The 57,127-nt window shown below is 63.2% G+C and carries 53 protein-coding genes, 1 tRNA gene and 1 riboswitch (2 of these 55 only partly in view); of the genes, 24 read left to right on the plus strand and 30 right to left on the minus strand.

Annotated elements, in window-relative coordinates:
* The 16 genes from nuoH to ACU8YE_RS08200 all read right to left on the minus strand — a co-directional run.
* Positions 1-761 carry the 5' portion of an NADH-quinone oxidoreductase subunit NuoH gene (gene nuoH / locus ACU8YE_RS08125; protein ID WP_009241059.1) on the minus strand. The gene continues 304 nt to the left of window position 1, outside the view, so the window shows 761 of its 1,065 coding nt (coding positions 1-761); its start codon is at positions 759-761; its stop codon lies off the left edge, out of view.
* A gap of 8 nt (positions 762-769) precedes the next feature.
* Entirely contained in the window at positions 770-3,121 is a 2,352-nt protein-coding gene (gene nuoG, locus ACU8YE_RS08130) for an NADH-quinone oxidoreductase subunit NuoG (RefSeq protein WP_446928489.1), read from the minus strand.
* A 12-nt stretch (positions 3,122-3,133) separates the two neighbouring features.
* On the minus strand, positions 3,134-4,429 hold the full coding sequence (gene nuoF / locus ACU8YE_RS08135) for an NADH-quinone oxidoreductase subunit NuoF (RefSeq protein ID WP_004630799.1): 1,296 nt from the start codon (positions 4,427-4,429) through the stop codon (positions 3,134-3,136).
* Positions 4,430-4,933 carry an NADH-quinone oxidoreductase subunit NuoE gene (gene nuoE / locus ACU8YE_RS08140; RefSeq protein ID WP_045206189.1) on the minus strand — a complete coding sequence of 168 codons (504 nt, stop codon included), beginning with the start codon at positions 4,931-4,933 and terminating at the stop codon, positions 4,430-4,432.
* A 113-nt stretch (positions 4,934-5,046) separates the two neighbouring features.
* Positions 5,047-6,300 (minus strand): NADH-quinone oxidoreductase subunit D, encoded by a 1,254-nt coding sequence (locus ACU8YE_RS08145; protein WP_260801833.1) that lies wholly within the window; start codon positions 6,298-6,300, stop codon positions 5,047-5,049.
* Positions 6,301-6,322: 22 nt separating this feature from the next.
* Complete coding sequence (locus ACU8YE_RS08150) at positions 6,323-6,925, minus strand: NADH-quinone oxidoreductase subunit C (RefSeq protein ID WP_232040464.1); 603 nt, start codon at positions 6,923-6,925, stop codon at positions 6,323-6,325.
* Between the two features lies 1 nt (position 6,926).
* The gene (locus ACU8YE_RS08155; protein ID WP_004630808.1) at positions 6,927-7,409 is read right to left on the minus strand and encodes a NuoB/complex I 20 kDa subunit family protein; all 483 of its coding nucleotides are present in this window, start codon (positions 7,407-7,409) and stop codon (positions 6,927-6,929) included.
* Positions 7,410-7,415: 6 nt separating this feature from the next.
* Entirely contained in the window at positions 7,416-7,775 is a 360-nt protein-coding gene (locus ACU8YE_RS08160; RefSeq protein ID WP_004630810.1) for an NADH-quinone oxidoreductase subunit A, read from the minus strand.
* A gap of 163 nt (positions 7,776-7,938) precedes the next feature.
* A tRNA-Leu gene (locus ACU8YE_RS08165) sits at positions 7,939-8,023 on the minus strand.
* A 179-nt stretch (positions 8,024-8,202) separates the two neighbouring features.
* Positions 8,203-8,565: a preprotein translocase subunit SecG gene (gene secG, locus ACU8YE_RS08170; RefSeq protein WP_045206187.1), complete on the minus strand. Its 363-nt coding sequence runs from the start codon at positions 8,563-8,565 to the stop codon at positions 8,203-8,205.
* A 62-nt stretch (positions 8,566-8,627) separates the two neighbouring features.
* Positions 8,628-9,374, minus strand: a complete 747-nt coding sequence (tpiA, locus tag ACU8YE_RS08175) for a triose-phosphate isomerase (protein WP_446928490.1) — start codon at positions 9,372-9,374, stop codon at positions 8,628-8,630.
* A gap of 79 nt (positions 9,375-9,453) precedes the next feature.
* Entirely contained in the window at positions 9,454-10,458 is a 1,005-nt protein-coding gene (locus ACU8YE_RS08180) for an NAD(P)H-quinone oxidoreductase (protein WP_446928491.1), read from the minus strand.
* A gap of 39 nt (positions 10,459-10,497) precedes the next feature.
* Positions 10,498-11,451, minus strand: a complete 954-nt coding sequence (locus ACU8YE_RS08185; RefSeq protein WP_232040468.1) for an HAD family hydrolase — start codon at positions 11,449-11,451, stop codon at positions 10,498-10,500.
* Between the two features lie 102 nt (positions 11,452-11,553).
* The gene (gene pnp, locus ACU8YE_RS08190; RefSeq protein WP_253537698.1) at positions 11,554-13,722 is read right to left on the minus strand and encodes a polyribonucleotide nucleotidyltransferase; all 2,169 of its coding nucleotides are present in this window, start codon (positions 13,720-13,722) and stop codon (positions 11,554-11,556) included.
* Between the two features lie 329 nt (positions 13,723-14,051).
* The gene (gene rpsO, locus ACU8YE_RS08195; protein ID WP_012436069.1) at positions 14,052-14,321 is read right to left on the minus strand and encodes a 30S ribosomal protein S15; all 270 of its coding nucleotides are present in this window, start codon (positions 14,319-14,321) and stop codon (positions 14,052-14,054) included.
* Between the two features lie 159 nt (positions 14,322-14,480).
* Positions 14,481-15,740 (minus strand): branched-chain amino acid ABC transporter substrate-binding protein, encoded by a 1,260-nt coding sequence (locus ACU8YE_RS08200; protein ID WP_446928492.1) that lies wholly within the window; start codon positions 15,738-15,740, stop codon positions 14,481-14,483.
* Positions 15,741-15,900: 160 nt separating this feature from the next.
* Between ACU8YE_RS08200 and ACU8YE_RS08205 the strand changes: the two genes are divergently transcribed.
* Complete coding sequence (locus tag ACU8YE_RS08205; protein ID WP_260801840.1) at positions 15,901-16,368, plus strand: hypothetical protein; 468 nt, start codon at positions 15,901-15,903, stop codon at positions 16,366-16,368.
* Between the two features lie 244 nt (positions 16,369-16,612).
* On the opposite strand, the gene ACU8YE_RS08210 is transcribed toward ACU8YE_RS08205, so the two are convergent.
* From ACU8YE_RS08210 to ACU8YE_RS08235, 6 genes are all read right to left on the minus strand, one after another.
* Complete coding sequence (locus ACU8YE_RS08210) at positions 16,613-18,154, minus strand: 2-isopropylmalate synthase (protein WP_232040472.1); 1,542 nt, start codon at positions 18,152-18,154, stop codon at positions 16,613-16,615.
* Positions 18,155-18,473: 319 nt separating this feature from the next.
* Positions 18,474-19,346 (minus strand): CDP-diacylglycerol--serine O-phosphatidyltransferase, encoded by an 873-nt coding sequence (gene pssA / locus ACU8YE_RS08215; protein WP_260801841.1) that lies wholly within the window; start codon positions 19,344-19,346, stop codon positions 18,474-18,476.
* Positions 19,347-19,359: 13 nt separating this feature from the next.
* On the minus strand, positions 19,360-20,007 hold the full coding sequence (locus ACU8YE_RS08220; RefSeq protein ID WP_092969549.1) for a phosphatidylserine decarboxylase: 648 nt from the start codon (positions 20,005-20,007) through the stop codon (positions 19,360-19,362).
* Between the two features lie 148 nt (positions 20,008-20,155).
* Entirely contained in the window at positions 20,156-21,172 is a 1,017-nt protein-coding gene (ilvC, locus tag ACU8YE_RS08225) for a ketol-acid reductoisomerase (protein WP_004630832.1), read from the minus strand.
* 76 nt (positions 21,173-21,248) lie between these two features.
* Complete coding sequence (gene ilvN, locus ACU8YE_RS08230; RefSeq protein WP_004630835.1) at positions 21,249-21,740, minus strand: acetolactate synthase small subunit; 492 nt, start codon at positions 21,738-21,740, stop codon at positions 21,249-21,251.
* On the minus strand, positions 21,740-23,497 hold the full coding sequence (locus ACU8YE_RS08235; RefSeq protein ID WP_045206179.1) for an acetolactate synthase 3 catalytic subunit: 1,758 nt from the start codon (positions 23,495-23,497) through the stop codon (positions 21,740-21,742). Before ACU8YE_RS08235 ends, ilvN begins: the two co-directional genes overlap by 1 nt.
* Before the next feature lie 359 nt (positions 23,498-23,856).
* Here ACU8YE_RS08235 and ACU8YE_RS08240 point away from each other — a divergent pair, with 359 nt between their 5' ends.
* The 10 genes from ACU8YE_RS08240 (at position 23,857) to ACU8YE_RS08285 (ending at position 31,620) form a co-directional block, all read left to right on the plus strand.
* Entirely contained in the window at positions 23,857-24,423 is a 567-nt protein-coding gene (locus tag ACU8YE_RS08240; protein WP_232040474.1) for an RNA polymerase sigma factor, read from the plus strand.
* Positions 24,420-24,860: a DUF3619 family protein gene (locus ACU8YE_RS08245; RefSeq protein WP_446928493.1), complete on the plus strand. Its 441-nt coding sequence runs from the start codon at positions 24,420-24,422 to the stop codon at positions 24,858-24,860. Before ACU8YE_RS08240 ends, ACU8YE_RS08245 begins: the two co-directional genes overlap by 4 nt.
* A gap of 11 nt (positions 24,861-24,871) precedes the next feature.
* Positions 24,872-25,711 carry a DUF3106 domain-containing protein gene (locus tag ACU8YE_RS08250; RefSeq protein WP_232040476.1) on the plus strand — a complete coding sequence of 280 codons (840 nt, stop codon included), beginning with the start codon at positions 24,872-24,874 and terminating at the stop codon, positions 25,709-25,711.
* A 100-nt stretch (positions 25,712-25,811) separates the two neighbouring features.
* Positions 25,812-26,336, plus strand: coding sequence for an RDD family protein (locus tag ACU8YE_RS08255; RefSeq protein WP_414561420.1), 525 nt, complete (start codon positions 25,812-25,814; stop codon positions 26,334-26,336).
* A 30-nt stretch (positions 26,337-26,366) separates the two neighbouring features.
* Complete coding sequence (locus ACU8YE_RS08260; RefSeq protein WP_446928494.1) at positions 26,367-27,383, plus strand: esterase/lipase family protein; 1,017 nt, start codon at positions 26,367-26,369, stop codon at positions 27,381-27,383.
* A gap of 243 nt (positions 27,384-27,626) precedes the next feature.
* Positions 27,627-28,577 carry a UDP-2,3-diacylglucosamine diphosphatase gene (locus ACU8YE_RS08265; RefSeq protein WP_232040479.1) on the plus strand — a complete coding sequence of 317 codons (951 nt, stop codon included), beginning with the start codon at positions 27,627-27,629 and terminating at the stop codon, positions 28,575-28,577.
* 85 nt (positions 28,578-28,662) lie between these two features.
* Complete coding sequence (locus ACU8YE_RS08270; RefSeq protein WP_446928613.1) at positions 28,663-29,706, plus strand: glycosyltransferase family 4 protein; 1,044 nt, start codon at positions 28,663-28,665, stop codon at positions 29,704-29,706.
* Positions 29,707-29,718: 12 nt separating this feature from the next.
* On the plus strand, positions 29,719-30,183 hold the full coding sequence (locus tag ACU8YE_RS08275) for a diacylglycerol kinase (RefSeq protein ID WP_232040480.1): 465 nt from the start codon (positions 29,719-29,721) through the stop codon (positions 30,181-30,183).
* 136 nt (positions 30,184-30,319) lie between these two features.
* Positions 30,320-31,039: a TetR/AcrR family transcriptional regulator gene (locus ACU8YE_RS08280; protein WP_232040481.1), complete on the plus strand. Its 720-nt coding sequence runs from the start codon at positions 30,320-30,322 to the stop codon at positions 31,037-31,039.
* Positions 31,036-31,620 carry an LOG family protein gene (locus tag ACU8YE_RS08285; RefSeq protein ID WP_012762323.1) on the plus strand — a complete coding sequence of 195 codons (585 nt, stop codon included), beginning with the start codon at positions 31,036-31,038 and terminating at the stop codon, positions 31,618-31,620. Before ACU8YE_RS08280 ends, ACU8YE_RS08285 begins: the two co-directional genes overlap by 4 nt.
* Before the next feature lie 12 nt (positions 31,621-31,632).
* Here the strand turns inward: ACU8YE_RS08285 and ACU8YE_RS08290 are convergent, their stop codons facing one another.
* The 4 genes from ACU8YE_RS08290 to ACU8YE_RS08305 are packed head-to-tail and all read right to left on the minus strand — an operon-like array spanning position 31,633 to position 36,391.
* Positions 31,633-32,211 (minus strand): DUF924 family protein, encoded by a 579-nt coding sequence (locus ACU8YE_RS08290; RefSeq protein ID WP_446928495.1) that lies wholly within the window; start codon positions 32,209-32,211, stop codon positions 31,633-31,635.
* A 49-nt stretch (positions 32,212-32,260) separates the two neighbouring features.
* Entirely contained in the window at positions 32,261-32,665 is a 405-nt protein-coding gene (locus ACU8YE_RS08295) for a group II truncated hemoglobin (protein WP_147214697.1), read from the minus strand.
* Positions 32,666-32,699: 34 nt separating this feature from the next.
* Complete coding sequence (locus ACU8YE_RS08300) at positions 32,700-35,234, minus strand: ABC transporter permease (RefSeq protein ID WP_260801846.1); 2,535 nt, start codon at positions 35,232-35,234, stop codon at positions 32,700-32,702.
* A gap of 56 nt (positions 35,235-35,290) precedes the next feature.
* Positions 35,291-36,391, minus strand: coding sequence for a substrate-binding domain-containing protein (locus tag ACU8YE_RS08305; RefSeq protein WP_260801847.1), 1,101 nt, complete (start codon positions 36,389-36,391; stop codon positions 35,291-35,293).
* Positions 36,392-36,548: 157 nt separating this feature from the next.
* On the opposite strand from ACU8YE_RS08305, the gene ACU8YE_RS08310 reads away from it, so the two are divergent.
* Positions 36,549-37,397 carry a substrate-binding domain-containing protein gene (locus ACU8YE_RS08310; RefSeq protein ID WP_446928496.1) on the plus strand — a complete coding sequence of 283 codons (849 nt, stop codon included), beginning with the start codon at positions 36,549-36,551 and terminating at the stop codon, positions 37,395-37,397.
* Positions 37,398-37,436: 39 nt separating this feature from the next.
* Here ACU8YE_RS08310 and ACU8YE_RS08315 read toward each other — a convergent pair whose 3' ends face one another.
* The gene (locus tag ACU8YE_RS08315) at positions 37,437-38,384 is read right to left on the minus strand and encodes a LysR substrate-binding domain-containing protein (RefSeq protein WP_065858913.1); all 948 of its coding nucleotides are present in this window, start codon (positions 38,382-38,384) and stop codon (positions 37,437-37,439) included.
* A 213-nt stretch (positions 38,385-38,597) separates the two neighbouring features.
* On the opposite strand from ACU8YE_RS08315, the gene xdhA reads away from it, so the two are divergent.
* The 6 genes from xdhA (at position 38,598) to ACU8YE_RS08345 (ending at position 46,733) form a co-directional block, all read left to right on the plus strand.
* A complete protein-coding gene (gene xdhA, locus ACU8YE_RS08320; protein WP_446928497.1) occupies positions 38,598-40,112 on the plus strand; it encodes a xanthine dehydrogenase small subunit in 1,515 nt (504 codons plus the stop codon).
* A gap of 4 nt (positions 40,113-40,116) precedes the next feature.
* The gene (gene xdhB, locus ACU8YE_RS08325) at positions 40,117-42,483 is read left to right on the plus strand and encodes a xanthine dehydrogenase molybdopterin binding subunit (RefSeq protein ID WP_446928498.1); all 2,367 of its coding nucleotides are present in this window, start codon (positions 40,117-40,119) and stop codon (positions 42,481-42,483) included.
* Between the two features lie 13 nt (positions 42,484-42,496).
* Entirely contained in the window at positions 42,497-43,531 is a 1,035-nt protein-coding gene (xdhC, locus tag ACU8YE_RS08330; RefSeq protein WP_414560817.1) for a xanthine dehydrogenase accessory protein XdhC, read from the plus strand.
* 2 nt (positions 43,532-43,533) lie between these two features.
* A complete protein-coding gene (locus ACU8YE_RS08335; RefSeq protein ID WP_316869801.1) occupies positions 43,534-44,571 on the plus strand; it encodes an adenosine deaminase in 1,038 nt (345 codons plus the stop codon).
* Between the two features lie 17 nt (positions 44,572-44,588).
* The gene (guaD, locus tag ACU8YE_RS08340) at positions 44,589-45,923 is read left to right on the plus strand and encodes a guanine deaminase (RefSeq protein WP_446928499.1); all 1,335 of its coding nucleotides are present in this window, start codon (positions 44,589-44,591) and stop codon (positions 45,921-45,923) included.
* Positions 45,924-45,936: 13 nt separating this feature from the next.
* Positions 45,937-46,106, plus strand: a riboswitch (yybP-ykoY riboswitch).
* Between the two features lie 54 nt (positions 46,107-46,160).
* Positions 46,161-46,733 carry a TMEM165/GDT1 family protein gene (locus ACU8YE_RS08345; RefSeq protein ID WP_232040492.1) on the plus strand — a complete coding sequence of 191 codons (573 nt, stop codon included), beginning with the start codon at positions 46,161-46,163 and terminating at the stop codon, positions 46,731-46,733.
* Between the two features lie 253 nt (positions 46,734-46,986).
* Here ACU8YE_RS08345 and ACU8YE_RS08350 read toward each other — a convergent pair whose 3' ends face one another.
* Positions 46,987-48,234, minus strand: coding sequence for a urate hydroxylase PuuD (locus tag ACU8YE_RS08350; RefSeq protein ID WP_232040493.1), 1,248 nt, complete (start codon positions 48,232-48,234; stop codon positions 46,987-46,989).
* Between the two features lie 14 nt (positions 48,235-48,248).
* Positions 48,249-48,602, minus strand: coding sequence for a hydroxyisourate hydrolase (gene uraH, locus ACU8YE_RS08355; RefSeq protein ID WP_232040494.1), 354 nt, complete (start codon positions 48,600-48,602; stop codon positions 48,249-48,251).
* Between the two features lie 376 nt (positions 48,603-48,978).
* Here uraH and ACU8YE_RS08360 point away from each other — a divergent pair, with 376 nt between their 5' ends.
* The 6 genes from ACU8YE_RS08360 (at position 48,979) to ACU8YE_RS08385 (ending at position 55,479) form a co-directional block, all read left to right on the plus strand.
* Positions 48,979-49,737 carry a GntR family transcriptional regulator gene (locus ACU8YE_RS08360; RefSeq protein WP_446928500.1) on the plus strand — a complete coding sequence of 253 codons (759 nt, stop codon included), beginning with the start codon at positions 48,979-48,981 and terminating at the stop codon, positions 49,735-49,737.
* Positions 49,738-49,829: 92 nt separating this feature from the next.
* On the plus strand, positions 49,830-51,239 hold the full coding sequence (locus tag ACU8YE_RS08365) for a nucleobase:cation symporter-2 family protein (protein WP_232040496.1): 1,410 nt from the start codon (positions 49,830-49,832) through the stop codon (positions 51,237-51,239).
* A gap of 4 nt (positions 51,240-51,243) precedes the next feature.
* Positions 51,244-52,662: an 8-oxoguanine deaminase gene (locus ACU8YE_RS08370; protein ID WP_446928501.1), complete on the plus strand. Its 1,419-nt coding sequence runs from the start codon at positions 51,244-51,246 to the stop codon at positions 52,660-52,662.
* A 111-nt stretch (positions 52,663-52,773) separates the two neighbouring features.
* A complete protein-coding gene (gene puuE, locus ACU8YE_RS08375; RefSeq protein WP_045206154.1) occupies positions 52,774-53,736 on the plus strand; it encodes an allantoinase PuuE in 963 nt (320 codons plus the stop codon).
* Entirely contained in the window at positions 53,733-54,257 is a 525-nt protein-coding gene (gene uraD, locus ACU8YE_RS08380; RefSeq protein WP_446928502.1) for a 2-oxo-4-hydroxy-4-carboxy-5-ureidoimidazoline decarboxylase, read from the plus strand. Before puuE ends, uraD begins: the two co-directional genes overlap by 4 nt.
* Before the next feature lie 151 nt (positions 54,258-54,408).
* Positions 54,409-55,479, plus strand: coding sequence for a porin (locus tag ACU8YE_RS08385; protein WP_446928503.1), 1,071 nt, complete (start codon positions 54,409-54,411; stop codon positions 55,477-55,479).
* Positions 55,480-55,577: 98 nt separating this feature from the next.
* Here the strand turns inward: ACU8YE_RS08385 and ACU8YE_RS08390 are convergent, their stop codons facing one another.
* A protein-coding gene (locus ACU8YE_RS08390; RefSeq protein WP_316878981.1) for an NADP-dependent malic enzyme crosses the window boundary here: on the minus strand, positions 55,578-57,127 show its 3' portion. Its footprint extends 772 nt past the window's final position; only the last 1,550 of its 2,322 coding nucleotides appear in the window; its start codon lies off the right edge, out of view; it ends in the stop codon at positions 55,578-55,580.

Here is a 57,127-nt window from a genome sequence, read left to right on the forward strand (position 1 = left end):
GCGAACGCCATGCCCGAGTATTCGATCATGTGGCCAGCCACGATTTCCGATTCGCCTTCCACCACGTCGAACGGGTGGCGGTTGGTTTCTGCCACGCCCGAGATGAAGTAGACGCCAAACATCGGCAGCAGCGGCAGCCAGTTCCACGAGAGGATGTTGATGCCGTGACCCGCAAAGAAACCGCGGTTCTGCGAGTTGACGATGTCCGACAGATTCAGGCTGCCCGTCACCATCAGCACCGTCACGAGCGCGAAGCCCATGGCGATTTCGTACGAAATCATCTGCGCCGAGGCACGCATCGCACCCAGGAATGCGTACTTGGAGTTCGAAGCCCAGCCGGCCAGGATCACGCCATACACGCCCACCGAGCTGATCGCCATCACGTACAGCAGGCCGGCGTTGATGTTCGACACCATGGCTTCGGCCTGGAACGGAATCACCGCCCAGATCGCCACGGCGGGCATCAGCACCATCAGCGGCGCGATGATGTACATGCCGCGGCTGACCGCGCTCGGCACCATGACTTCCTTGAGCAGCAGCTTGAGCACGTCGGCAATCGGCTGCAGCAGACCCATCGGGCCCACGCGGTTCGGGCCCAGACGCACGTGCATCCAGCCGATGAGCTTGCGCTCCCACAAGATCAGGTAGGCCACGCACAGCAGCAGCGGGAGAATGATGCAGACCGCGCGGACCAGCGTCCAGATCAGCGGCCACCACCCACCGAAGGTGGCGGTACCGAAAGAAGTAATCGACTCGATCATGTTGACCCTTACACCGTAGCCGCCAGCGCGGACGATTCAACCTTCTCAACGCTTACCGCGCCGAACATGGCACCCAGTTGTGCCGAAGCCTCGGTGGCGGCGGACACGCGGATCACACCGGAAGCCAGCGACTTGTCCAGCACGGCCGGCAGCACCACACTGCGCTGTCCTTGCGTCACGCGCACGGCGTCACCATCGACAAGGCCGAGTTGCGCATAGAGGTCAGCCGGCAAGCCAGCGCGCATTGCTGCGCGTGCTGCGGCCGTCAGCTGCAGCGAACCAGCGCGGCGTACGATCGGATCGGCGTGATAAATCGGCACATCGGCCAGACGTTCGATGCCGGCAGCGGAGGCAGCGGGAACGGTGGTCTGCGCGATCGTCGTATTCGACAAACGATCGGTGACCGGCTTGGTCAACACTTCGTCGCGCACAACTTCCGAGCTGTCGTATTCGAAGCCCGACACGTTCAGCAGGTTGCCCAGCACGCGCAGGACCTTCCACGCCGGGCGCGAATCACCCAGGCTGCGCACAACGCCGTTGAAGCTTTGCGGCAGGCCTTCGCAGTTGACGAAGGTGCCCGAAGTTTCCGTGAACGGCGCGGTCGGCAGCAGCACATCGGCGTATTCGAGTGCAGCGCGAGAGGCAAACGGCGCCAACACGATCACCGTGTCAGCCTGATCCAGTGCCGCACGAGCCTGCACGGGATTCGCGCTATCGAATTCGGGTTCGGCGCCCAGGAGCACGTAAGCACGGCGCGGCTGCGCCAGCATAGCGGCGGCATCGAGGCCATTGCCTTGCGGCAGCGCACCAGCAATGTAGCCACCGACGGTGTTGGCCGCGTCCGTCAGGAAGCCCAGCGTCGCACCGGTCTGCTGCGCAACCCACTGAGCCAGCGCATGCAATTGCGAGAATTGCGGATGCGCTACAGCAGCGTTGCCGAGGAACACCGCCTTGCGTTCGCCCGAAGCGAGGCTTGCGGCGATGCGCTTAGCAACGTCACCGGCTTCGATGCCATCCGTACCGCCCGGACGTGCAACGTTGTTGGCAGCAGCCACGACCACCGCCACTTGCGACAGCAGCGACAGCCATTGCGACGGCGCGCCCAACAGTTGCGTGGCGGGCATCAGAAGGTCTTCGCCGCCGGCGCCGATCACATTCAGCTGACCACCCTTCTTGCCTGCCTGCCGCAGGCGCGCGGCCAGCAACGGATGATCCTTGCGCAGGAACGCGCCCACCACCAGCGTGCGCTGCAGCAGCGACACGTCAGCGATCGGCATGCCGAGCCACGGAGCGCCGGTCGGCTTGACCGAGAAATCGGATTGACGCAGACGGAAATCGACGTTGTCGCTGCCAATGCCACGCACCAGCTTTTGCAGCAAGAACAGCTCTTCCAGCGTGCTGTGGGGGCTGGCCAATGCACCGATCTGCTCAGCGCCATGGTCACGCTTGATTTCGTTCAGGCCGTTGGCAACGTATTCCAGTGCCGTGGTCCAGTCGACAGCTTTCCACTGACCGCCTTGCTTGAGCATCGGCTGCGTCAGACGATCGTCGCTGTTCACGCCTTCATAGGCGAAGCGGTCCTTGTCGGACAGCCAGCATTCATTGATGGCTTCGTTGTCCAGCGGCAGAACACGCATCACGCGCTGGTTCTTGGTCTGGACAATCACGTTGGCGCCGAGGCCATCGTGCGGCGACACCGACTTGCGGCGTGCCAGCTCCCACGTACGGGCCGAATAGCGGAACGGCTTGCTGGTCAGCGCGCCAACGGGGCACAGATCGATCATGTTGCCGGACAGCTCGGAGTCAACAGTCTGACCGACAAACGTCGTGATCTCGGAATGCTCGCCACGATTGAGCATGCCCAGTTCCATCACACCGGCAATTTCCTGACCGAAGCGGACGCAACGCGTGCAGTGAATGCAGCGCGTCATCTCTTCCATGGAGATCAGCGGGCCCACGTTCTTGTGGAACACCACACGCTTTTCTTCCTGGTAGCGCGATTCCGACTTGCCGTAGCCCACGGCCAAGTCCTGCAACTGGCACTCGCCACCCTGGTCGCAGATCGGGCAATCCAGCGGGTGGTTGATCAGCAGGAACTCCATCACGGACTTCTGTGCCTTCACCGCCTTCTCGGAGTTGGTGAAGACCTTCATACCCGCGGTGACGGGCGTGGCGCAGGCCGGCAGCGCCTTGGGCGCCTTCTCGACCTCGACCAGGCACATCCGGCAGTTGGCCGCGACCGACAGTTTGCGGTGATAGCAGAAGTGAGGAATGTAGGTGCCCGTCTGGCGAGCAGCCTCCATCACCAGGCTGCCTTCGGCAACCTCAACCTTCTTGCCATCGATTTCGATTTCAACCATGTTCTGCCACGCTTAAATGTAGGTGGGCACCATGCACTGCTTGTGTTCGACGTGATACGCGAACTCATCCCAGTAGTGCTTGAGCATGCCGCGGACCGGCATCGCAGCGGCATCGCCGAGCGCGCAGATGGTCCGGCCCATGATGTTTTCTGCCACGTTGTTCAGCAGGTCCAGGTCTTCCTGGCGGCCCTTGCCGTGCTCGATGCGGTCGACCACGCGATACAGCCAGCCGGTGCCCTCACGGCACGGCGTGCACTGGCCGCACGACTCTTCGAAATAGAAGTACGAAAGGCGCAGCAGCGACTTCACCATGCAGCGCGTTTCGTCCATCACGATCACAGCGCCCGAGCCCAGCATCGAGCCCGCCTTGGCGATCGAGTCGTAGTCCATGTCGGAGGCCATCATCAGGTCGGCCGGCACCACCGGCGCCGACGAGCCACCCGGGATGACCGCCTTGAGTTTCTTGCCGCCGCGCATGCCGCCGGCCAGCTCCAACAGTTTGGAGAACGGCGTGCCGAGCGGAATCTCATAGTTGCCCGGACGCTCCACGTCGCCAGACACCGAGAAGATCTTTGAGCCGCCGTTGTTCGGCTTGCCCATCTTCAGATAATTGTCCGGACCGATGGCCAGCAGGAACGGCACAGCGGCAAAGGTTTCGGTGTTGTTGATGGTGGTCGGCTTGCCGTAAAGGCCAAAGCTCGCCGGGAACGGCGGCTTGAAGCGCGGCTGGCCCTTCTTGCCTTCCAGCGACTCGAGCAGCGCGGTCTCTTCGCCGCAGATGTACGCGCCATAGCCATGGTGCGCATGCAGCTGGAAGTTGAAGCCGGAACCCAGGATGTTGTCACCGAGGAAGCCCGCGGCCCGTGCCTCTTCAAGCGCCTGCTCAAAAATCTTGTATTCGTTCCAGATCTCGCCGTGGATGTAGTTGTAGCCCACGGTAATGCCCATCGCGTAGCCGCCGATGGCCATGCCTTCGATCAGCGCGTGCGGGTTGTAACGGATGATGTCGCGATCTTTGAACGTACCCGGCTCGCCTTCGTCCGTGTTGCAGACCAGATACTTCTGGCCCGGGAACTGGCGCGGCATGAAGCTCCACTTCAAGCCGGTCGGGAAGCCTGCACCGCCACGGCCGCGCAGGCCTGACGCTTTCACGTCAGCAATGACCTGTTCGGGGGTGATCTTCTCGGTGAGGATGCGCTTGAGCTGTTGATAGCCGCCGCGCTTGACGTAATCTTCGAGGTGCCAGTTGTCGCCGTTCAAGCCGGCGAGAATCAACGGCTGGATATGTCGATCGTGCAGAGAGGTCATTTACTTGCCTGCTCCGGTGGTCGGCGCCTTCGACTGGAGGTCAGCGATCAGCGCGTCGAGCTTCTCGTTGCTCATGAAGCTGCACATGTGGGTGTTGTTGACGATCATGACCGGCGCATCACCGCACGCGCCCATGCACTCGCCTTCTTTCAGCGTGAAGTTGCCGTCGGCCGTGGTTTCGTTGAAACCGATGCCGAGCTTCTTTTTCAGGTAATCGGCCGCGCGCTCGCCACCCGACAACGCGCACGGCAAGTTCGTGCACACCGACAGCTTGAAGCGGCCCACCGGCTTGGTGTCGTACATGTTGTAGAACGTCGCCACTTCCTCGACCCACACCGGCGGCATTTCGAGGTACTCGGCCACGAACTGCATGACTTCGGGCGAGACCCAGCCTTTCTCGCTCTGCGCGACCGCCAGCGCCGCCATCACGGCGGACTGCTTCTGGTCGGCGGGATATTTCGCGACCGCCCGGTCGATTTCCTTGAGAGCTTCTGCTGATAGCATGTTCGTTGCGATTGGTGCGGGACGCGGGGCGTGCTACCTAGCAGCCATACCCCGGCGTGCGTCCTCGTTTCACAGCCGCGCTTGCCTGCGCGTCAAACCGTTGTTTCCTGGGTTCAGCGGTCGATCTCGCCAAACACAATGTCTTGCGTACCGATGATCGTCACCGCATCGGCAATCATGTGACCCTTCGCCATTTCGTCGAGCGCGGCCAGATGAACGAAGCCCGGCGCGCGGATCTTCAGACGGTACGGCTTGTTGGCGCCGTCGGAGATTGCATAGATGCCGAACTCGCCCTTCGGGTGCTCAACGGCGGCATACGCTTCGCCTTCGGGCACGTGCATACCTTCCGTGAAGAGCTTGAAGTGGTGAATCAGCTCTTCCATGTTGGTCTTCATGTCCACGCGCGACGGCGGCGCGACCTTGTGGTTATCCGTGATCACCGGACCCGGGTTTTTGCGCAGCCACTCGATGCACTGACGAATGATGCGATTGCTTTGGCGCATTTCTTCCACGCGCACCAGATAACGGTCGTAGCAATCGCCGTTCACGCCAACCGGGATGTCGAAATCGACGCGGTCGTACACTTCGTACGGCTGCTTCTTGCGCACATCCCATTCGATGCCCGAACCACGCAGCATCGCACCGGAGAAGCCTTTGTTAAGGGCACGCTCGGGGGTCACCACGCCGATACCGACTAGGCGCTGCTTCCAAATCCGGTTGTCGGTCAGCAGCGTTTCGTACTCATCAACATACTTCGGGAAGCGGTTGGTGAAGTCTTCAATGAAGTCCAGCAGCGAACCCGAACGCGTTTCGTTCAGGGCGGCCAGGGCCTTCTCGTTGCGCACCTTGGATGCCTTGTATTGCGGCATCGTGTCAGGCAGGTCGCGGTAGACGCCGCCTGGACGGTAGTAGGCTGCGTGCATGCGCGCGCCCGACACCGCCTCGTACATATCGAACAGGTCTTCACGTTCGCGGAAGGCGTACAGGAACACCGCCATGGCGCCCACGTCCAGCGCGTGCGAACCGATCCACATCAGGTGGTTCATGATCCGCGTAATTTCGTCGAACATGACGCGGATGTACTGCGCACGCAGCGGCACTTCCAGACCAAGCAGGCGCTCGATTGCCATCACGTAGGCGTGCTCATTGACCATCATCGACACGTAGTCGAGGCGGTCCATGTACGGCACGCTCTGAATCCAGGTCTTCTGCTCTGCAAGCTTTTCAGTCGCGCGGTGCAGCAGGCCGATGTGCGGGTCGGCACGTTGAATGACTTCGCCGTCCAGCTCGAGCACCAGGCGCAGCACGCCGTGTGCGGCCGGGTGTTGCGGACCGAAGTTCAGGGTGTAGTTTTTGATATCTGCCATAGTCGGGCGCCCTTCAGTGCCGTCAGTGCTTTAAGCCACCGTATTGATCCTCTCGGATCACACGCGGCGTAATCTCGCGCGGCTCGATGGTTACCGGCTGGTAGACCACGCGGCGCTGCACCGGGTCGTAGCGCATTTCAACGTAACCCGACACCGGGAAGTCTTTGCGGAACGGGTGGCCGATGAAGCCGTAGTCGGTCAGAATGCGGCGCAGGTCCGGGTGACCCTCGAATACCAGGCCGAACAGGTCGAATGCTTCGCGCTCGAACCAGTCAGCCGAATTCCAGATGGTTGTCACAGAAGAGACCACCGGCAGGTCGTCGTCCGGCGCGAATACGCGGACGCGGACACGCCAGTTGTGCGTAATCGACAGCAGATGCGACACAGCGGCAAAACGCGGGCCGTTCCAGGCACCGTCGCCATAGTCGGCATAGTCGACGCCGCACAAATCGATCAGTTGTTCGAACTTGAGCGACGCGTCGTCGCGCAGCGTGCGCATGACGTCGAGATAATCGGCGGCCTTCACCACGAGGGTGAGCTCACCGACCGATTCGGTCAGGCTTTGAACACGATTGCCCAGCGCCTTCTCCAGCGCGGCCTTCAGGGTGGCAAGCTTGTCGGTCATGTCAGGCCTTGCGCGCGATGGTGTTGGTGCGGCGGATCTTGGCCTGCAGCTGGATGATGCCGTAGATCAGCGCTTCAGCCGTTGGCGGGCAGCCCGGCACGTACACGTCGACCGGCACGATGCGATCACAGCCGCGCACGACAGAATATGAGTAGTGGTAGTAACCGCCACCGTTCGCGCACGAACCCATCGAAATGACCCAGCGAGGCTCGGCCATCTGGTCATACACCTTGCGCAGCGCGGGTGCCATCTTGTTGCACAGCGTGCCAGCCACGATCATCACGTCAGACTGACGCGGCGACGGGCGAAACACCACGCCAAAACGGTCCAGGTCATAACGCGATGCGCCGGCGTGCATCATTTCGACAGCACAGCAGGCCAAGCCGAATGTCATCGGCCAGAGTGACCCAGTACGGGTCCAGTTGATCAGCTTGTCAGCGGTGGTCGTGACAAAGCCTTCATTGAGTACGCCTTCGATCGCCATTTCACATCACTCCCAATCGAGCGCGCCTTTTTTCCAGATGTAGACGAAGCCCACGAGAAACTCGAGAAGAAACACACCCATCGCGAAGAACCCAGGCCAGCCGATCTCACGCAGCGCCACGCCCCAGGGGAAAAGGAACGCAGTCTCCAGATCGAACAGAATGAACAGGATGGCGATGAGGTAATAGCGCACGTCGAACTTCATGCGCGCGTCTTCGAATGCTTCGAAGCCGCACTCGTACGGCGAGAGCTTGTCAGGATCGGGATTGTTCGGACCGAGGACTCGGCCGATGGTCATCAGAGCAAGGCCAAGGCCAACGCCGACAACGATGAACAACAGTACGGGGAAATAGGCTTCGAGGTTCAAGGGACGCCCGCCTTTTTGAATGGTTGCAACAGCACTGCCCGCAGGCGGCGCCTTGTCGCCCCATCGAAGGCGCCGGGTCCGCAGCCTTACGACGCTTCAACTGCGCGTCGTCTTGCGGAGGGGCCTGCGCGGAACATCCCGTTGAACAGACCCCGAATTTGATTGGTGCCGACGGCGAGACTCGAACTCGCACAGCTTTCGCCACTACCCCCTCAAGATAGCGTGTCTACCAATTTCACCACGTCGGCTGGGGGAAGAAACTTTATCAGGAAGCCGGTTGAGACTTAACGTCCTTGCCGTTCCCCGCGTTGTTTCAAGCCTTGCATTCTACCGCAAAGCAACGCTTTTGTTCAATGCACAAACAAAAATCTTATGCCTCGCGACACGCCGGAAAACCTCAACGGCACGCCGCGGTCATTACATCAAATTACTTGGGTACAGCCGGGGCCGAAGCAGCGCCCGGAGCGGCAGCAGGAGCCGAAGCGGCCGGGGCCGAGGCCGTGGACGTAACAGGCGCGACCGAACCCATCACACCTGCCGACACGCTGCCCTTGTTGGTGCCGATCAGCGTCAGCGCCAGCGTGGCAATAAAGAACACGGTGGCCAGCACGGCCGTCGTGCGTGACAGGAAGTTTGCCGAGCCGGTGGCGCCAAACAGGCTACCCGATGCGCCGGAGCCAAACGCCGCCCCCACGTCCGCACCCTTGCCGTGCTGCAAAAGCACCAGGCCGATCACGCCGAGCGCGCTCAGAATTTGCGCCACCAGCAGCAGAGTCTTCAGAATTGCCATTTCGTTTCTCTCAATAATATGTTGCAGTCGCACATGCGTAACATGGCGACTCGATCCGTCGTTTATGCGCGACCAATCGCCAGGAACTCTTCTGCCTTCAGCGATGCGCCGCCGATCAGGCCGCCATCGATGTCCGCCATTGCAAACAACTCGCCGGCATTGTCCGGCTTGACGCTGCCGCCGTACAGAATCGCCAGGCGCCGCGCCACACCTGCGTCGCGAGCAGCAACACGGGCGCGCAGGAATGCGTGCACAGCCTGCGCCTGCTCGCTGGTTGCCGTCTTGCCCGTGCCGATTGCCCAAACCGGCTCATACGCCACGACGATACGACCCAGTTGCTCAACCGACAGCGCTTCCAGCACCGCATCCAGCTGGCGGGCGACCACGTGCTCGGTCTCACCAGCTTCGCGCTGCGCGAGCGTTTCGCCCACACAGACGATCGGGGTGATGCCATGTTCCAGTGCACGCAGCGCCTTGGTCGCCACTTGCGCGTCGGTTTCGCCGTGGTACGAGCGACGCTCTGAGTGACCGACAATCACGTAGCCGCAGCCGAATTCTGACAACATCGACGCCGCCACCTCGCCGGTAAAGGCGCCTCGCGTTTCGGCCGACACATCCTGTGCACCCCAGCCCACCGCTGAACCGGCGAGCAAGGACTGGCACTGCGCCAGGTACGGGAATGGCGCACATACGGCCAGCGTGGCGTTGGTTTTGCCTGCCGCCTTGATCTGCTCAAGCAGCGCGGCGTTCGCGCTCAGGCTGCCATGCAGCTTCCAGTTGCCCACCACCAGCTTCGGTCTTGCGTTCACGTTTTGCCCGGTCGACTGTCAAATAAACCCGGCATTCTACCGTGGCGGCAAAAACGGGGTCAATTTTGACGTCTTGGAATCAATCCCAAACCAACATGATCTTGCCAATATGGGCGCTCGATTCCATCAACGCGTGCGCCTGCGCCGCTTGCGCGGCTGGCATGACCTCGTGGATGACCGGCTTGATGCGCCCCGAGGCCAGCAACGGCCAGACCGTTTCATACAGATTGGCCGCGATGGCCGCTTTGAATGCAACCGGACGCGGGCGCAACGTCGAGCCGGTCAGCGTAATGCGGCGGCGCAGGATATCACCCAAGGGCACCTCGGCTTTGGCGCCCCCGAGCAACGCGATCAATACGATGCGGCCGTCATCGGCGGTGCAGGCAATCTCGCGCCCAACATAGCTGCCGCCGACCATGTCGAGCACCACATCGGCGCCGCGCCCTGTCTCGGCCTTGACGATCTCGACGAAATCTTCAGTCTTGTAGTTGATGGCGCGCGTGGCCCCGAGGTCGATACAGGCCTTGCACTTGTCGGCGCTGCCCGCGGTGGCGAACACGCGGTGACCCAATGCAGAGGCGATCTGAATCGCGGTCGTGCCGATGCCGCTGGAGCCGCCCTGCACGAGCAGCGTTTCATCGGCGCCATGCGTGCCCTTCCCCAGCAAGCCGCGGTCGAACACATTCGACCACACGGTGAAATAGTTTTCGGGCAATGCAGCGGCTTCGACATCGGACAAGCCGGCCGGCACAGGCAGCAATTGGCCCAGCGGCGCTGTGCAGAACTCCGCATAGCCGCCGCCTTGCACCAGCGCGCAGACGCGATCGCCCACCTTCAGGCCGTAGCGATTATCGGCGTGCGCCAGATCGCCACTGACGATCTCACCAGCAACTTCAAGCCCTGGAATATCGGAGGCACCCGGCGGCACCGGATAGTTTCCCGTGCGCTGGAACACATCGGGCCGGTTCACGCCCGCTGCACGCACACGGATCAGCACCTCGCCGGACTTTGCCTCCGGCATTGGGCGCTCGCCAAGCCTCAGGACTTCAGGGCCACCGTATTGGGTGATTTCAATCGCTTTCATGGGAATCGGATGGATGAGGGTTACGACGCTGCGCGCGCGTTACGAGACGCTACGCTTCGGTTCGACAAAGTGCTGCGGAATGCCGCGCGTGGTTTCGCGCATGATTTCTTGTTTGCCGTGAACGATGCCATCGGCGATCTTGCCGATATGCAACTTCAGCCACATCTCCGTCGGCGAGCCGGCCCGATAGTCGGCCGGGCCCAGCATGTCGACGCGATCATCGGCACGCAAGTTGTCGGCCTGCTCGAACGAGCGAGGGCTCTCGGGGTTGTAGACCGCATAGGTGCGGCCACCACCCTTGCGCGCGACAGAAAACGCCGGAATATCACTTGGTCCATCAGCCACGTAGATCATGTTGGCGAACGGCACGCGGCGCTCATCCTCGGCAATCGACGAATTCACACTCACGGCTTCCGGGTGCTTGTTGACACCCTTGTTGATCTCGAACAGCGCGCGCGTCTTGGTGGTGTTGTCGATGGCGTAGATGACTTCCGAGATGACCCGCCGGCCGTCTGCGCTTCTGTCGGGCGCCTCCAGGAATTCGCAGCCCCACACGCCATCGATGTATGGAGCGATGGGCGAGCCCTTGATCATCTCCGTCAGGCCCGTGCTGACGATGTAGTGTTCGAGCTTGATGTCGAACGCCTGGTAGGCAGCGTTGTCGCGCACCCACGCTTTGCTGCGCTCGAAGAAATCGGTCACACCGGGAAAGAATTCGAGTTCGGCGCCCAGTTCGCGCAGCGTGGCGTTGTCGAGACCGCCCATGCGGCCGTCGCGCACATGGCGCAGCAGCACATTGAGGTAGAACGTTTCGTGGTTGACCTTCTGGCCGCGTGATTCGATTTCGCGCGAGCCCGCGGCCACTTCGTCCCAGAAAGCCTGCTCGGCGATGTTGAAGCGATCGAACAGCGGCACTTGCATGTAGCGCGGGATCAGTGTCTTGTCGAAATCCCAGACGATAGCGATGCGGTTTTGCTCGAACAGGCGGCTCATGATGGGGCGCGAAGAGACAACGGGAGGGGAACTCGCGACGCAGTGTAAACAAAAAAACGGCTGGACATCGTCCAGCCGTTTTTCTTGGCGAAAACCGCTCGCTTACTGCTGTTGTTGCTGCTGCTGTTGCGAGGCAGCGTCGCCAGCACCCGGTGCTTGCGGTGCAGCGGCAGGCACGTCGCCTTCTTCAGCCTTGGCAGCCTTGATCGACAGACGCATGCGACCCTTCTCGTCGGTGCTCAGCAGCTTCACGCGCACGGCCTGGCCTTCCTTCACATAGTCGGAAACCTGGTTCACGCGCTCGTTGGCGATTTCCGAGATGTGCAGCAGACCGTCCTTGCCCGGCAGGATGTTCACGATCGCGCCAAAGTCGAGCAGCTTGAGCACGGTGCCGTTGTAGATCTTGCCCACTTCAGCCTCGGCCGTGATGCCTTCGATGCGGCGCTTGGCTTCGGCCATGCCTTCCGACGACGTCGACGCGATGGTGATCGTGCCGTCTTCCTGGATGTCGATCGTGCAGCCGGTTTCCTTGGTCAGCGCCTGGATGGTCGAACCACCCTTGCCGATCACGTCGCGGATCTTCTCCGGATTGATCTTGACGGTGATCATGCGCGGAGCGTGCTCCGACAGCTCGGTGCGTGCGCCGCCCATGGCAGCCTGCATCTTGCCCAGGATGTGCAGACGGCCTTCCTTGGCTTGCGCCAGTGCCACCTGCATGATTTCCTTGGTGATGCCCTGCACCTTGATGTCCATCTGCAGCGCGGTGATACCAGCGTCGGTACCAGCAACCTTGAAGTCCATGTCACCCAGGTGATCTTCGTCACCCAGGATGTCGGTCAGCACGGCGAACTTGTTGCCTTCCAGGATCAGGCCCATGGCCACGCCGGCCACGTGCGCCTTGATGGGCACGCCAGCGTCCATCAGCGACAGCGAGCCGCCGCACACCGAAGCCATCGACGACGAACCGTTCGACTCGGTGATTTCCGATACCAGACGAATCGTGTAAGCGAATTCATCGTCCTTCGGCAGCACCGGAATCAGCGCACGCTTGGCCAGACGGCCGTGGCCCACTTCGCGGCGCTTCGGGCTGCCCACGCGGCCGGTTTCACCCGTGGCAAACGGCGGCATGTTGTAGTGAAGCATGAAGCGGTCACGATACTCGCCTTGCAGCGCGTCGATGATCTGCTCGTCGCTCTTGGTGCCCAGGGTGGCCACCACCAGCGCTTGCGTTTCACCGCGCGTAAACAGGGCCGAGCCGTGCGCACGCGGCAGCACCGACGAACGGATCTCGATCGGGCGAACCGTGCGGGTGTCGCGGCCGTCGATACGCGGTTCGCCGTTCAGGATCTGGCCGCGCACGATCTTCGCTTCCAATTCGAACAGGATATTGTCGACTTCCACGCCGTCGGCTTCCACGCCGGCTTCGGCCAGCTTGGCGGCAACCGACTTGTAGACTTCCTTCAGCTTCTGGCTGCGGGCCGACTTCTGGCGAAGTTGGTAAGCGGCTTGCAGATCGGCCAGGGCCAGCTCGGAAACCTTGGCGGTCAGCGTTTCGTTCTTCGGAGCCGCTTGCCAATCCCACTCAGGTTTGCCGCCGTCGCGCACCAGCTCGTGGATTGCGTTGATGGCGATCTGCATTTGCTCGTGGCCGTACACGACGGCGCCCAGCATGACTTCTTCCGACAGTTGCTGCGCTTCGGATTCGACCATCAGCACGGCACGCTCGGTACCGGCCACAACCAGGTCCAGATCCGAATGCGCGAGTTGGGCACGATTCGGGTTCAGCAGGTACTGGCCATCCTTGTAACCCACGCGGGCAGCGCCCACCGGGCCGTTGAACGGCAGACCCGACACAGCCAGCGCAGCCGAAGCAGCGACCAGCGCAGGGATATCGGCCGGCACTTCCGGGTTGATCGACAGCACGTGGATGACGACCTGAACTTCGTTGTAGAAGCCTTCCGGGAACAGCGGACGCAGCGGGCGATCGATCAGGCGCGAGGTCAGCGTTTCGTTTTCCGACGGACGGCCTTCACGCTTGAAGAAGCCACCCGGAATCTTGCCGGCAGCGTAGGTCTTCTCGAGGTAATCAACGGTCAGCGGGAAGAAGTCTTGACCCGGCTTCGGGTTCTTGGCACCCACCACGGTAGCGAGCACGACGGTGTCGTCCATGTCGAGCAACACAGCGCCGCTCGCCTGGCGGGCGATCTCACCCGTTTCCATGCGGACCTTATGGCCGCCCCATTGGAATTCTTTGACGATCTTGTTGAACATGTTTTCTCCTGTTCGGTATTCGCGGCACCGACGATTCAAAGTCGATTTCATTACGCCGCGACAAACACGTTCCGGAAGACGGTGCGGTTGCAGAGGTGTGTTTTATGCCATTCCAGTGCAACGCTGGCATCAACGCCGCGCTGGAATGACACAAGGTCCTGCTTCCTGCCGCCTCCGGTCCATGACAGCCGCTTCATTTTGAACTGGCCGGCTGCCATCAGTCGCCGGTTGCCCGGCGCGGCCACAAACGCGGCCGCCAAAAACAAAATGCCTGCATCAGCACGCTGACGCAGGCACTTTTCATCACGCGCAGTGCGTGATACCCACCATTACTTACGCAGACCCAGCTTCGCCACCAGCGCGGTGTAACGGTCAGCGTCCTTGCTCTTGAGGTAGTCCAGCAGACGGCGACGACGGCTCACCATGCGGAGCAGACCGCGACGGCTGTGGTGATCCTTCATGTGCGCTTTGAAGTGCGGCTGCAGTTCGTTGATGCGGGCGGTCAGCAGTGCAACTTGCACTTCCGGGCTACCCGTGTCGTTGGCGCTGCGGCCGTTATCTTTGACGATGTCTTGCTTCTTGATGTCAGCGACGGACATTTTGATTCCTTTGACTTGCGGACACTGCAGCGCCTGAATAGCCGCCGTTGGTGCCGTGTTGAACAATGATCTTGCCGCCCCATCCGAAACCGGTCCGGACAGCAAGACCGCGATTATAGCCCAGAACGCCGCCCGGACGACAGTTCTGTGTCATCCCGCTCAATAGCGCACCATTTTGCAGGTCGTAGGCAAAGCGGCTTGCGAAGCAGGAATCACTTTAAGCGTACGAAAACCGTAGCCGGAGCCCTCGATATCGAAAGGCACACCAGCCGTCCCCGCTCGTTCCATCTGCGTGACGATAAGCGGTTGGATTGCCTGGTGATCCTCCGCCCGCAGCGTGATGCGATGGAAGCCGTTGTCGAGTGATGCGCCTTCCAGCGCACGTGCCACCGCGGTAGCTTCCGTGGTACCCGCCCGCTCTATGGCCGCGGCCAGCATGTCGACCATCATCTGGTCGCGCAGCAGCGGGTAATCGTCGGCGGGCGACGGGTAACGGGCGCGGAAGGCCTTGTAGAACGCATCGGACTTGGCGCCACCCAGGTTCGGGTGCCACTCCGCCACCGCCACTACACGACCGACACCTGCTTCGCCCATCGCGCCAGGTGCGCCGAGCGAGTTGCCGTAGAACGTAAAGAAACGCGCCTTGAGCCCGGCATCCCGGGCGGCCTTGACCAGCAAGGTCAGATCGTTGCCCCAGTTGCCGGTGATGACCGTATCCGCACCCGACGCGGCAATGCGCGCCACATACGGCGCAAAGTCCTTCACCTTGCCGATCGGGTGCAGAACCTCGCCAACGATCGTCACGTCCGGCCGCTTTTCGCTCAACTGCTGACGGGCCAATTGCGCCACTTGGCGACCGAACGTGTAGTCCTGCCCAATCAGGTAGACCTTTTTGATGGCCTTGTCCGTGCGGATCACTTCCGTCAGCGCGTGCATGCGCATGTCGGCCGACGCATCGAAGCGGAAATGCCAGAAGCTGCATGCCTCGTTGGTCAGCGCCGGATCGACGGCGGCGTAGTTCAGAAACAGCACCCGCGCGCCTGGATGACGGTCGTTGTAGCGCGAAATCGACGTCGACAATGCTGCCGCGGCCGCCGAACTGTTGCCCTGCAGAACGAAATGGATACCCGCATCCGTGGCAGCCTGCAATTGCAGCAACGATTCGTCGACGGCGTTCTTGCTATCGAATCGCACGAGCGCGAGCGGATGGCGGCCATCGGGCAACTTCACACCGCCGCGCGCATTCACATCCTCAATGGCCATGCGCAGATTGCGATCCACTGCCTCGCCAGCATTGGCAAATGGGCCCGACAACCCTTCAATCAGCGCCAACCGGATCGGTGCGGCTTCAGGCTGGGCAGCCGCCGCGCCACACACCCCCACAGCCGCCAGCGCGGCCACAAACCAACGAAACACCATGGAAAATCTCCGTGAAGCGCGGATGGTAAAGCGCCGCTGCATGTCGACACAAGCCAGCGCCACTCGCTCGGGCTCCTACACTGAAAACCTCGGGAGAACCATTGTGAACATTCGATCGACATGGCGGAGCGCTGCGCTTCTCGCTGTAACGCTGATATCAATGTGCGCGTGCACCGTGCTGGCGCCCGTGCAAACAGGCGAAGCGCTGCTCGGCCAACCCGCTTCTGCCGTAGAGGCACGCTTTGGCAAACCACCCGAGCGATATCCGCATGCGGATGGCGGCACGCGCTGGCTATATCCGACGCAGCCCTATGGCCAATTCACGTATGCCGCTGACTTCGATGCGAGCGGCAAGCTCGTCTCGTTCCGGCAAATTCTGACCACGATGGACTTTGCGCAGATCCGTGTCGGCACGGCGACGCGGAATGATGTACTGCAAACGTTCGGCAAGCCAGAGGAAACCGCCTATTTCCGGCTGATGGATCGGCAGGTGTGGTCCTACCGCTTCAGGCACGAGGGTGTGTGGCCTTCGTTGATGAACTTCTATTTCGACCGCGACGGTATCGTGCGGCTCACGCAAGTCAGCCCGGACCCGATGTACGACCACGATCACGATTCGAGCCGGTAAGCGAGCGCTCAACGCCAGAACGGCAACATCCACGCGAGGCGCGTCGCCTGGCGCGGACATTCGGGTCGGCCATGTCGTGGATCGCACAAACATGGCTCTCAAAGACGGCTGGCATGGCGCACGCTCCTGACGTGTCCGGTGCCGCCGCACCCGCTTCGCGTTCCGGTGGATAACCGGTTGCGCGCTCAGTAGTGATCGTGTTGGGGTCTGGGCTGACTCCTGCGTGTGTTGGTAGTACCCGAGATCAGATCTGCGGGTTGAGTTTTTCGCTGCTCTTGTCCTGCAACTTGTTCAGCGCGGCAAGGTAAGCCTTGGCCGAAGCCGCGACGATGTCCGGATCGGTACCCACACCGTTGACGATGCGGCCCGACTTGGACAGCCGCACCGTCACTTCACCCTGTGCCTGCGTGCCTGTCGTGATGGCGTTAACCGAATACAGCAGTTGCTCAGCGCCGCTAGCGACCTTGCTCTCAATCGCATTCAGCGTGGCGTCAACCGGGCCATTGCCCTCCGCCTCGCCCGTCACTTCCTTGCCGTCCGCAACGAAGACGACGCGTGCGTGCGGACGCTCGCCGGTTTCCGAACGCTGGGCCAGCGACACAAAACGGAAGTGCTCGCCCTCGCTGTGCTGTGCTTCGTTCGAAACGATGGCGACGATGTCCTCGTCGAAGATCTCGGCCTTCTGATCGGCCAGCTCCTTGAAGCGGGTGAAGGCTGCGTTCAGTTCAGCTTCCGAATCCAGCTCGATGCCCAATTCCTGCAGACGCTGCTTGAACGCGTTGCGACCCGAGAGTTTGCCCAGAACGATCTTGTTGGCCGTCCAGCCCACGTCTTCGGCGCGCATGATTTCGTACGTGTCGCGCGCCTTGAGCACGCCATCCTGGTGGATGCCCGAAGCGTGCGCGAACGCATTGGCGCCCACGACAGCCTTGTTCGGCTGAACGACGAAACCGGTGATCTGCGAGACCAGCTTGGACGCCGGCACGATCTGCGTGGTATCGACGCCAACGTCGAGGTTGAAGTAGTCGCGACGCGTCTTCACGGCCATCACCACCTCTTCGAGGCTGGTGTTGCCGGCACGCTCGCCCAGGCCGTTGATCGTGCATTCGATCTGGCGCGCGCCGCCCAATTTGACAGCGGCCAGGGAGTTCGCGACTGCCATGCCAAGGTCGTTATGGCAATGCACCGACCAGACCGCCTTGTCGGAATTCGGAATGCGCTCGCGCACCGAGCGGATCAGCGCGGCGTAACCTTCAGGCACCGCGTAGCCCACCGTATCCGGCAGGTTGATGGTGGTTGCACCCTCGGCGATCACGCCTTCCAGCACGCGGCACAGGAAATCCATGTCGGAGCGGCTGCCATCTTCCGGCGAGAACTCAATGTCGTCGGTGAACTGGCGCGCGAAGCGCACCGCCAGGCGTGCCTGCTCGTACACCTGATCCGGCGACATGCGCAGCTTCTTCTCCATGTGCAGCGCCGATGTGGCGATGAACGTATGGATACGGAACTGGCCGGCAGGCTTGAGCGCCTCGGCAGCGCGCGAGATATCGCGGTCGTTCGCACGGGCCAGCGAACAAATACGCGAATCCTTGACCGACTGCGCAATCGCGCGGATTGCCTCGAAGTCACCATTGGAGCTGGCCGCGAAGCCAGCTTCGATCACATCCACCTTGAGCCGCTCAAGCTGCTTGGCAATGCGGATCTTCTCTTCCTTGGTCATCGACGCCCCAGGCGACTGCTCGCCATCGCGCAAGGTGGTATCGAAAATGATGAGTTTGTCGCTCATGGCGGCTCCTTGGTGGGGGTGACGTTTTTGGCGTCGGTCTTAGTGGATGTCTCGAATGGTTTTTTTTCCGGCGCAGAATGCAAAACGCCCCGGCGTGCATGGTTGCAGGCCGGGGCGCTGTGAATCCTGGTTCGCGAAAACTTGGCGGTTTCTGCTTGCCTTGTCTTGCGATTTCCTATGCGCGTGTCCCGACCTGACGACCTAGTAGGCCATCAATCGAGACTAGCGTAATCAGAATGGAAATCGGGTGCGAAAGCATGCGAACGACTATAGACGAATTCAAAAATCGGCGCAAGCGCACATTGGTGCAGCGCATCGGTCACTCATGCGAGTCACCCGATGCCTGTTTCGGCAAGCGCGGGCTGCCCTGTTGCCCGTGCAGCGCACGCCAGCCCCACAGCAGATAGCCCGATACCGCGTAACCAACAAACAGGCCAAACAGCGCGACCGGCGGATCGCTCGATATCACGACAAACAACACGAGCACGAGCACCATCACGCCAAATGGCACGCGGTGACGAACGTCGAGCGCCTTGCCACTGTAGAACGGCGCGTTCGACACCATCGACAGCCCTGCATACAGCGTCAGCCCGAAGGCCACCCACGGCATCCACAGCTCCTTGACCGGCAGCTTGTTGTCGATCGCCAGCCAGACGAAACCCGCGATGAGCGCTGCGGCTGCCGGGCTCGGCATGCCCTGGAAGAAGCGCTTGTCGACTGACCCGATGTTCGTATTGAAGCGCGCGAGGCGCAATGCCGCGCCAGCGCAATACACGAACGCCGCGAGCCAGCCCCACTTGCCTAGGTCGCGCAGGATCCACTCGTACATGACCAATGCCGGTGCGACGCCGAACGACACCATGTCGGACAGCGAATCGTATTGCTCGCCGAACGCGCTTTGCGTGTTGGTGATGCGAGCGACGCGCCCGTCCATGCCGTCAAGCACCATGGCCGCGAAAATGGCGATGGCAGCCGTCTCAAAGTTCAGGTTCATCGCCTGAACAATGGCGAAGAAGCCTGCGAACAGTGCGGCCGTCGTGAACGCGTTGGGCAGCAGATAGATGCCTCGGCGTCGTGGACGTACGATCTCAAGGTCGTCGTCATCCGCACGTGGCTGGTTATGCCGCAGCGGACGCAGGTGCGTCACGTTACCAGCGGTAAAGCGCTTCTTGCGTCGGTTGAACGCGGGCATGGTGACCTCCGGATCAGTCCAGCTCAGCAAGCACCGTAAGCGTGGCGGACACTTTCTCGCCAATGGTCACGCGCGGGCGTGCCGTCAGCGGCAGGTACACATCAACGCGGGAGCCAAAGCGGATGAAGCCGTAGCGTTGACCACGCGTGAGCGCTTCGCCTGCCTTGGTATAGCAAAGGATGCGCCGCGCGATCAAACCCGCTACCTGCACAGAAGTGACGAGCTGGCCATCAGCACGGCGCAGCACGATGGCGTTGCGCTCGTTCTCGAGCGACGCCTTGTCCAGGTCCGCATTGACGAACTTGCCTGGAAAGTACTGCACCTGTTGCACCGTGCCGTCGACCGGCGCGCGGTTCGAGTGCACGTTGAACACGTTCATGAACACGCTGATCTTCAGCGAGTCGCGATCGGCGTACGGGTCACGCACTTGCTCGACGGCGACGATGCGACCATCGGCCGGGGACAGAATCGCATTGGCCTGCGTGGGCACGACGCGCGCCGGATCGCGGAAAAACTGCAGCACAAACAGCGTCAGCACCCAGAACGGCCAAGCCCAGCCGAAGCCGGCGGCAGCCTGCACGATGAGCGTGACGATGAAAATCCCGCCCAGGTACGGCCAGCCCTCGCGGGCGATGATGGGATGCGGATACGTGTTGTTCAAATCAGACCTCGACAGCGTCTTGAAGGAAATGCGGCATTCTAGCCGACACGGGGCCGCGCCAGCACTTGAAACAATGGTTGGCGCCCCGGATTCAGCATAAAAAAAGCCAGCCCGGAGGCTGGCTTCTTCTCGCACAAGGCGCGAACAATCAGTTCTTCGTCTGGTCAACCAGCTTGTTCTTGGCGATCCACGGCATCATCGCACGCAGCTTGGCGCCCACTTGCTCGATCTGGTGCTCTTCGGTCAAGCGACGACGCGAGATCAGCGTCGGCTGGCCTGCCTTGTACTCCAGCAGGAAGCTCTTGGCGTATTCGCCGGTCTGGATGTCCTTCAGGCATTGCTTCATGGCCTTCTTGGTCTCTTCCGTCACGACGCGCGGGCCAGTGACGTACTCGCCGTATTCGGCGTTGTTCGAGATCGAGTAGTTCATGTTGGCGATGCCGCCTTCATAGATCAGGTCGACGATCAGCTTCAGTTCGTGCAGGCACTCGAAGTAGGCCATTTCCGGAGCGTAACCAGCCTCCACCAGCGTCTCGAAACCAGCCTTGATCAGTTCGACGGTACCGCCGCACAGCACGGCTTGCTCGCCGAACAGGTCGGTTTCGGTTTCTTCGCGGAAGTTCGTCTCGATGATGCCGGCACGGCCGCCGCCGTTGGCGGTGGCGTACGACAGGGCGATATCACGCGCGGCGCCCGACTTGTCCTGGTGCACGGCAATCAGGTGCGGCACGCCGCCACCTTGGGTGTACGTGCCACGCACGGTATGGCCCGGAGCCTTCGGAGCAATCATGATGACGTCCAGGTCGGCGCGTGGGATCACGGCACCGTAGTGCACGTTGAAGCCGTGGGCGAATGCCAGTGCAGCGCCTTGCTTGATGTTGCCGTGCACTTCGTTCTTGTACACGTCGGCGATCTGCTCGTCCGGCAGCAGGATCATGACAACGTCGGCTTCCTTCACAGCCTCGGCCACTTCCTTGACCTGCAGGCCGGCGTTGACAGCCTTGTTCCACGACGCGCCATTCTTGCGCAGACCGACCGTCACCTTCACGCCCGAGTCGTTCAGGTTGAGGGCGTGGGCGTGGCCTTGCGAGCCATAGCCGATGATGGTGACGTTCTTGCCCTTGATCAGGGAGAGGTCGGCGTCCTTGTCGTAAAACACTTTCATGTTGATGTCCTAATTTTCAAATACTTCAATATCGATGGGGTCCGGCCGCAGTTACACCCTGGGTGCACGCGCCGGCTCAAACCTTCAGAATGCGCTCGCCGCGGCCGATGCCCGAGCCGCCCGTACGGACGGTCTCAAGAATGGCAGTGCGATCGATGGCATCGAGAAACGCGTCGAGCTTGCTGCCGTTGCCGGTCAGCTCGATCGTGTAGGTCTTCTCGGTCACGTCGATGATGCGGCCGCGGAAGATGTCCGCGGTACGCTTCATCTCCTCGCGCTCCTTACCGACCGCGCGCACCTTCACGAGCATCAGCTCGCGCTCGATGTGCGCACCTTCGGTCAGGTCGACGACCTTGACGACTTCCACCAGGCGGTTCAGGTGCTTGGTGATCTGCTCGATGATGTCGTCCGAACCGGTCGTGACGATCGTCATGCGGGACAGCGAGGCATCTTCGGTCGGAGCGACCGTCAGCGTCTCGATGTTGTAGCCACGCGCAGAGAACAGGCCGACCACGCGCGACAACGCACCCGGTTCGTTTTCCAGCAGGACGGAAATGATGTGGCGCATTAGAGGTCCTCCGCGCCGAGCAGCATTTCAGAAATGCCCTTGCCTGCCTGGACCATTGGCCAGACGTTTTCGGTCGGGTCGGTCTGGAAGTCGAGGAACACGGTGCGATCCTTGAGTCGGAAGGCTTCGCGCAGCGCGGGCTCGACGTCAGACGTCTTCTCGATGCGCATGCCAACGTGGCCATACGATTCGGCCAGCTTTACGAAGTCGGGCAATGCCTGCATGTAGGAGTGCGAGTAACGGTTGTCGTACTCGATTTCCTGCCACTGGCGCACCATGCCCAGGTAGCCGTTGTTGAGCGAGCAGATCTTCACCGGCGTGTCGTACTGCAGGCACGTCGACAGTTCCTGGATGCACATCTGGATCGAGCCTTCACCGGTGATGGTGACAACTTCCTTGTCCGGGAATGCCTTCTTGATGCCCATCGCGTACGGCAGACCCACGCCCATCGTGCCCAGGCCGCCGGAGTTGATCCAGCGGCGCGGCTCGTTGAACTTGTAGAACTGCGCGGCCCACATCTGGTGCTGACCGACGTCAGAGCAGACGAAAGCGTCGCCGTTGGTCAGTTCCCAGATCTTCTCGACCACGTACTGCGGCTTGATGATCTCGGAGGTACGGTCGTACTTCAGGCAATCGACGCTGCGCCACTGCTCGATCTGTTCCCACCACTTGGCCAGCGCCGTCTTGTTGGGCTTGGCTTCGCCAGACTGGATCTGGGCGATCATCTCCTGCAACACATCCTTGACGTTGCCGACGATGGGGATGTCGACCTTCACGCGTTTGGAAATGGACGACGGATCGATGTCGATGTGAATGATCTTGCGCGGCTGCGACGAGAAGTGCGCCGGGCTGCCGATCACTCGATCATCGAACCGCGCGCCGATGGCAATCAGAACGTCGCAGTTCTGCATCGCCATGTTGGCTTCGTAAGTGCCGTGCATGCCCAGCATGCCCACGAACTGCTTGCTGGTGCCTGGGAACGCGCCCAGGCCCATCAGCGTGTTCGTCACGGGGTACCCCGTCAGCGCAGCCAGTTGGCGCAACTCTTCGCTGGCCTCGGCAAGCACCACGCCGCCACCCGAATAGATGTACGGACGCTCGGCCTGCAGCAGCAGACTGACCGCCTTGCGGATCTGACCCGAATGGCCCTTGTTGACCGGGCTGTACGAGCGCATCTCGATGGTCTTCGGATACTCGTACTTGCAGAGTTCGCGCGAGACATCCTTGGGGATGTCCACCACCACCGGACCCGGACGGCCCGTTGCGGCGATGTAGAACGCCTTCTTGATGGTCGAGGCGAGATTGCGCACGTCCTTGACCAGGAAGTTGTGCTTGACGATCGGGCGGGTAATGCCGACGGTGTCGCACTCCTGGAATGCGTCCTGACCGATGGCGTGCGTCGGCACGTTGCCGGTGATGATCACCATCGGGATCGAATCCAGGTAAGCGGTGGCGATGCCAGTCACGGCATTCGTCACGCCCGGGCCGGACGTCACGAGGGCGACACCGACCTTGCCCGTGGCACGCGCATAGCCGTCAGCCGCATGGACTGCCGCCTGTTCGTGGCGCACCAGGATGTGTTCGATCTTGTTTTGCTTGTAGAACGCGTCGTAGATATAGAGCACCGCGCCGCCGGGGTAACCCCAGACGAACTCGACGCCCTCTGCCGCGAGCGCATTGACGAGGATGTCAGCCCCCATCATGTCGGCAGATGAACCGCTATTGGCGTGGGAAAATTCCGCGCTTGGCATATTCATGTCAGTCCTTTGCAATTTTCGGCAAAAAATTGTTTGGATGCTCTCTACCGGGCTTGTGGCGCGGATTTGAGCGGTGCGCGTCTGCATGGATGGTCCGCCTGATGGGCGGCCAGATGAGACAAACCACAGATGTTGTGAACCGAGGATAATACTGCAATGCCGCATGGCGGTCCAGCGCCGGTGCGACTCCCCTCTCCTGGCGGCGCACCCGGCCGCCGGACTGTCCGCGGAGCCGCATTTTTGCTAGCATCGCACCATTTTTCACGGCCAAGGCCGTTGACGCCACGCGGCGTGATCATCACATGCTGTGAATGTGAATTTTCGCGCGGCTGCCTCACAGGATTCGCACCCGCCGTTGTATGGCCTCTGAACAGGAACTGTCGGCCTTTCTTTTAAGCGTCGAAAAACGCGCCTTCAAGCAGGCGGTCTTCGCGGTCCGAGACGACGATTCCGCGCTCGACATCGTGCAGGACGCCATGATCAAGCTGGCCGAGAAATACGGCGACAAGCCGGGCGCCGAGCTGCCGCTGCTGTTCCAGCGCATTCTGCAGAACACGATTCACGACTGGTTTCGTCGCTCCAAGGTGCGCAACACCTGGGTGAGTCTGTTCTCGAGCTTCCGCACCGATGCCGAGGGCGATGACACCGACCCGCTTGAACTGATCGAAAGCGAAGCCGGCACCACAGCGGCTGAAAGCAGCGCCGACAAAGTCGAGCGCTCGCAAATGCTGGAAATCCTGGAACGCGAAATCGAGAAGCTGCCCACACGTCAACGGGAGGCCTTCCTGATGCGTTACTGGGAGGACATGGATGTTGCCGAGACAGCCCAGGCGATGGGCTGTTCCGAGGGCAGCGTAAAGACGCACTGCTCGCGGGCAACACACGCCCTGGCCCAAGCGCTGCGGGCGCGAGGGATCCGACTATGAACAAGGTAGAACTCCGAGAACGCCGTTTTGTGCATGCCGTCCGAACCGCTCTGAATGAGTCGGCTGGACAGTTGCAGCCCGACGTACGCGACCGCCTCGCAGCGGCGCGCCGGACGGCGCTTGCGCACAAGAAAGCGGAAGTGCCCAGCACGGTGCACTCGCCTGCCTTGGCGATGCCGGGCGTCGGCTCGATGTCTTTCGAGACGGAAGGCGAAACGCCCTCCCCCCTGCAACGCGCCGCCGCAGTCCTGCGTCGCCTCGGCTTGCTCTGGCCGACCATCGCGCTGGTGGCCGGACTCGCAGGCATCTATCAGTGGCAACAGCAGCAACGCGTGGACGAACTCGCGGAGGTCGATGCCGCAATGCTGCTCGACGATCTGCCGTTGGCCGCTTACGCCGATCAAGGCTTCCATCAGTATCTGAAGCACGATCAGTGAAAGGCTGATCGATGAGCGACTTCCTGTACACCCACGGCCACACACCGCGAGGCGCAAAGACCTTCTGTCTGCGCGCGGGCATCGTTACGTTGATCGGTGCCGCCGGTCTGATGGCAGGTCTTGCGATCGCGCAGGTTCCGAGCACTTCGGCGCCTGCGGCGGCATCGGGCGTGACAGTCAATGCGCCGGTTGATCTGCCGACACCGCCCGCGACCAATCCGCTACCCGCCGTCCATCCGAACTGGGCCGAGCTGACCATCGTGCAGCAGCGCATCTTCGCGCCGCTGGCGCCGGAATGGAACGGCCTGCCGGAACTGGCGCGCCAAAAGTGGCTGCAGATCGCCCGGGCATATCCGAAGTACACGCCGGCTCAGCAGCAGCGCTTGCAAACACGCATGGCGGATTGGGTCAAGCTCACGCCGGAGCAACGCCACCGCGCGCGTGAGAATTTCCAGACCACTAAGTCGCTCCCGGTGCAAAAAAAGAGCGAGGCCTGGCAGAGCTACCAGCAACTGACTGAAGAGCAGAAAAAAGCGCTGGCTGCCGCGGCCAAGGCGCAAAAGCATCCGACAGCAGTGACGGCGCTGCCCGGCGGCGCACGCTTGGCGAAGGACGCGGCCAAATCGATCCATCACGGTGCGCGCACCAAACCGGGTACAACCAAGACGGTGCCGACGAGCAAGCCGACTGCCACGGCATCCGCGCCGGCCGCGACCCCTGCGCCCGAACCAGCCGCTGCCGCACCGGCACCTGCAAGTGCGCCGCTCACACCTGTGCACCCTGTTGCACCGCCGACCACCACCGGCGGGGAATCGGGCAATCCGCCGCCCTCCACGGTGCTGGGCGGCTGAGGCCAGCCAACCCTTTGGCATAATCCGAACCACGTGCCGCGCGCACCCTGCTCGCCGGCACATGAAGGACTGCGCTGACGGCGCGCTCACACTCTGTTCGATGGCCACTTCCGTTCCCTCGTCTTCCCCCGTTGCGGCGCCTGATCCGCTTGCCGCGCCCACGCTACGCCGCCGTCTTGCCGCGATGCTCTACGAGGGCTTGTTGCTGTTTGGCGTAATGTTTGGCGCCACGGCTGTCTTTCTGCTCCTGCGCCTGATCGCGCCGCCACTGGCGCGCACCGGCGATGTGGGGCTGCAGGTGTGGGGCTTTCTGGCGCTGGGTCTGTACTTCGTATGGTTTTGGCGCAAGCGCGGCCAGACGCTGGCGATGCAGACGTGGCGCATGCGCGTGGTCAACGCCGATGGATCGCGTATTTCGCTGGGCCGCGCCGTTGCACGCTATCTGCTCGCGTGGGTGTGGGTGGCCGCGGCAGTGGGCGTGATCCATCTGAGCGGGGCGTCCCGCTGGACCGGCGCCGGCGTCGCTCTGGCGTGCCTGCTGGCCTGGGGTGCGCTGGCGTGGCTCGATCCGCAGCGCCAGTTCCTGCACGATCGCCTGGCCGGCACGCGGCTGGTGCGCGACTGATCGGTTCCACGCTCGGCGGCAAACTCCACCATGACGCGCGCCGATCTGCCAACCTCGCCTGTTCCCCTCGCCTTCCTGACCGCAGCCACCGCGCGCCGCATCGCCGTGGCGCTGCAATGTGCGGCAACGCTGGCGGTTGGCTGGGCGGCGCATTACTGGGGCGGATGGAGCTGGCCGGCGGCAAGCCTGCTCGCGGGCGCGGCGCTGGTGCTGGGCTATCTCCTTTCGGTCGGATGGGCGTTCCTGGTGTCGCTGAAGAGTCTGGGCACCGCGATACCGGACGACCCCATGTGGGACCGCATGCCCGTGCCGCGCGAACACCGCATCGGCATCACCGGCTTCATCGCGTGCTGGCTGCGCGAATGCGTATCCGTGGCGTGGATGTTCAACGTGCTGCAACCGTTCCGAGCGCGCGCCGCATTCGATTTACCGGCGGGCGACGGCAAGCGCGTGCCTGTGCTGATGATCCACGGCTATGGCTGCAATCGCGCGGTATGGCTGCCCATGCAGAAGCATGTGGCCGCCGCAGGGCATCCGATCGATGCCATCGATCTCATGCCGCTGCTAGGTGACATCGACGACTATGCCCGCGACATTACTGCCGCTGTCGCACACCTGACGCACATGCATGGCCGTGCGCCCGTTCTGCTCTGCCACAGCATGGGCGGCCTCGCCGCACGAGCGCTGCTGCGCCAATCGGAATCCGGCCCCGTTGCCCACGTCATCACGCTCGGCACACCACATCGGGGCACGGCAATGGCGCGTAGCGGGCGCGGTCATAACGTTCGCCAGATGGCTTGGGCAAGCCCTTGGCTGCGGCAGCTTGCAGCATCCGAAACGCCGGCCGTGCGAGCCCGCATCACGTCGATTTTCTCGTGGCACGACTCCATCGTCGGCCCGGCTGGTGCTTCCTGGCTGGACGGCGCGCGGCACATCGCATTTGCGGGCATCGGCCATGTGTCGCTGCTATGCGACGCACGCGTGCGCGACGCTGTGCTGGCGGAACTCGCACGCATCGAAGCCACCTCCGTGAGCCCATCTGGTTGAAACGCGCGCCCGGCGCAGGTCTTGGGCGCACCCCGCCCGCTTCTCGGCAAACACGTCATGTGACGGTCATGTTTCTGACACGGCGCTTTCATGCGGCGATGGCGAAATCCGTCCAACGCAGCCTCTGTTGCCGACATGGTCCTGCCCAAACTGCCATCGCGCCCTGGTTTCCTCCGCCGCCTCGCGCAACGCTTTCGCGCTGCTCCCCTCACCGGTTCCGACTGGAATGCTCCACCGCCTCTGATGCAAATGGCTGCCGGACTAGCCGCTGCCGGTGCGCTGGGCTCGGCTGTGCCGGCGGGCCGCGGCGATGTGCGCGAGCACGAAGCTCCCGTTGCCACGCCGGCTTCCACGTTGGCGCCAGAGCACTCGGCTGACACGGACACCGACCCGCCCGCCGAGAAGATCCAGCGCTATCGCACGATCTGGCTGTCGGATATCCACCTCGGCACGCCGGGCTGCCAGGCCGATTACCTGCTGGACTTTCTCAAGCACCACGAGTCCGACACGCTGTACCTGGTAGGAGACATCGTCGACGGCTGGCAACTGCGCAAGGGCTGGTACTGGCCCCAGGCACACAACGATGTGGTGCAGAAGGTGCTGCGCCGGGCGCGTAAAGGCACGCGCGTGGTGTTCATCCCGGGCAACCACGACGAGATGGCGCGCCAGTTCCACGGGCTGAATTTTGGCGATATCGAAGTCGCTGAAGACGCTGTGCACGTCACCGCCACGGGCAAACGCCTGTGGGTCGTGCACGGTGACCTGTTCGACGGCGTGATGCAGCATGCGCGCTGGCTGGCCTACGTCGGCGACTCGCTCTACACCTTCATCCTGGCGATGAACCGGCACTTCAACCGCATCCGCGTGCGGCTGGGTTTTCCGTACTGGTCGCTGTCGCAATACCTGAAGCACCAGGTCAAGAACGCGGTCAACTTCATCAATTCATTCGAGCGTGTGATGACGGATGAAGCGCGCCGCCGCGGCTGCGACGGCGTGGTCTGCGGGCATATCCACAAGGCCGAGATCCGCGAGATCGACGGCCAGCTCTACTGCAACGACGGCGACTGGGTGGAAAGCCTTTCTGCCCTGGTCGAAACCATGGAAGGCGAACTGCAGATCGTCTACTGGACGCATCTGCTCGATGCGCCGCGCACCTCCCGCCGCGCACGCCGTGCCGCTGCGGCCGCCGCCTGATGGGACCCCTATGACCAACACCAGCATCGACCTCGTGCAGCCCACCGCAGCCCAACCTACCCCCCAAGGAGAGCCCGTGAAAGTCATGATCGTCACCGATGCCTGGGAACCGCAGGTCAACGGCGTCGTCCGCACCCTCACCCAGACGCGCCGCGAGCTGGAGGCCATGGGGCACATCGTCGACATGATCACGCCGCTGGAATTCAAGACGGTGCCGTGCCCGACGTATCCGGAAATCCGCCTCTCGATCCTGCCGGCCAAGCGCGTGCGTGCGCGCATCGAGAAGTTCGCCCCGCAGGCCCTGCACATCGCCACCGAAGGCCCGCTCGGCCTGGCCGCACGCGCCTATGCGCTGCGCCACAAGCTGCCCTATACGACGGCGTATCACACGCGTTTTCCGGAGTACGTGCAGGCGCGCTTCGGCATTCCGCTAGCCTGGACGTATCGCTTCCTGCGCTGGTTCCACAGCCCTGCCCAGGCCGTGATGGCGCCGACACCCGTTGTGCTGAAAGACCTCGCAGACTACGGCATCACCAACGGCGTGCTGTGGACGCGCGGCGTCGATCTGGACATCTTCACCGCACAGCGCAGCAACGTGCTCAACACGGCGCATCCGATCTTCCTGTACGTCGGCCGCGTGGCCGTGGAGAAGAACGTCGAATCCTTCCTGGAACTGGATCTGCCGGGCTCGAAATGGGTTGTGGGTGAAGGCCCGGCACTGGCCGGATTGAAAGCCAAGTACCCGAACGCCAGCTACCTCGGCGTGCTCAAGCAACCGGAGCTGGCCAAGGTGTATGCCTCAGCCGATGTGTTCGTCTTTCCGAGCCGCACCGACACGTTCGGCCTGGTCCTGCTGGAGGCACTGGCCAGCGGCCTGCCGGTTGCCGCATATCCGGTGACAGGCCCCATCGACGTGCTGGGCGATTCGCCGGCTGGTGCGTTGCGCGAAGACCTGCGCGAAGCCTGCCTGGAAGCGTTGCGTATCGACAGCGCCACGGCGCGTGCGCACGCCGAGAAGTTCTCGTGGCGCGCGGCCTCGGAACAATTCCTCGCGCACCTGCGCCCCATGCCCGCCGCGCCGGCCGGCAACACCAAGGCCGCCGAACCATCCACCGCCGCGGGTGCCTGAGCCTTGCGTTCCATGAAACCCACTACCCCGCCGGACCGGCGCCTGGAAAATCCGCCTGCGCCGCCGGCGGCCGGCGCCTATTCGCCGGCCGACAACCCGCATAAGGGCAATCGCGGCATCACGCGGGCATGGTTTGCGCTCAAGAACTCCATCAGCGGCATCCGCTTCGCCATCGACGAGGAAAGCGCCTTCCGCCAGGAGCTGACGCTGTGCGCGATCCTGCTGCCGTGTGCATTCGTTATTCCTGCCACGGTGGTCGAGCGCATTCTGATGCTCGGCACGCTGGTGCTGGTGCTGATTGTCGAGCTGCTCAATTCGAGCGTGGAAGCGGCGGTCGACCGTATCTCGCTGGAGCAGCACGGGCTGTCCAAGCGCGCCAAGGATTTCGGCAGCGCGGCCGTCATGCTGGCCCTGCTGCTGTGTGTGGGGACGTGGGTGGCGATTGCCTGGCCGTGGGTAGCGTCGCTGTTGCATTAGGAACACCAGCGAAAAACCGGTGACAACGTTTGGTAATGCCCGCCCACAGCATGTGGGGGTCGTTGCACGGGCACGATCTCTTATAATCCGGGCACCAATACGCCACGGAGACAGGGCCACCGGCCTTGGCAGTTCAATGGAAACCAAGCAGCATTCCACCGGCCCACGCCGCACGCGTGATCGCATCCTCGAAGTGTCGCTGCGCCTGTTCAACGAACTGGGCGAGCCCAACGTCACCACCACGACGATCGCCGAAGAGCTGGAGATCAGCCCTGGCAATCTGTACTACCACTTCCGCAACAAAGACGACATCATCAACTCGATCTTCGTGCAGTTCGAGCAGGAGATCGCGCGTCGCCTGAAGCTGCCGGATGACCACAAGGCCACACTCGACGAGACCTGGGGCTACCTGCAGTACATGTCGGAGTTTCTTTGGAACTACCGCTTCCTGTACCGCGACATCAACGATCTGCTCGCGCGCAACCGCATGCTTGAACTGAACTTCAAGCGCATCGTCGAGCAAAAGCGCCACTTCGCCATGGACATCTGCCACCAGTTCATCGAAGACGGCGAGATGGAAGCCACGGCCGAGCAGGTCGACGTCATCTGCACCAATATCGTGGTGATCGCCACTTACTGGCTGTCGTTCCAGTTCGTGCAGCACCCGCGTCAGTACAACGACCAGAACGCGATCCGCGACCACCTGCACGGCGCGAGCTACCACATCCTGTCGATCCTCGCGCCTTACCTGCGCGGCAAGCCGCGGCGGGCGTTCGATTTGCTGGCGGTGAGCCGCAGCAACGATCCGCCTATCGGCACCGCGGGCACTCCAAGCAACAACACCCCTGCTAAATGAAATCGATCTGCGTTTACTGCGGCTCCAGCCCGGGCGAGCGCCCGGAATACAAAGCCAATGCCATCGCGCTGGGCAACGAGATGGTCAAGCGTGACCTCACGCTCGTCTACGGCGGCGGCAACGTCGGCCTGATGGGCGTGGTGGCCGATGCGGTGCTGCACGGCGGCAGCCCGGTCATTGGCATCATCCCGAAATCGCTGGTGCGCAAGGAGGTCGGGCATAAAGAGCTGACCGAGCTGCACATCGTCGACAGCATGCATCAGCGCAAGCAGATGATGGCTGACCGTGCAGATGCCTTCATCGCCATGCCCGGCGGCGTCGGCACCTACGAAGAGCTGTTCGAAACCTTCACGTGGCTGCAGCTGGGCTATCACAACAAGCCGATCGGCCTGCTGAACGTGGCGGGCTTCTACGACAAGCTGCTGGCCTTCATCGACCACGCCGTGCAGGAAGGCTTCCTCAAGCGCCACCACGCCGATCTGCTGCACGTGAGCGACGACCCTGCCGCGTTGATCGACATGCTGGCGCGTGCGCCTCGCGAAACGGTCGACAAGTGGTCGGAGCGCCGCGAGCGCACGTAAGCACCGCCAGCGCTAAAACGACGACCCCGGCTGCGTCAGAAACGCAACTTCCTCGGGTGTGGAAACGCGCCCGAGGGCTTCGTTGCGATGCGGGAAGCGCCCGAAGCGCGACACGATCTCGCGGTGTTTCTCCGCCCAGATGAGCGGGTCCGCATCACCTTCCTGGTCACGCAGGCATGTGTAGAGGCGAATCGATTCGTCCTGCGCAGACAGCGCCTCGCTATGCTCGAACGGCAGGTAGCAAAACATGCGGTGATGGCGCGTCGGTAATTGCGCATCCCACCCTGCTGCCACGACGATCTGCGCGGTGTGCAGCGCAGCCGCGTCGCTGGCAAATGCGCGAGCACTGCCGCGAAACATGTTGCGAGGGAACTGGTCCAGCACGACGATGCGCGCGATGGCGTCGAGCGGCGTATCCATCCAGGTGTCGGCGTCTCCCGTGGAAAGCGCTTCCCACAGGGGCAAGAAGCGCGCGCGGATCTCGGCATCAAACGCGTCAGATTTGGTGAACCACTCCGGGCGTGCGTCAATCAGCGGCGCATTGCCGAACCAGAACGCGAGCACGTCGTCTGCGGTGGGCAAACCGATCATCGGGGTCTCCTTGAATCTGTTTTTGTACGGTGCGCTTTAGCGCGGCACCTTAGCGCTGCACGTTCCGCATCCAGTCGGCGGTTTGCCAGAACGCCTGCATCAGTCGCATCTGCAGGGCTTCGTCCAAGCCAATATCTTGCATGGCGAGTGCCATGCAGCGCATCCACTGATCACGCTCCTGCGTGCCGATCTCGAACGGCATATGCCGCGCGCGCAGGCGCGGGTGGCCAAAGCGCTCGATGAAATGATTCGGGCCGCCCAGCCAGCCGCACAGGAACCAAAACAGCTTGTCGCGCGACCCATCCAGGCTTTGCGGATGCAGTGCGCGCAGCACAGCAAATTCGGGCTCCAGATCCATCAGGTCGTAGAAGCGGTCAACGAGTTCGCGCACGCGCGCTTCGCCGCCAATCAGGTCAAAAGCCAGGGCTTCCTGGCCAGAAGTTGCGTCAGTCATACAGCGTCAGTCACATCAGAAATTTCAGGCGTCGTCATGCGTCACGAAGCGTTGCCATGGCCGGGCGACGCAGCACGTCGCGCAACCCCAACCAGCCGCCAACAAAGGCGCACGCCATACCGCTCACGATGCCCACCGGCAGGATCGCCGGGTTGAAACGATACGGAAAATCGAACACGTGCGCCGAGAGCACCCAGCCGATGGCGATTGCGCCTACACCTGCCATCAGCCCGGCCAGGCCGCCCACGATCAGTACTTCTGCATACTGGGTCTGACGTACCACGGCGGAGCCCGCACCCAGCGCGCGCAGCACGCCTGCGTCGCGCAAGCGCTCGTCACGCGAGCCGGAGAGCGCGGCGTACAGCACCAGCACACCCGCCGCCAGCGTGAAGACGAAGAGGAACTCCACCGCCGCCGTCACCTGATCCAGCACGCCCTGCACTTGTTGCAGGATCAGCTCGGTGTCGACGACCGTCAGGTTTGGAAACTCACGCACGAGCTTGGCCGGCAGATCAGCCTGCCCGGTGGGAATGCGGAACGCGGTCACGTACGTCTGCGGCATGTCGTGCAACGCCACGGGCGGCAGGATCACGAAAAAGTTCACGCGCATCGAGCTCCAGTCGAGCTTGCGCAATGACGTGATGGGCGCATCCACCGTCTGCCCGGCGACGTCGAAACGCAGCACGTCACCCAGGTGCAGGTTGAGCGTCTTGGCGATGCCCTCTTCCACCGAGGCCTCGGGCTTCTGCCCGCTGAACCATCGGCCGGCGACGATGCGATTTTCAGGCGGCTGCGCGGTGGCGTACGACAGGTTGAACTCGCGTTCGACCAGATTGCGGGCGCGCGATTCGGCATAGGTCTGGCGGTCGATCACCTGGCCATTCACCTGCGTCAGGCGCCCGCGCACCATGGGGTAGAGCTTCGGGTCGGCCACGCCGGCATGGGCCAGGGCTTGCGCCACGGGCGTCACCTGATCGGGCTGGATATTGATGATGAAACGGTTGGGCGCATCGGCCGGGGTGGCGTTGTGCCACGAACGGATCAGATCATTGCGCGTCATGGCAAGCAACAGCAGCGCCATCAGGCCGACCGCAAGCGCCACGGTTTGCAGCACGCTCACGCCACGACGGCGCTCCAGTACAGCCAGCGCAAAGCGCCAACCCACGCTGAGCGCGCGACCACGCCCCAGCGACACCGCCAGCGCGCGTAATCCGCCGGCAGCCAGTAGCGCAAACACGACGATTGCGCCGGCAAACCCGGCGGCGGTGAGCGCACCAAGTTTTACGTCGCGCGCAGACACTACAAGCAGCGCAAAGAACGCCGCTGCACCCAGCGCATAACCGATCCATGCAGCAACGGCGCGCTCGGCCACATCGCGCCGCAGTACTCGCAGCGGCGCCACGCGCACGAGGCTCAGCAACGGCGGCACGGCAAAGCCGATCAGCAGCACCAGCCCCGCCGTCACGCCCACGACTGCCGGCCAGACGGATGGCGCGGGCAATGTCACCGTGACCAGGTCGCCGAGCGATGCCAGCAACAACCAATGCGCCCCATAACCCAGTGCCACGCCCACCGCCGAACCGATCACGCCGATCAGCAAAAACTCCAGCGCAAACGTGCCGAGAATCTGCCCCTGCTTGAGGCCCAGGCATTTGATGACGGCCACCGCATCGGTATGCCGCGTGGTGTAGCGGCGCGCGGCCATGGTGATCGCCACTGCGGCAATCATCGCGGCGAGCAAGGCGACGAGCGAGAGGAAGCGCTCGGCGCGGTCCAGCGTTTCGCGCATCTGCGGCTGGCCGTTCTGCAGCGATTCAACGCGCACGCCACGCAACTGGCGCGTCTTCGCTTCGTTCTCTGCCCAGGTGCGGAACGCGCTGGCAGCGGCATCGGGGCCAGCCACCAGCAGGCGATACGTGACCCGGCTGCCGTAGGTGACAAGCCCCGTCGAACCCAGATCCGACATCGGCAGCATCACCCTGGGGGCGAAATTCATGAAGCCGGCGCCGCGATCAAGCTCCTGGGTGATGACATGGGCGACCTTGAACGTGCGCGTACCCAGGCGGATCGCATCGCCCACGCGCATGCCGAGCGCTTCGAGCAGCGGTGCGTCCACCCACACCGTGCCTGCAGCAGGAATACCCTGGATTGGCGCGCCCACGGTAGCGCGCCCGTCATCGCTCACCTTGAGGGTGCCGCGCAGCGGGTAGCCCACGTCGACGGCCTTGATGGCAGCGAGTTGCGATACGGGTTCGCCCGAGGCGCCCTTGGCCAACGTGCTTGCCATGCTGGGGAATGTGGCGGTGTGCGTGACTTGCAGGCCGCTCGCGCGCGCATGCGCCTCGATGTCGGGTGGCAACGGCTGGTCGGACACGATCAGGACATCCGCGCCGATCAGCTGGCGCGCGTCGCGCTCCAGCCCCGCATGCATGCGGTCGGCCAGGAAACTGACGGACGCCAGCGCTGCCACGGCCAACACCAGCGCGACGAGCAGGAGGTTCAGCTCACCGGCGCGCCAGTCGCGGCGCAGCATGCGCAGGGCTTGGGTCCAGACGGAGAAACGTGACATGGGCGGAACATTGACGGGGCGCTCGATCGCGCGAACCCCGCCATGTTCGCACGACTTCAGCGGGCCAGCGTGCGGGCCTCGTCAGCGTGCCAGGGCAGCGCCTGCTCTGCGGTCAGCAGCGAAACGTGCTCGGTCGGCCGGTAGCCTGCGAGGTGGCCAAGGCCTTCGCGGAAGGCGGGCTGACCGATGCGCTCGATCAGCTCGCGCACCCAGGGCGACAGCGCATCGTTGCGGCGCACCGCCAGGTAATACGTTTCGCGCGTCAGCGGAACAAAGTGCAGGCCGTGGGCTTCGGCGCCCGGGCGCAGGCCGAAGCCCACGTCCGCCCGTCCTTCCTGCACGGCCACGGCGACCTTGTCGCTGGAGAACTCCTGCTCGTCATACCCGTTGATCTGGTCGGGGTACAGCCCCGCGGCCACCAGCAACTGATCGAACAGCAAACGCGTGCCCGAACTGCGCTGGCGGTTGATGAAGCGCGCTTGCGTGCGCGCCAAGTCCCCCAGCGACTGCACCCGCCCGGCCCATTCCGCCGACATCATCAGCCCCTGCTCGCGATCAGCCAGGGCGATCAAGCGCACCGCGGTCGGGCGCAACCACTTGCGCAGTGTCTGGTGCGCGATCGAGCCCGCACCCTGCTGCGGGGCCACATAAAAGCCGGCCACTTCGCATTGTTTTTCCTGCAGGCAGATCAGCCCTTCAACCGCGCTGCAGAACACCGTATCGATGTGTGCCCCGTGGCTTTGCCGCGCAAACGTCTCAGCCAACACTTCCACGGCCGGGTCATGGCTGCCCGAGAACCGGATGCGCGCCTGCGACTGGGATGCGTCTTCCAGCTCCGAGAGGAACTGGCCCATGGCTTGGTGGAGCGCCGGATCGAGCTGCTCGCGCAGGCGCATCTCGGCTCGGAGCATGCGCTCACCAAAGAGCGTAAGCGACGCACCCCGGCCGCGCTCCATGTCGAGCAGCGAGCGGCCGAGCATTTCTTCCCACGCGCGCATCACCCCCCAGGCGTGCCGGTACGACAGGCCCACCTGTTTGGCCGCCCTGTGCAGCGACCCCGTCTCGCGCACCGCCCGCAGCAACTGAAACACCTTGCCATTGGCGCGCGGGTTGTCGTCCGGCCCCACCACCGGAAATACCTCGAACTGGAATGTCATTATGTTTATGGTTTCCTATTTACTTCCGCCGGGACCCAGGAGAACAATTCTGCTCATCCTCGGGGCGGGCTTATCGTGGCCGCTGGCTGCCCCTGACGTTGCCGACATCATGCAGCATCCGACATAAAGCGTCCACGCCTTCCCGCTACCCCACAACATGCCTGGATTGTCCCAAACCCTTCGGCTGTCTGCAGTCATCTGCATGACACTCGCGGTCGCCACTGCTGCATATGCTGGCGATCTCCGCATGGCCACCACCACCAGCACTGAAAATTCCGGCCTGCTGAAAGTCCTGTTACCGAAGTTCGAAGCGGCCACTGGCATCCATGTGCAGGTGATTGCCGTTGGCACCGGCAAGGCGGTCAAGCTGGGCGAATCGGGGGATGTCGATGTGGTGCTGGTGCACGCCCGCCCACTGGAAGACGCCTTCGTCGCGTCAGGCGGCGGCATTGACCGCCGCGACGTGATGTACAACGATTTCCTCCTCGTCGGCCCCGAGACAGACCCGGCTCACGTGCGTGGCCAGAAGAACGTCATCCAGGGGATGGAGACCATTGCCGCGGCAGGCGAAAAAGCCGGCGCCAAGTTCATCTCGCGCGGTGACAACTCCGGCACCGACGTCATGGAAAAGGCTTACTGGAAGACAGCCAACATCGACCCGAAGGGCAAGCCGTGGTACGTCAGCGCGGGGCTCGGCATGGGCGAAGTGCTGAACATGGCCGCGCAGATGAACGCCTACACGCTTTCGGACCGCGCAACCTACGGTGCCTACCGTGCCAAGACGGGCCTCGACATTGTGCTGGCCGGAGACCCGCGCATGTTCAATCCCTACGGCATCATCGCGGTCAACCCGAAGAAATACCCCAGCGTCAACTACACCGACGCGACCAAGCTGATCGAATGGATCACGTCACCAGCCGGTCAGCAGGTGATTGCCGACTTCAAGGTCAACGGGGAACAGGTGTTTTTCCCTGATTACGGGAAGTCCGTCACAAGCGGAAAGTAACGCCGCCCGGCGGCATGGCAAAGCGGCGGCGGTGTCGCGTCAAGCCACCGCCGATTCCAACTGCGAATGCTGCGGCAACTCTGCCGCCACCTCGCCGATCATCCGGCGCAACCACATCACATCGGGCGCTGCGTGGCTGCGCTCATGCCAGAGTTGGTAAAAGCGCATCTTTGGGAACGCCATAGGCGGCGGGAGGATGCGGATCGGCAAATACTGGGCGCAGTGCGCGGCGAACTGGCGGCCGGTGGTGAAGACCAGATCGGTGCGCATCAGCACATATGGCACCAGCCCGAAGTACGGCAGCGACACCTGGATCTGGCGCTTGAGCCCCTGCTCTGCAAGTGCCTGATCGATCATGCTGCGCTGCATGACGGCATACGGCGCGGGCGCCAGATGCGGCATCTCCACATAGTGCTTGAGCGAAATGCCCTTGCGCGCGAGCGGGTGCTGCGCCCCCAGCATGCAGACGACTTCATCGTCGAACAGCGGTGAAATATGCAGATGTTCGGGCGGCGACAGCCAGTTGCCGATCACGAGGTCCATGCCGCCCTGCTCCAGTGCGGCCAGGTAATCGACGCCGGCATTGAGCGGATGCACCACCAGCTTGGCTTGCGGGGCCTGCTTGCGCAGACGCTCGACGATGTTGGGCAGGAAGAAGGCATCGAGGTAATCCGGCGCACCAAGGTGAAACGTGCGGGTGGTGTTGCCGGGGTCGAATTCCTGCGACGGGCGGGCGATGCGCTCCATCGCCTCCAGGCTCTGCTGGGCGAGCGCCAGCAGATCATGGCCGCGCTCGGTCGGCACCATGCCGTTCTTGCCACGCACCAGGATGGCGTCGCCGGTGATCTCGCGCAGGCGCTTGAGCGTGTTGCTGATGGCCGGCTGTGACTGGCCGAGCTTGACCGCCGTGCGCGTCACGCTCTGCTCGGTGAGCAGCGTGTAGAGAACGCGCAGGAGGTAGGTATCGAGGTGATCTTTGCCGTGCATCTGGAGGCGGGTAACGGCTGCGCCGACCCTTCTAAAAGAAGTGCTTGGGGACGCTGTCAGTGTATGTCACCTGCACGCCGCGCCGCCAGACCGCTACCGGCGGGTATACCCCGGATTTTGGCTTTCCGATGCGGGTTATCACATGGGCCAAATATTGCATTCCTGGCCCGGTGCTATGGTTCCGTTACACACACAAACAGGCGTAGAACCCCCATGGAGACTCAGCCCATCCGCTTCTTCCACCGCAGCCAGGTCCGCACCGTCACGGACGCCCCGATCACTCGGACGGTGCTTCAATACCTGCGTGAGGACGCACACTGCACCGGCACCAAGGAAGGTTGCGCCGAGGGCGATTGCGGTGCATGCACCGTAGTGCTCGGCGAGCTGCAGGAAGACGGCAGCGTCGGCCTGAAGGCCGTCAACGCGTGTATCCAGTTCCTGCCCACGCTGGACGGCAAGGCGCTGTTCACCGTGGAAGACGTGCGCGGCAAGGACGGCACGCTGCACCCCGTGCAAGAGGCCATGGTGGAGTGCCACGGATCACAGTGCGGCTTCTGCACGCCTGGCTTCGTGATGTCGCTCTACGCGCTGTACGAAAACACCGGCAACCAGGCGGCGATCCCGTCGCGCCAGACCATCTGCGATTCGCTGACCGGCAACCTGTGCCGCTGCACCGGCTACCGCCCGATCATCGACGCTGGCGAACGCATGTTCGAACTGCCCGCGCCGGCAGGCATCGACCGCACGCAGTTGGCCGACACGCTGCGCAAGCTGCAGCGCAAGGACACCTTCAGCTATGCACCCGTCGGCACAGAGAACGCACCGCGCTTCTACGCGCCGCGCACCGCATCGGCCTTTGCCGCCATCAAGGCCGCGCATCCGAACATCCGCATCCTGGCCGGCAGCACCGACGTCGGCCTGTGGGTCACCAAGCAGTTCCGCGATCTGGGCGACATCCTGTACATCGGCCAGGTTGCCGACTTGTACGCACTGGAAAAGCGTGACGGCTGGATCGAGATTGGCGCGGCCGTCTCGCTGGAAAAAGCCTACGAATTCCTGGCCGCCGACTACCCCGAGACGACCGAGTTGTGGAAGCGCTTTGCCTCGCTGCCGATCCGCAATGCGGGCACGCTCGGCGGCAACATCGCCAACGGCTCGCCGATCGGCGACTCGGCACCCGCGCTGATCGCCATCGGCACGCGCGTCGTACTGCAGCGTGGCGAAGTCCGCCGCGAATTACCGCTCGAAGACCTCTACCTCGCCTATCAGAAGAACGCGATGGAAGAAGGCGAGTTTGTTGCCGGCCTGCGCATCCCCGCGCGTGAGGGCCGCGATGCTTTGCGCTTCCGTACGTACAAGCTGTCCAAGCGCTTTGACGAAGACATCTCTGCCGTGTGCGCGGCGCTGGCCATCGAGCTGGAAGGTGACATGGTGCGCAGCGCACGCATCGCTTACGGCGGCATGGCAGCAACTTCCAAGCGCGCCGCTGAAACCGAAGCCGCCATCGTCGGCCAGCCGTGGAACGAAGCAACGGTGCGTGCTGCCATGGCAGCCATGTCGCGCGACTACACCCCACTGACCGACATGCGCGCGACCGACAACTACCGCCGCATATCGGCTGCCAACACGGTGTACCGCTTCTGGCTGGAAACCCGCACAGATGCGCCGCTTGCGCCCGAACAGATCAATGTGCGCGCGGTCGAATTGAATACCCTCACAGCAGCGTAAGAACATGAACAAGCAAACCGAAGCCTTCCTGCTGGCGGAAGCCGATATTGCTGCCGCCATGCCTGATCAGCGCGGTGCTGTGGTGGGCATTTCGCGCCCGCATGAGTCTGCGCACCTGCATGTCGCGGGCACTGCCACGTACACCGACGACATTCCTGAGCTGGCCGGCACGCTACACGCGGCGCTCGGCATGAGCACGCAGGCGCATGCGCGCATCGTCAACATGGATCTGGATCGCGTGAAGGCCGCGCCGGGCGTGGTGGCGGTATTCACATCAGCCGACATTCCGGGCACGAACGATTGCGGGCCGATCATCCACGACGACCCGATCCTCGCCACCGACACGGTGCACTTCATCGGCCAGCCGATGTTCATCGTGGTGGCCACGTCGCACGATGCGGCCCGCCGTGCGGCGCGTCTGGGCAATATCGAATACGAAGTCCTGCCCCCGCTGCTGACGCCTGAAGAAGCGCGTGCCGCCGGCAAGTCCGTGCTGCCGCCGATGCACCTCAAGCGCGGCGAACCGGCTGAGCGCATCGCCTCTGCACCCCACGCTGAAGCCGGCAAGATGTCGTTGGGCGGCCAGGAGCAGTTCTACCTCGAAAGCCAGATCTCGTACGCCGTGCCGAAGGAAGACAACGGCATGCACGTGTGGTGCTCGACGCAGCATCCGACCGAGATGCAGCACATGGTGTCGCACATGCTGGGCTGGCATGCCAACCAGGTGCTGGTCGAATGCCGCCGCATGGGTGGTGGCTTCGGCGGCAAGGAATCGCAATCCGGTCTGTTTGCCTGTTGCGCTTCGCTGGCGGCGTGGAAACTCGCCTGCCCCGTCAAGCTGCGTCCGGACCGCGACGACGACATGATGATCACCGGCAAGCGGCATGATTTCCGCTTCGCCTACGAAGCCGGCTACGACGACGACGGGCGCATCCAGGGCGTCAAGGTCGACATGACCTCGCGCGCCGGTTTCTCGGCCGACCTGTCTGGCCCGGTGATGACGCGCGCCATCTGCCACTTCGACAACGCCTATTGGCTGCCCGAGGTGGAAATCGACGGCTTCTGCGCGCGCACCAACACGCAGTCGAACACCGCATTCCGCGGCTTCGGCGGCCCGCAGGGCGCGTTTGCCATCGAGTACATCATGGACAACATCGCGCGCTCGGTCGGCAAGGATGCCCTCGACGTGCGCCGCGCCAATTTGTACGGCAAGGACAAGAACAACGTCACGCCGTACGGGCAGACCGTGGAAGACAACGTCATCCATGAACTGCTCGACGAACTGGAGACGACGTCCGACTACCGCGCCCGCCGCGAAGCGATTCGCGCGTTCAATGCGACCAGCCCGGTCCTCAAGCGCGGCTTGGCGCTGACGCCGGTGAAGTTCGGCATCTCGTTCAACGTGAAGCACTTCAACCAGGCCGGCGCACTTGTGCACGTCTACAACGACGGTTCGATCCTCGTAAACCATGGCGGCACCGAAATGGGCCAGGGCCTGAACACGAAGGTCGCGCAGGTCGTCGCGCATGAACTGGGCGTGTCGTTCACGCGCATCCGCGTGACAGCCACCGACACCAGCAAGGTGGCCAACACGTCCGCCACGGCGGCATCCACAGGCAGCGACCTGAACGGAAAGGCCGCGCAAGACGCCGCACGCCAGATCCGCGAGCGCCTGATCGCGTTTGCCGCCGAGCATTACGAAGCGCCCATCGAAACGGTGGCGATCGTGGGCGACCATCTGGAAATCGGTGCACGCCGCGTGCCGTTCAACGAACTGATCGGCAAGGCCTACGTTGCGCGCGTGCAGTTGTGGTCCGACGGCTTCTACGCCACGCCCAAGCTGCACTGGGATCAAGCCAAGCTCAAGGGCCGGCCGTTCTACTACTACGCCTATGGCGCGGCAGTCTCGGAAGTGGTGGTCGATACGCTCACAGGCGAATGGCGGCTGTTGCGCGCCGACGTGCTGCACGACGCCGGTCGCTCGATCAATCCGGCCATCGACATCGGCCAGGTGGAAGGCGCGTTCATCCAGGGCATGGGTTGGCTGACGACCGAAGAGCTGTGGTGGAACAAGAACGGCAAGCTGATGACGCACGCGCCGTCCACCTACAAGATCCCGACGGTCAACGACTGCCCGCCGGACTTCCGCGTGAACCTGTTCAACAACGCCAACGTGGAAGACAGCATCCACCGTTCCAAGGCGCTGGGTGAGCCGCCGCTGCTGCTGCCGTTCTCGGTGTTCTTCGCCATTCGCGATGCAGTGGCTGCGGTTGGCGATGGCCGCACGAACCCGCCGCTGAATGCGCCGGCCACCAGCGAGGAAATCCTCAAGGCCGTGGATGCGATCCGCAGCGCCCCACTGACCGCCTGAGTCGGGAGACACCATGGACCACACGCAACTGCGCCCATTCCGCTTCGCCGATGTGCTTGCCACCGTGCAGGCCGGGCAGCCGTGCGTGCTGGTCACGGTGACGGACGTGCAAGGCTCTGCGCCGCGAGAACCGGGCACGCTCATGCTGGTGGGCACCGACGGCTTCTTCGGCACCATCGGTGGCGGTCATCTGGAATGGCGCGCGATGGAAATTGCTCAGGCGATGATGGACGCGCCCGAAGCCACCGGCGAAGCGCGCCGTCAGTTCGTACGCATTCCGCTTGGGCCTGCGCTCGGCCAATGCTGCGGCGGCGTGGTGCGGCTGTCGCTGGAACGACTCGACGCGCGTGATGTGGACTGGATCGCCCTGGCCGATGACGCCATGCGCCAACGCCGCAGCCTGCGTCGCTTTGTCTCCGCTGATCCTGCGGTAGCGGTTGAAGCAAGCGTGGGCGACGCAGCTGCGGCCGGCGTGCAATTCGACGCCAGCGGATTCACCCAAACGGTGCTGCCGCCCGACATGTCGATCGTGCTGTGCGGCGCGGGCCATGTCGGGCACGCCATCGTGCGCGCACTGGCGCATCTGCCCTGCCGCGTCACGTGGGTGGATGAGCGCGATGCGATGTTCCCGTTTCCGACGGAAGTGCCCCCGAACGTCGTCATCGAATCCACCGATACGCCGGAAGCCGTGATCGATCACGCGCCCGCCGGCAGCTACTTCCTGGTCATGACGCACAACCATGCGTTGGATCTCGCGCTGTGCGAACGGATCATGCGCCGCACGGACTTTGCCTACTTCGGCCTGATCGGCTCCAAGACCAAGCGCGCGCGCTTCGAGCACCGCATGGTCGAGCACGGCGTGGACCCGGCACGCCTGCCGGAAATGGTGTGCCCCATTGGCGTGGCGGGCATCGTGGACAAGGCGCCGGATATCATTGCGGTATCCGTCGTCGCGCAACTGCTGCAGGTGCGGGAGCTGCAACAGCACGCGCTCACCAGCGCCAGCAGCGGCGCGGCGGTCCCTTACCGAGTCCCCACGCCTGTCTAATCATGCCGATTTCCACCGCGCTTGCAGAACGCATCGCCACCAGCCCGAAAGCTGAACTGCACATCCACATCGAAGGCTCGCTCGAACCCGAACTGATGTTCGCGCTGGCTGAGCGCAACGGCGTGAAGCTGCCGTATGCGTCCGTCGAGGAAGTGCGCGCCGCCTACGCCTTCGACGATCTGCAGTCGTTCCTCGACCTGTATTACGCCGGCGCCAGCGTGCTGCTTACCGAGCAGGATTTCTACGACATGACGGCGGCGTACGTGGCACGCGCACTCGCCGACAACGTCCACCACGCCGAAATCTTCTTCGACCCCCAGACGCACACCGCGCGCAACGTGCCCATGCATGTCGTCATCCACGGCATCGTCCGCGCATTGGACGACGCCGAGCGCGAGCACGGTTTTTCCAGCGCGCTGATCCTCTGCTTCCTGCGCCATCTGAGCGAGGAAGACGCATTCGACACGCTCGAAGCGGCCCTGCCCTACATCCAGGACCCGGCCAACCGCATCATCGGTGTGGGGCTGGATTCATCCGAGCGTGGCAATCCGCCGGAGAAGTTCGCGCGCGTATTCGCGCGCTGCAAGGAGCTGGGCCTACACCTGGTGGCCCACGCCGGCGAGGAAGGCCCGGCGCAATACGTGATCGACGCCCTCGACATCCTCAAGGTTGAGCGCATCGATCACGGCGTACGCGCCATCGACGATGCCGCACTCGTCAAGCGCCTCGCCGCCGAACGTATCGCGCTGACGGTCTGCCCGCTCTCGAACGAGAAACTGAAGGTCTATCCGGACCTGCGCGACCACTCGCTCAAACAACTGCTGGACGCGGGCTGCGCTGTGACGCTGCACTCCGATGATCCGGCCTACTTTGGTGGTTACATGAACACCAACTGGCTCGCCACCTTCAATGCCCTCGACCTGTCTGCGGCCGATGCGCACACGCTCGCACGCAACAGCTTCGAGGCGTCCTTCCTGCCCGAACAGGACAAAGCCCTGTGGCTTGCCAAGGTCGACGACCACTGGAAAGCCGCACACTAAAAATCTACGAAACGACGATGACCACGATGCCCCCGACTTCCAACAACGTTCACGCTTACCGCGGCCGCGTGCTGCATTTCCTGCACGATCCGCAGTATCGCGAGCGCGATGCCTATGAGTACTGGGAAGACGGCCTGCTCGTGGTCACGGACGGCAAGGTCGTGCAGGCCGGCGACTACGCCGCACTGCGCGAGAACCTGCCCGCCGGCACGCAACTGCACGATTACAGCGGCAAGCTGATCGTCCCGGGGTTCATCGATACGCACATCCACTTCCCGCAGACGGACATCATTGCGTCGCCGTCGCCTGGCCTGCTGCACTGGCTGGAGACATACACCTTCCCCGAAGAGCGCCGCTTCGAGAGCGAGCAGTACGCCGCTGGCGTCGCATCGTTCTTCCTCGACGAACTGCTGCGCAACGGCACGACCAGCGCCATGGTGTGGAGCACCGTGCATCGCAGCTCGGCCGAGACGCTGTTCACGCAGGCCCAGCAACGCGGCATGCGCATGATCACCGGCAAGGTGATGATGGACCGCAACTGCCCGAAATATCTGCGTGACACGGCCGAATCGGGCGCCCGCGACACGGCTGACCTGATCTCTCGCTGGCACGGCAAGGACCGTCTGGCCTACGCCATCACACCGCGCTTTGCGCCCACGTCGAGCGAAGCGCAACTGCAAGCGTGCGCAGAGCTCGCCAAGCAATACAAGGACGTCTTCATCCAGACGCACGTCGCAGAAAATCCCGACGAAGTGAAATGGGTGGCCGACCTGTTCCCGAACGCACGCAGCTACCTGGACGTCTACGACCGCTACGGCCTGCTGCGCAAAGGCGCCTTTTACGGCCACGCCATCTGGCTGGACGACGGCGACCGCCAACGCATGGCCGAATCCGGTGCAGCCGTGGCGCACTGCCCCACGTCCAATCTGTTCCTGGGCAGCGGCCTGTACAACTTCCACAAGAACGACGCGCACCGCCTGGCGCTCACGCTGGCCACTGACGTTGGCGGCGGCAGCTCGTTCTCGATGCTGCGCACGATGGGCACGGCGCATAAGGTCGCGCGCATGGGCGGCTATCACCTGACCGCCCTGAGGATGTTCTACCTGGCCACGCGCGGCGCCGCTGAAGCGCTGGGCTGGGAAGACCGCATCGGCAGCTTCGTGCCGGGCGCGGAAGCCGACTTCATCGTGCTGGACCCGGCAGCGACGCCGCTGCTGGCCCGCCGCAATGCACGCTCGGAAACGCTGGAAGAGCTGCTGTTCTCGCTGGCACTGCTGGGCGAAGACCGTGCCGTATCCGCCACTTACATCCAGGGTGAACCGGCCAAATTCGCGATTGGCGCCAACGCCTGATGCACTTATAATCCTCGCTTCCATTGGGGAGTAGCCGCCCGGGGTCGATACCCTGGGGGCCACGTCAACAGACTTGACCGCTGTCGCAATGACAGGTGGTTATGGCGTGGTCAGCCGCACTCAGGGTGCCACCCCGGCACCCGGTGACGCGCCTGGCGAGACCGATGACAACCCACTGCGGACAGGGCCGGCAGTGGCGCGTCATTGGTTCGCACACGGCCCGGACACCACAACAACATGGAAGCCTTTCTCGTCTCCACCGGCATCGTCGCCCTCGCAGAAATCGGCGACAAGACGCAACTGCTGTCGATCTTGCTGGCTGCGCGTTTTCGCAAGCCGGTGCCGATCATCCTCGGCATCTTCATCTCCACCCTTGTCAACCACGCACTGGCCGGCGCTGTCGGTGGCTGGATCACACATGTACTTGGCGAGAACGTCCTGCGGTGGATCCTGGGGGTGGGCTTTATCGCCATGGCCGGGTGGATGCTGATTCCGGACAAGCTCGACGACGAAGAGGCGCCCAGCGGCACGCAGCGCGGCCTGGGCATCCTGGGCACGACGATCGTGGCGTTCTTCTTTGCCGAGATGGGCGACAAGACGCAGATCGCGACCGTGGCCCTGGCAGCGCGCTTTAACGACGTGTTCTCGGTCGTGGCTGGCACCACCGTCGGCATGCTGCTGGCGAACGTGCCGGCCGTGCTGATGGGCAACAAGTTCGCTGCGCGCATGCCGATCACGCTGGTGCATCGGATTGCGGCGTTGATCTTTCTGGTGCTGGGAGTGCTTGCGCTGTTGGGCGTTGGGAAGTAAGCCACAGATCTCAGGCTTCAACGCACGCTCGGAGCATGCTTAGGCTGCGTGGCGCGGCTTGGAAACCGCCAGCGCAGTGCCCTAAGGCTTGTATGGCCGAACCGAAATCGAGCGACGCGGAGCACCTCGTCGCTGATGCTTAGCGCAAAAAAAACGGGGCCGTAGCCCCGTTCAACCCTCACCGGTCATGCCACCCGCTAGGGAACGAATGGCATGCTCCGATAAACCTTTCTGTTGTTGCTCAGCGTGCGCCTCAGTTCGTCTTGGCGCCGTCCTCAAACCACTTGGCGATGATCGCGCGCTCGTCATCGGTGATCTGCGTCACGTTGCCCAGCGGCATCAGCTTCTGCTGCACGACTTGCTGGTAGACGAGCTGCGCATGCTTGCCCAGCTCTTCCGGCGTATCGAGCAACACGCCCTTGGCCGGTGAAGGCATCAGGGTAGGATGAGCCGAGTGACATTGGTAGCACCGTGCGGTAACGACTGCCTGTACTTTGGCGAAGTCCGAGCCGCCAGCGGCTGTCGGGGTGGCCGCTGCGGCCGTACCCGTCGCTGCCGCAGCAGGCGTGCTTTCGGCGCTAGGCGCCGCCGGACGCGACACCGGAGCGAGCCACACCGCCACCCCCAACAGCACGGCCACGCCTGCTGCCGGATAACCCCAGTTCACCACGCCCTTGTGCTTGAGGATGAAGAACTGACGGATCAGCACGCCAGCCAGCATGATCAGCACCAGCACAGCCCAGTTGTACTTGGCGGCGTACGTCATGCTGTAGTGGTTCGACAGCATCGCAAACAGCACCGGCAGCGTGAAGTACGTGTTGTGCACGCTGCGCTGCTTGCCGCGCTTGCCGTGAATCGGGTCCGGCTTCTCGCCTGCCTTGAGCGAGGCCACCACCTTGCGTTGCCCCGGAATGATCCAGAAGAACACGTTGGCACTCATGATGGTCGCGATCATCGCGCCGATCAGCAGGAATGCCGCCCGGCCCGAGAACAGGTGCGTCGCTGCAAAGGCCGCGATCACCACGTAGATCGCCACCAGAATGCCGACCACGCGATCGTTCTTGCCAAACACGCGGCAGATCGTGTCGTACACGAGCCAGCCGACCACCAGGAAGCCCAGCGCCAGCAACACCGCCGTCGTCGCCGTCATGTCGAACACGCTGCGATCGATCATGTAGACGTTGGCGTTGAACAGGTACACCACCGTCAGCAGCGCGAAGCCCGACATCCAGGTGGAGTACGACTCCCAGTAGAACCAGTGCAGATGGTCCGGCAACTGCTTCGGTGCCAGCAGGTACTTCTGCGGGTTGTAGAACCCGCCGCCGTGCACGGCCCACAGCTCGCCGTCGACACCCTTGTCCTTCAGATCCGGCGCGGTCGGCTTGGTGAGGCTGTTATCGAGCCAGACGAAGTAGAACGACGACCCGATCCACGCGATCGCAACGATCACGTGCAGCCAACGCAAGAGCAAGTTGGCCCAGTCGAGGATATAGCCTTCCATGATTGCCCCGCTCCTTAGCTACCGCGATAGGTCGAATACGACCACGGCGACACCAGCAGCGGCACGTGGTAGTGCGCGCTCGTATCGGCCACGCCAAAGCGCAGCGTCACCACGTCCAGGAACGCGGGCTCGGGGAGTCTGACGCCGGCGGCGCGGTAGTACTCGCCCACGCCGAAGTCCAGCTCGTACACGCCGGTTTGCAGCGCGTCGCCTTCAAGCAGCGGCGCATCGCAACGGCCATCGTGATTGGTGCGAACCGATTTGATCGGTTGCCGCTGATTGTCGACAATTTTGAACAGTGCAATCGCCAGGTTTTGACCCGGCGTGCCTGCAGCGGTGTCGAGCACATGGGTGGTCAAGCGTCCCATTTGTCTTCCTCTGTAGTTCGAATTTTCAGAAGCGCCGCTGCCTCCACTTGCACCTCGCGCCAAACCCTTGTGGGACAAGGGCTGGCGTCGGGGCCCGCTCGGTACGTGCTGTGCACGCATCCCGGCGCGCGTCCAGCCGGTTTACGCCTGCCGTCCATCGGGGGAAGACATGCCAAACCGGCAAAGCCGTCGCTCGTTCTGGGCCCGACTCCTTGTCTTCGCCGTGTCTCTAGACCAGGCTCCAAACAGGGATTTCCCTAGTTTGTCGGATTCCCGAACGCATTTTGTTGACAATATTGAAGGCGGCCACGAATAATTGTCAACATATTTTCGCAGTGGCTGATGCCGCGGCGCACTAATGAAAGGCAGGTCTGCCATGTCCAAGAATCTCAAGCTGGTCTCCACGGAAGCGGTGTCAAAGTCGGGCGCCAAAGCATCGGGGGCAACACGCATGTCGGTCGAAGAACGGATGTATCACGAGATCTACGACGCGATCATGGAACACCGTCTGCCACCGCGCACGAAGCTGACGGAGCATGCGCTTTGCGAAATCTATGCCACCGCCCGTCATACGGTGCGCAAGGTTTTCTCCCAACTGGCCGCTGATGGCCTGGTTGACCTGGAGCCGAACCGCGGTGCGTTCATCGCCGCACCCTCCATCGACGAGGCCCACGCCATGTTCGAGCTGCGCCAGATCCTGGAGCGCGCGGTGCTCGACAAGGTGGGCCACAGCAGCAACCCCAAGGCGGCCATCGCGCCGCTGATGGAACTCGTCAAGCAGGAGCGCCAGGCGTTTGTCACGCACGATCGTCCGCGCTGGATTCGCCTGTCTGCGGAATTTCACATGGCGCTGGCCGAGCAATCCGGCAACCCACTGGTGGTCGAGATGATGCGCCGGCTGGTGTCGCGCACCACGCTGATGATCGCCAGCGTCGAGGCCCCGGGCAACAACGCCTGCTCGTTCGACGAACACCTCGACATCCTCAATGCCCTTGAGCGCGGCGACGCCAGCGCTGCCCAGGCCCACATGGCCCAGCACTTGCAATGTTGCGCCGATCGCGTGCGCCCCGAAGCGCCCGCTGATTTCGATCTGCGTTCGGTATTGGGCCCGCGCGGCGGGAAGGACAAAGTCTAGGACCGGTTTAGCTGTATCGGGCGAGCCGGCACGACAGAGGCCAGCCGCCACAAGCCGGACGCCGTCCGGCTTACCACCCAAAGGAGACCTTTATGGCAAGCAGCACCATCGCCGCCCCCACGGCGGATCTGACCAATGAGCGCGTGGCGTACGGACGCCTGCTCGCATTGGGCCTGCAACATGTATTGGTGATGTATGCAGGCACCGTGGCAGTGCCTCTGATTGTGGGCGGTGCACTGCATCTGCCCAAGGAACAGCTTGCGTTCCTGATCAACGCAGATCTCTTTGCCGCCGGCCTAGCCACACTCATCCAGGCCTTCGGTGTGTGGAAGTTCGGCATCCGCATGCCGGTCATGATGGGCGTGACCTTCGCGTCGGTGGGCCCGATGATCGCCATTGGCACCGACCCGAGCATCGGCCTGCTGGGCATCTACGGCGCTGTGATTGCGGCGGGGTTGTTCGGCATCATCGTCGCGCCGCTCATGGGGCGCGTGCTTGGGCTCTTCCCGCCGGTCGTAACCGGCACCGTCATCACGCTGATCGGCATGTCACTGATGGGCGTGGGGATCAACTGGGCTGCGGGTGGCCAGCCGACCATGAAGACGATGGTGGACGGCGTGCTCAAGACCGTGCCCAATCCGGCCTACGGCGACCTGAGCGGCTTGGGCATCGCGCTGGCCGTGCTCGTCATCATCCTGTTGCTGACAAAGTACGGTCGCGGCCTGATCGGCAATATCGCCGTGCTGCTGGGCATCGTGATCGGCACGTTCATCGCCATGGCGTTCGGCAAGGTCAGCTTTGCCGGCATCACCGAGGCCGATTGGGTGGCCGTGATCACGCCGCTGCATTTCGGCATGCCGACCTTCCACTTCGGCGCCATCGCTTCGATGTGCATCGTGATGTTGATCACGCTGGTGGAATCGACCGGCATGTTCCTGGCGCTGGCGGAAATCACCGGCAAGAAGCTTTCCACTGATGACCTGACCCGTGGCCTGCGGGCTGACGGTCTTGGCACGGTGATCGGCGGCTTGTTCAACACGTTCCCGTACACATCGTTCTCGCAGAACGTGGGGCTGGTGACGGTCACGGGTGTGCGCTCGCGCTTTGTGGCAGCCATGGGCGGCCTGATTCTGATTGCGCTGGGCCTGTTCCCGAAGATGGCCCACATCGTGGCGTCCGTCCCGTCCTTCGTGCTGGGTGGCGCGGGCATCGTGATGTTCGGCATGGTGGCCGCCACGGGCGTGCGCATCCTGGGCTCGATCGATTTCAACAAGTACCGCCACAACCTGTTCATCGTGGCGATCTCGATCGGCTTCGGCATGATCCCGACGCTGGCACCGACCTTCTTCCAGTATCTGCCGCATTGGCTGGAGCCGGTCACGCACAGCGGCATCGTGCTGGGCACGCTGGTCGCCGTCATCCTGAACCTCTACTACAACGGCATGCAGTCCGCCGAGCACGCAATGCGCGACGCTGCCGCCAACACCCACGGCACGGAGTAATTGCATGACCGCCACTGTCGCGCACAACGACCCGCTTCTGATCGCCCGTCATGCCGACGTGCTGGTCACCATGGATGCGCAACGCCGCGAGATCCCCGACGGCGCACTGGTTGCGCGCGGTGGCGTGATCGAATGGATCGGCGCCACGGCGGATCTTCCCTCGCAGTATCGCGAGGCCATCGGTCAGCCGAATGTGCGTGTGATGGAGCTGCGCGACCACGTGGTCACGCCGGGCTTCGTCAACACGCACCATCACATGTATCAGAGCCTGACGCGCGCCCTGCCGGCCGCCCAGGACGCCGAACTGTTCGGCTGGCTGACCAACCTGTATCCGGTGTGGGCAGGTCTCACGCCGGAAATGGTGCGCGTGTCGACGCTCACGGCGATGGCCGAACTGCTGCTGTCGGGTTGCACGACCTCCAGCGATCACCTGTATCTCTACCCGAACGGCAGCCGGCTCGATGACTCGATCGAAGCCGCACAGCAGATCGGCATGCGTTTTCACGCGGCGCGCGGCAGCATGAGCGTCGGCCGCAGCCAGGGCGGTTTGCCGCCGGACCGCGTGGTCGAAGGCGAAGAGGCGATCCTCAAGGAAACGCAGCGCCTGATTGAAACCTGGCACAACGCCGATCGCCATTCGATGCTGCGTATTGTGGTGGCACCGTGCTCGCCCTTCTCTGTCTCGCGCGACCTGATGCGCGAATCGGCCAAGCTCGCGCGCAGCTACGGCGTGTCGATGCACACACACCTGGCCGAGAACGATAACGACATCGCTTACTCGCGCGAGAAGTTCGGCATGACGCCCGCCGAGTACGCAGAAGACCTCGGCTGGGTCGGCCGCGACGTCTGGCATGCGCACTGCGTAAAGCTCAACGCGCATGGCATCGACGTATTCGCGCGCACCGGCACCGGCGTTGCGCATTGCCCGTGCTCGAACATGCGGCTGGCGTCGGGCATTGCGCCCATCCGCACCATGCGCGACGCCGGCGTACCGGTCGGCCTCGGCGTGGATGGCAGCGCGTCGAACGATGGCGCGCACATGCTCGGCGAAACGCGCCAAGCCATGCTGCTCGCGCGTGTCGGCTTCGGCCCCGCGGCGATGAGCGCGCGCGAGGCGCTGGAGATCGCCACGCTCGGCGGCGCGCGCGTGCTCAACCGCGACGACATCGGCGCGCTCGCACCCGGCATGTCGGCCGACTTTGTCAGCTTCGATCGTCACCAGGTCGGTTTTGCCGGCGCCGACCACGACCCCGTCGCGGCGCTGGTGTTCTGCGCCCCGTCCAACGTGGCGCACAGCGTGATCAACGGCCGCGTGGTCGTCGAAGACGGCCGCCTGACCACGCTGGAACTCGACGCCCATCTCACGGTTCACCGGAGGCTCGCGCTGGAACTGGCGCAGGCTGCCCGGGCAGTCCCGGCCTGACGCGATGGCGCCTTGCCTTGTTCATGACGCCGCTGTGATGTCGTGAATTTGGAAAGCTGCATTCCACTGTCTGACCGGTGTTGTATGAAGTCTCCTCGACATGAAAAAACCATGACAAACAATAACTATCCGCGCGATCTCATCGGTTACGGCAAGAACCCGCCCAACGCCAATTGGCCGGGCGGCGCGCGCGTAGCACTGCAGTTCGTCCTCAACTACGAGGAAGGCGGTGAAAACTGCGTCTTGCACGGCGACGCCGGCTCCGAGCAGTTCCTCTCGGAAATCATTGGCGCCGCGGCCTACCCCGACCGCCACATGAGCATGGAGGGCATCTACGAATACGGCTCGCGTGCAGGCGTGTGGCGCATCCTGCGCGAGTTTGAAAAGCGCGGCCTGCCGCTGACGATCTTCGGTGTGTCGATGGCCCTGCAGCGCCATCCGGACCTGACCCAAGCCTTCGTTGACCTGGGCCACGAAATCGCCTGCCACGGCTGGCGCTGGATCCATTACCAGAACATCGACGAAGCCACCGAGCGCGAGCACATGCGCATCGGTGTGGAGATCATTCGCGAGCTGACCGGCAACGCGCCGCTGGGCTGGTACACCGGCCGCGACAGCCCCAACACGCGCCGCCTGGTGGTCGAGCACGGCGGCTTTGCCTACGACGCCGACTACTACGGCGACGACCTGCCGTTCTGGACCGAAGTGCAAACCTCGTCGGGCGAGAGCAAGCCGCACCTGGTGGTGCCGTACACGCTCGACACCAACGACATGCGCTTTGCCAGCCCGCAAGGCTTCAACACAGCCGACCACTTCTACCAGTACCTGAAGGACGCCTTCGACGTGCTGTACGAGGAAGGCGATCCCAACGGCCTCGCACAGCCGAAGATGCTGTCGATCGGCATGCACTGCCGCCTGCTGGGCCGCCCGGCGCGCTTCCGTGCGCTGCAGCGCTTCCTTGACTACGTGCAATCGCACGACAAGGTCTGGATCTGCCGGCGCATCGACATCGCGCAGCACTGGATCCAGAACCATCCGTATGCCAAGCAACCCGTTTTGAGCACCGCAGCATGAGCCAGACCACCTATACCCTCTCGCAACTCAACGGCATGGACGCATCGCAGTTCGTGCAAGTCCTGGGTGGCATCTACGAGCACTCGCCCTGGGTTGCTGAACAGGCCGCCACGCAACGACCGTTTGCTTCGGCGGAGGCGCTCGCGGCTGCCATGCGCAATGTCGTCGACACCGCGGGCATCGAGCCGCAGCTCAAACTCGTGCGCGCCCACCCGGAGTTGGCGGGCAAGGCCGCCGTGCGTGGTGAGCTGACCGCCGAGTCGACGCGCGAACAAAGCGGCGCGGGCCTGAACCTGTGCACGCCGGAAGAATTTGCACGCCTGCAGGCACTTAACGCCCAGTACAACGAGAAGTTCGGCTTCCCGTTCATCCTGGCAGTGCGCGGCTATGACCGCCAAGGAATCATCGAGAACTTCAGCCAGCGGGTGGAGAACGACCGCGATACCGAGCTGCGTGCGTCGCTCGAACAGATTCATCGCATCGCGGGTTTCCGCTTGGCCGATTTGATTGCAGCACACTGATTTTTCAGGTTCATCAGCAAAAACAACGCTGTGGGCACGGTGTCATGGGGCATGGGACACCGATCGGCATGGAGCCTGACCAGCCGGCCTGTGACCGCATCAAAGAATGCGGCGCAACCCGCAGTGATCTTCAACAACAAAGGAGGTAGCAATGCAGTCGAAATTCAAGCGTGGCGTGGCCGCGCTGGCAGTGGCATCGGCACTGGGGGCAGCAAGTGCCGGTGCGCAAGCGCAATCGTCCGTCACGTTGTACGGCCAGGTGGATGCCTGGGCCGGCGCCACCAAGAGCCTGGGCGCATCGGACCGCGCCTGGGGCGTCAACTCGGGCGGGATGTCGACCTCGTACTGGGGCATGAAGGGCAGCGAAGATCTAGGCAACGGCCTGAAGGCGATCTTCACCCTGGAAGCGTTCTTCCGCCCGGACACCGGCAAGTCCGGCCGTTTTGACGGCGATACGTTCTTCGCCCGCAACTCGTTCGTGGGCCTGCAATCGAGCACGTGGGGCTCGATCAAGCTCGGCCGCCTGACGCCACCGTACTTTGTCTCGACGATCCTGTTCAACCCGTTCATCGATTCGTACACGTTCTCGCCGATGGTGTTCCACACCTACCTCGGCAACGGCCTGAGCGGCCCCGGCGGCATCTCGGGTCTGGTTGGAGATTCGGGCTGGAACAACTCGATCATGTACTCCACGCCGGACTTCAACGGCCTGACCGCCAACTTCATCTACGGCGCGGGTGAGCAAGCCGGCCATAACGGCCAGAACAAGTGGGGCGGCAACTTCCTGTACTTCCATGGCAACTTCGCGGCCACGGCAGCCTTCCAGCAAGTGCGCTTCGACGGTGCGCCGGGTGACCTGAACGCGCTGGTGGCAGGCTTCTCGCGCCAGACGGCCGCGCAACTGGGCGCCACGTACGACTTTGGCGTGGTCAAGCTGTACGGCCAATACCAGTACATCAAGAACGCCATCAACTCGGGCGACGCGAAGAGCAACGGCGGCCAACTGGGCGTGTCGGTGCCTGTGGGCCCGGGCAGCATCCTGGCGTCGTACGCGTACACGAAGACCTCGGGTGCGGCTGACGTGAAGCGCAACACGTGGGCAGTCGGCTACGACTACTCGCTGTCCAAGCGCACCGATGTGTACGCCGCGTACATGCGCGACAAGGTGACGAACCTGAGCTCGGCCGACACCTTCGGCGTGGGCATCCGCGCAAAGTTCTAAGCAGTCGGCAGCAAAGAAAAACGGCGCCTGGACTTTCCCCAGGCGCCGTTTTCTTTTGGGCCGCCAACCCTCAGCGGCCCAAATACCGGATCAAACGATCAACGCGTAGCCGACACGTCTGCCACCGCCAGCGCCGTCATGTTGACGATACGGCGCGATGTGGCCGACGGGTTCAGGATGTGCACCGGCTTGGCCGCGCCCAGCAGGATCGGGCCCACCGTCACGCCCTGCCCGCCCGTGATCTTGAGCAGGTTGAACGCGATGTTGGCAGCATCGAGCGACGGCATCACCAGTAGGTTGGCGCTGCCCGAGAACGCGCTCTTCGGCAGGAAGTGGTGGCGGATATCTTCCGACAACGCCGCGTCGCCCTGGATCTCCCCTTCCACCTGCAGATCCGGTGCTTCGGTCTTCAGCAGGTCATACGCAGCGCGCATGCGGCGGGCCGAGGCGTTTTTCGACGAGCCGAACATCGAGTGCGACAGCATCGCCACCTTCGGCTCCTGGCCGAAACGGCGCACTTCTTCTGCCGCCAGCTTGGTGATGTCGGCCAGCTCTTCTGCGCTCGGCATCTCGTTGACGAACGTGTCGGTGATGAACAGCGTGTGCTTCTCCAGCATCAGGCCGTTCATGGCCGCGAACACCTTGGCGTTCGGGGCCAGGCCGATCACGTCGCGCACGTGTTCCAGATGGGCGTCAAAGCGGCCAACCGTGCCGCACAGCAGCGCATCGGCATCACCCAGACGCACCAGCAGTGCGCCGATCAGCGTGTTCGAACGGCGCAGCGCCGACTTCGCCATGTCCGGCGTCACGCCGTTGCGGCCCATCAGCTCGTGGTAAGCGGTGTGGTACTGGTGATAGCGGCGATCGTCTTCCGGGTCCACCAGCTCGAAGTGCACGCCCGGCTTCAGGCGCAGGCCGGCCTTCTGGATACGCATTTCAATCACATGCGGACGGCCGATCAGGATCGGCTTGGCCAGGCCTTCATCGACCACCGTCTGCACGGCGCGCAGCACGCGCTCTTCTTCACCTTCGGCATACACGACGCGCTTCGGGTTGGCCTTGGCGGCCGAGAACACCGGGCGCATGGTCAGGCCCGTGTGATACACGAAGTCGCTCAGTTGGGCGCGATACGCATCCAGATCCTTGATCGGGCGCGTGGCCACGCCGGATTCTTCCGCAGCCTTGGCGACGGCCGGCGCGATCTTCTCGATCAGGCGCGAATCAAACGGCTTCGGGATGATGTAATCGGGGCCGAAGGTCAGGTCCTGCCCGGCGTAAGCCTGGGCCACGGCGTCGTTCGTTTCGGCTTCCGTCAGTTCCGCGATGGCCTTCACGCATGCCAGCTTCATCTCTTCCGTGATCTTGGTGGCGCCGCAATCGAGCGCACCGCGGAAGATGTACGGGAAGCACAGCACGTTGTTGACCTGGTTCGGGTAGTCCGAACGGCCCGTGGCGATGATGCAGTCCGGCCGCGCGGCCTTGGCCACTTCCGGGCGGATTTCCGGCTCGGGGTTGGCCAGCGCCAGAATGATCGGCTTCGGAGCCATGGTCTTGACCATGTCGGCGGTCAGCACGCCGGCGGCCGAGCAGCCCAGGAACACGTCTGCATCGCGCACGATGTCGGCCAGCGTACGGGCCGAGGTGTCCT

The sequence above is a fragment of the Ralstonia sp. VS2407 genome (assembly GCF_052950655.1).

Excerpts from the sequence above, each read along its gene's own strand:
- nuoG (WP_446928489.1), bottom strand. The coding sequence starts at position 3,121 with ATGGTTGAAATCGAAATCGATGGCAAGAAGGTTGAGGTTGCCGAAGGC.
- nuoF (WP_004630799.1), bottom strand. The coding sequence starts at position 4,429 with ATGACCTCTCTGCACGATCGACATATCCAGCCGTTGATTCTCGCCGGC.
- nuoE (WP_045206189.1), bottom strand. The coding sequence starts at position 4,933 with ATGCTATCAGCAGAAGCTCTCAAGGAAATCGACCGGGCGGTCGCGAAA.
- ACU8YE_RS08145 (WP_260801833.1), bottom strand. The coding sequence starts at position 6,300 with ATGGCAGATATCAAAAACTACACCCTGAACTTCGGTCCGCAACACCCG.
- ACU8YE_RS08150 (WP_232040464.1), bottom strand. The coding sequence starts at position 6,925 with ATGACCGACAAGCTTGCCACCCTGAAGGCCGCGCTGGAGAAGGCGCTG.
- ACU8YE_RS08155 (WP_004630808.1), bottom strand. The coding sequence starts at position 7,409 with ATGGCGATCGAAGGCGTACTCAATGAAGGCTTTGTCACGACCACCGCT.
- secG (WP_045206187.1), bottom strand. The coding sequence starts at position 8,565 with ATGGCAATTCTGAAGACTCTGCTGCTGGTGGCGCAAATTCTGAGCGCG.
- ACU8YE_RS08180 (WP_446928491.1), bottom strand. The coding sequence starts at position 10,458 with ATGAAAGCGATTGAAATCACCCAATACGGTGGCCCTGAAGTCCTGAGG.
- ACU8YE_RS08185 (WP_232040468.1), bottom strand. The coding sequence starts at position 11,451 with ATGAGCCGCCTGTTCGAGCAAAACCGCATCGCTATCGTCTGGGATTTC.
- pnp (WP_253537698.1), bottom strand. The coding sequence starts at position 13,722 with ATGTTCAACAAGATCGTCAAAGAATTCCAATGGGGCGGCCATAAGGTC.
- rpsO (WP_012436069.1), bottom strand. The coding sequence starts at position 14,321 with ATGTCCGTCGCTGACATCAAGAAGCAAGACATCGTCAAAGATAACGGC.
- ACU8YE_RS08200 (WP_446928492.1), bottom strand. The coding sequence starts at position 15,740 with ATGGTGTTTCGTTGGTTTGTGGCCGCGCTGGCGGCTGTGGGGGTGTGT.
- ACU8YE_RS08205 (WP_260801840.1), top strand. The coding sequence starts at position 15,901 with ATGTGCGCGTGCACCGTGCTGGCGCCCGTGCAAACAGGCGAAGCGCTG.
- ACU8YE_RS08210 (WP_232040472.1), bottom strand. The coding sequence starts at position 18,154 with ATGAGCGACAAACTCATCATTTTCGATACCACCTTGCGCGATGGCGAG.
- pssA (WP_260801841.1), bottom strand. The coding sequence starts at position 19,346 with ATGCCCGCGTTCAACCGACGCAAGAAGCGCTTTACCGCTGGTAACGTG.
- ilvC (WP_004630832.1), bottom strand. The coding sequence starts at position 21,172 with ATGAAAGTGTTTTACGACAAGGACGCCGACCTCTCCCTGATCAAGGGC.
- ilvN (WP_004630835.1), bottom strand. The coding sequence starts at position 21,740 with ATGCGCCACATCATTTCCGTCCTGCTGGAAAACGAACCGGGTGCGTTG.
- ACU8YE_RS08235 (WP_045206179.1), bottom strand. The coding sequence starts at position 23,497 with ATGAATATGCCAAGCGCGGAATTTTCCCACGCCAATAGCGGTTCATCT.
- ACU8YE_RS08240 (WP_232040474.1), top strand. The coding sequence starts at position 23,857 with ATGGCCTCTGAACAGGAACTGTCGGCCTTTCTTTTAAGCGTCGAAAAA.
- ACU8YE_RS08245 (WP_446928493.1), top strand. The coding sequence starts at position 24,420 with ATGAACAAGGTAGAACTCCGAGAACGCCGTTTTGTGCATGCCGTCCGA.
- ACU8YE_RS08250 (WP_232040476.1), top strand. The coding sequence starts at position 24,872 with ATGAGCGACTTCCTGTACACCCACGGCCACACACCGCGAGGCGCAAAG.
- ACU8YE_RS08255 (WP_414561420.1), top strand. The coding sequence starts at position 25,812 with ATGGCCACTTCCGTTCCCTCGTCTTCCCCCGTTGCGGCGCCTGATCCG.
- ACU8YE_RS08260 (WP_446928494.1), top strand. The coding sequence starts at position 26,367 with ATGACGCGCGCCGATCTGCCAACCTCGCCTGTTCCCCTCGCCTTCCTG.
- ACU8YE_RS08265 (WP_232040479.1), top strand. The coding sequence starts at position 27,627 with ATGCAAATGGCTGCCGGACTAGCCGCTGCCGGTGCGCTGGGCTCGGCT.
- ACU8YE_RS08270 (WP_446928613.1), top strand. The coding sequence starts at position 28,663 with ATGATCGTCACCGATGCCTGGGAACCGCAGGTCAACGGCGTCGTCCGC.
- ACU8YE_RS08275 (WP_232040480.1), top strand. The coding sequence starts at position 29,719 with ATGAAACCCACTACCCCGCCGGACCGGCGCCTGGAAAATCCGCCTGCG.
- ACU8YE_RS08280 (WP_232040481.1), top strand. The coding sequence starts at position 30,320 with ATGGAAACCAAGCAGCATTCCACCGGCCCACGCCGCACGCGTGATCGC.
- ACU8YE_RS08285 (WP_012762323.1), top strand. The coding sequence starts at position 31,036 with ATGAAATCGATCTGCGTTTACTGCGGCTCCAGCCCGGGCGAGCGCCCG.
- ACU8YE_RS08290 (WP_446928495.1), bottom strand. The coding sequence starts at position 32,211 with ATGATCGGTTTGCCCACCGCAGACGACGTGCTCGCGTTCTGGTTCGGC.
- ACU8YE_RS08295 (WP_147214697.1), bottom strand. The coding sequence starts at position 32,665 with ATGACTGACGCAACTTCTGGCCAGGAAGCCCTGGCTTTTGACCTGATT.
- ACU8YE_RS08300 (WP_260801846.1), bottom strand. The coding sequence starts at position 35,234 with ATGTCACGTTTCTCCGTCTGGACCCAAGCCCTGCGCATGCTGCGCCGC.
- ACU8YE_RS08305 (WP_260801847.1), bottom strand. The coding sequence starts at position 36,391 with ATGACATTCCAGTTCGAGGTATTTCCGGTGGTGGGGCCGGACGACAAC.
- ACU8YE_RS08310 (WP_446928496.1), top strand. The coding sequence starts at position 36,549 with ATGCCTGGATTGTCCCAAACCCTTCGGCTGTCTGCAGTCATCTGCATG.
- ACU8YE_RS08315 (WP_065858913.1), bottom strand. The coding sequence starts at position 38,384 with ATGCACGGCAAAGATCACCTCGATACCTACCTCCTGCGCGTTCTCTAC.
- xdhA (WP_446928497.1), top strand. The coding sequence starts at position 38,598 with ATGGAGACTCAGCCCATCCGCTTCTTCCACCGCAGCCAGGTCCGCACC.
- xdhB (WP_446928498.1), top strand. The coding sequence starts at position 40,117 with ATGAACAAGCAAACCGAAGCCTTCCTGCTGGCGGAAGCCGATATTGCT.
- xdhC (WP_414560817.1), top strand. The coding sequence starts at position 42,497 with ATGGACCACACGCAACTGCGCCCATTCCGCTTCGCCGATGTGCTTGCC.
- ACU8YE_RS08335 (WP_316869801.1), top strand. The coding sequence starts at position 43,534 with ATGCCGATTTCCACCGCGCTTGCAGAACGCATCGCCACCAGCCCGAAA.
- guaD (WP_446928499.1), top strand. The coding sequence starts at position 44,589 with ATGACCACGATGCCCCCGACTTCCAACAACGTTCACGCTTACCGCGGC.
- ACU8YE_RS08345 (WP_232040492.1), top strand. The coding sequence starts at position 46,161 with ATGGAAGCCTTTCTCGTCTCCACCGGCATCGTCGCCCTCGCAGAAATC.
- ACU8YE_RS08350 (WP_232040493.1), bottom strand. The coding sequence starts at position 48,234 with ATGGAAGGCTATATCCTCGACTGGGCCAACTTGCTCTTGCGTTGGCTG.
- uraH (WP_232040494.1), bottom strand. The coding sequence starts at position 48,602 with ATGGGACGCTTGACCACCCATGTGCTCGACACCGCTGCAGGCACGCCG.
- ACU8YE_RS08360 (WP_446928500.1), top strand. The coding sequence starts at position 48,979 with ATGTCCAAGAATCTCAAGCTGGTCTCCACGGAAGCGGTGTCAAAGTCG.
- ACU8YE_RS08365 (WP_232040496.1), top strand. The coding sequence starts at position 49,830 with ATGGCAAGCAGCACCATCGCCGCCCCCACGGCGGATCTGACCAATGAG.
- ACU8YE_RS08370 (WP_446928501.1), top strand. The coding sequence starts at position 51,244 with ATGACCGCCACTGTCGCGCACAACGACCCGCTTCTGATCGCCCGTCAT.
- puuE (WP_045206154.1), top strand. The coding sequence starts at position 52,774 with ATGACAAACAATAACTATCCGCGCGATCTCATCGGTTACGGCAAGAAC.
- uraD (WP_446928502.1), top strand. The coding sequence starts at position 53,733 with ATGAGCCAGACCACCTATACCCTCTCGCAACTCAACGGCATGGACGCA.
- ACU8YE_RS08385 (WP_446928503.1), top strand. The coding sequence starts at position 54,409 with ATGCAGTCGAAATTCAAGCGTGGCGTGGCCGCGCTGGCAGTGGCATCG.